The 53,276-nt window shown below is 72.5% G+C and carries 58 protein-coding genes and 3 tRNA genes (2 of these 61 only partly in view); 29 read left to right on the top strand and 32 right to left on the bottom strand.

The window, feature by feature from the left end:
* From ACFY01_RS03260 to ACFY01_RS03250, 3 genes are all read left to right on the top strand, one after another.
* On the top strand, positions 1 to 193 hold the 3' portion of the coding sequence (locus tag ACFY01_RS03260) for an MmcQ/YjbR family DNA-binding protein (protein ID WP_390733898.1). The gene continues 167 nt to the left of window position 1, outside the view; the window shows 193 of its 360 coding nt (coding positions 168-360); its start codon lies beyond the left edge, outside the window; it ends in the stop codon at positions 191 to 193.
* A gap of 96 nt (positions 194 to 289) precedes the next feature.
* Positions 290 to 363, top strand: a tRNA-Pro gene (locus ACFY01_RS03255).
* A 132-nt stretch (positions 364 to 495) separates the two neighbouring features.
* Positions 496 to 2,331 (top strand): ABC transporter ATP-binding protein, encoded by a 1,836-nt coding sequence (locus ACFY01_RS03250; RefSeq protein ID WP_390733897.1) that lies wholly within the window; start codon positions 496 to 498, stop codon positions 2,329 to 2,331.
* Positions 2,332 to 2,384: 53 nt separating this feature from the next.
* Here the strand turns inward: ACFY01_RS03250 and ACFY01_RS03245 are convergent, their stop codons facing one another.
* Genes ACFY01_RS03245 through ACFY01_RS03235 form a run of 3 tightly spaced genes read right to left on the bottom strand, consistent with a single transcriptional unit; the run spans position 2,385 to position 5,535 of the window.
* Positions 2,385 to 2,912 carry an NUDIX hydrolase family protein gene (locus ACFY01_RS03245; RefSeq protein WP_390734036.1) on the bottom strand — a complete coding sequence of 176 codons (528 nt, stop codon included), beginning with the start codon at positions 2,910 to 2,912 and terminating at the stop codon, positions 2,385 to 2,387.
* Positions 2,913 to 2,965: 53 nt separating this feature from the next.
* Positions 2,966 to 4,135 (bottom strand): amidohydrolase family protein, encoded by a 1,170-nt coding sequence (locus ACFY01_RS03240; RefSeq protein WP_390734035.1) that lies wholly within the window; start codon positions 4,133 to 4,135, stop codon positions 2,966 to 2,968.
* Positions 4,132 to 5,535 (bottom strand): glutamine synthetase family protein, encoded by a 1,404-nt coding sequence (locus ACFY01_RS03235; RefSeq protein WP_390733896.1) that lies wholly within the window; start codon positions 5,533 to 5,535, stop codon positions 4,132 to 4,134. Before ACFY01_RS03235 ends, ACFY01_RS03240 begins: the two co-directional genes overlap by 4 nt.
* Positions 5,536 to 5,743: 208 nt before the next feature.
* Between ACFY01_RS03235 and ACFY01_RS03230 the strand changes: the two genes are divergently transcribed.
* A complete protein-coding gene (locus ACFY01_RS03230; RefSeq protein WP_390733895.1) occupies positions 5,744 to 5,962 on the top strand; it encodes a hypothetical protein in 219 nt (72 codons plus the stop codon).
* 45 nt (positions 5,963 to 6,007) lie between these two features.
* Positions 6,008 to 6,871 (top strand): Cof-type HAD-IIB family hydrolase, encoded by an 864-nt coding sequence (locus tag ACFY01_RS03225; protein WP_390733894.1) that lies wholly within the window; start codon positions 6,008 to 6,010, stop codon positions 6,869 to 6,871.
* A 142-nt stretch (positions 6,872 to 7,013) separates the two neighbouring features.
* Here the strand turns inward: ACFY01_RS03225 and ACFY01_RS03220 are convergent, their stop codons facing one another.
* From ACFY01_RS03220 to ACFY01_RS03200, 5 genes are all read right to left on the bottom strand, one after another.
* The gene (locus tag ACFY01_RS03220; RefSeq protein ID WP_390733893.1) at positions 7,014 to 7,688 is read right to left on the bottom strand and encodes an endonuclease; all 675 of its coding nucleotides are present in this window, start codon (positions 7,686 to 7,688) and stop codon (positions 7,014 to 7,016) included.
* A gap of 2 nt (positions 7,689 to 7,690) precedes the next feature.
* A complete protein-coding gene (locus ACFY01_RS03215) occupies positions 7,691 to 8,035 on the bottom strand; it encodes a DUF3140 domain-containing protein (RefSeq protein ID WP_390733892.1) in 345 nt (114 codons plus the stop codon).
* Between the two features lie 44 nt (positions 8,036 to 8,079).
* Positions 8,080 to 8,565 (bottom strand): Dps family protein, encoded by a 486-nt coding sequence (locus ACFY01_RS03210; RefSeq protein ID WP_390733891.1) that lies wholly within the window; start codon positions 8,563 to 8,565, stop codon positions 8,080 to 8,082.
* Positions 8,562 to 8,852: a WhiB family transcriptional regulator gene (locus tag ACFY01_RS03205; RefSeq protein WP_390733890.1), complete on the bottom strand. Its 291-nt coding sequence runs from the start codon at positions 8,850 to 8,852 to the stop codon at positions 8,562 to 8,564. Before ACFY01_RS03205 ends, ACFY01_RS03210 begins: the two co-directional genes overlap by 4 nt.
* 66 nt (positions 8,853 to 8,918) lie before the next feature.
* Positions 8,919 to 9,728, bottom strand: coding sequence for an alpha/beta hydrolase (locus tag ACFY01_RS03200; protein WP_390733889.1), 810 nt, complete (start codon positions 9,726 to 9,728; stop codon positions 8,919 to 8,921).
* Positions 9,729 to 9,890: 162 nt separating this feature from the next.
* Here ACFY01_RS03200 and ACFY01_RS03195 point away from each other — a divergent pair, with 162 nt between their 5' ends.
* Together ACFY01_RS03195 and ACFY01_RS03190 are read left to right on the top strand one after the other, a co-directional pair.
* Positions 9,891 to 11,078, top strand: coding sequence for a thiolase family protein (locus ACFY01_RS03195; protein ID WP_390733888.1), 1,188 nt, complete (start codon positions 9,891 to 9,893; stop codon positions 11,076 to 11,078).
* Between the two features lie 213 nt (positions 11,079 to 11,291).
* On the top strand, positions 11,292 to 12,065 hold the full coding sequence (locus ACFY01_RS03190; RefSeq protein WP_390733887.1) for a sulfite exporter TauE/SafE family protein: 774 nt from the start codon (positions 11,292 to 11,294) through the stop codon (positions 12,063 to 12,065).
* On the opposite strand, the gene ACFY01_RS03185 is transcribed toward ACFY01_RS03190, so the two are convergent.
* Positions 12,054 to 12,875: an HAD-IIA family hydrolase gene (locus tag ACFY01_RS03185; protein WP_390733886.1), complete on the bottom strand. Its 822-nt coding sequence runs from the start codon at positions 12,873 to 12,875 to the stop codon at positions 12,054 to 12,056. The genes ACFY01_RS03190 and ACFY01_RS03185 overlap by 12 nt on opposite strands.
* Before the next feature lie 49 nt (positions 12,876 to 12,924).
* Between ACFY01_RS03185 and ACFY01_RS03180 the strand changes: the two genes are divergently transcribed.
* Entirely contained in the window at positions 12,925 to 13,704 is a 780-nt protein-coding gene (locus tag ACFY01_RS03180) for a cobalt-precorrin-6A reductase (protein ID WP_390733885.1), read from the top strand.
* A 176-nt stretch (positions 13,705 to 13,880) separates the two neighbouring features.
* Here the strand turns inward: ACFY01_RS03180 and cobF are convergent, their stop codons facing one another.
* Together cobF and ACFY01_RS03170 are read right to left on the bottom strand one after the other, a co-directional pair.
* Entirely contained in the window at positions 13,881 to 14,654 is a 774-nt protein-coding gene (gene cobF, locus ACFY01_RS03175; RefSeq protein ID WP_390733884.1) for a precorrin-6A synthase (deacetylating), read from the bottom strand.
* Between the two features lie 70 nt (positions 14,655 to 14,724).
* The gene (locus ACFY01_RS03170; protein WP_390733883.1) at positions 14,725 to 15,219 is read right to left on the bottom strand and encodes a DUF309 domain-containing protein; all 495 of its coding nucleotides are present in this window, start codon (positions 15,217 to 15,219) and stop codon (positions 14,725 to 14,727) included.
* 116 nt (positions 15,220 to 15,335) lie between these two features.
* Here ACFY01_RS03170 and ACFY01_RS03165 point away from each other — a divergent pair.
* The 3 genes from ACFY01_RS03165 to ACFY01_RS03155 all read left to right on the top strand — a co-directional run bounded on the left by ACFY01_RS03165 (position 15,336) and on the right by ACFY01_RS03155 (position 17,478).
* A tRNA-Pro gene (locus ACFY01_RS03165) sits at positions 15,336 to 15,409 on the top strand.
* A gap of 186 nt (positions 15,410 to 15,595) precedes the next feature.
* On the top strand, positions 15,596 to 16,582 hold the full coding sequence (locus ACFY01_RS03160; protein WP_390733882.1) for an aldo/keto reductase: 987 nt from the start codon (positions 15,596 to 15,598) through the stop codon (positions 16,580 to 16,582).
* Positions 16,583 to 16,638: 56 nt separating this feature from the next.
* Positions 16,639 to 17,478, top strand: coding sequence for a DUF427 domain-containing protein (locus ACFY01_RS03155; RefSeq protein WP_390733881.1), 840 nt, complete (start codon positions 16,639 to 16,641; stop codon positions 17,476 to 17,478).
* A gap of 6 nt (positions 17,479 to 17,484) precedes the next feature.
* On the opposite strand, the gene ACFY01_RS03150 is transcribed toward ACFY01_RS03155, so the two are convergent.
* From ACFY01_RS03150 to iolD, 7 genes are all read right to left on the bottom strand, one after another.
* Positions 17,485 to 19,503 (bottom strand): beta-galactosidase, encoded by a 2,019-nt coding sequence (locus tag ACFY01_RS03150; RefSeq protein ID WP_390733880.1) that lies wholly within the window; start codon positions 19,501 to 19,503, stop codon positions 17,485 to 17,487.
* A complete protein-coding gene (locus tag ACFY01_RS03145; protein ID WP_390733879.1) occupies positions 19,500 to 20,813 on the bottom strand; it encodes a glycoside hydrolase family 36 protein in 1,314 nt (437 codons plus the stop codon). Before ACFY01_RS03145 ends, ACFY01_RS03150 begins: the two co-directional genes overlap by 4 nt.
* A gap of 26 nt (positions 20,814 to 20,839) precedes the next feature.
* On the bottom strand, positions 20,840 to 21,727 hold the full coding sequence (locus ACFY01_RS03140; protein WP_390733878.1) for a carbohydrate ABC transporter permease: 888 nt from the start codon (positions 21,725 to 21,727) through the stop codon (positions 20,840 to 20,842).
* A complete protein-coding gene (locus tag ACFY01_RS03135; protein ID WP_390733877.1) occupies positions 21,724 to 22,704 on the bottom strand; it encodes a carbohydrate ABC transporter permease in 981 nt (326 codons plus the stop codon). The genes ACFY01_RS03140 and ACFY01_RS03135 overlap by 4 nt, the downstream gene beginning before the upstream one ends.
* Positions 22,701 to 24,020 carry an ABC transporter substrate-binding protein gene (locus ACFY01_RS03130; RefSeq protein WP_390733876.1) on the bottom strand — a complete coding sequence of 440 codons (1,320 nt, stop codon included), beginning with the start codon at positions 24,018 to 24,020 and terminating at the stop codon, positions 22,701 to 22,703. Before ACFY01_RS03130 ends, ACFY01_RS03135 begins: the two co-directional genes overlap by 4 nt.
* Positions 24,021 to 24,229: 209 nt before the next feature.
* A complete protein-coding gene (locus tag ACFY01_RS03125) occupies positions 24,230 to 25,015 on the bottom strand; it encodes a GntR family transcriptional regulator (RefSeq protein WP_390733875.1) in 786 nt (261 codons plus the stop codon).
* Between the two features lie 29 nt (positions 25,016 to 25,044).
* Positions 25,045 to 26,934 (bottom strand): 3D-(3,5/4)-trihydroxycyclohexane-1,2-dione acylhydrolase (decyclizing), encoded by a 1,890-nt coding sequence (gene iolD, locus ACFY01_RS03120; protein WP_390733874.1) that lies wholly within the window; start codon positions 26,932 to 26,934, stop codon positions 25,045 to 25,047.
* Between the two features lie 173 nt (positions 26,935 to 27,107).
* Here iolD and ACFY01_RS03115 point away from each other — a divergent pair, with 173 nt between their 5' ends.
* The 6 genes from ACFY01_RS03115 (at position 27,108) to ACFY01_RS03090 (ending at position 32,640) form a co-directional block, all read left to right on the top strand.
* The gene (locus tag ACFY01_RS03115; RefSeq protein ID WP_390733873.1) at positions 27,108 to 28,127 is read left to right on the top strand and encodes a sugar ABC transporter substrate-binding protein; all 1,020 of its coding nucleotides are present in this window, start codon (positions 27,108 to 27,110) and stop codon (positions 28,125 to 28,127) included.
* Positions 28,127 to 29,206 carry an ABC transporter permease gene (locus ACFY01_RS03110; RefSeq protein ID WP_390733872.1) on the top strand — a complete coding sequence of 360 codons (1,080 nt, stop codon included), beginning with the start codon at positions 28,127 to 28,129 and terminating at the stop codon, positions 29,204 to 29,206. Before ACFY01_RS03115 ends, ACFY01_RS03110 begins: the two co-directional genes overlap by 1 nt.
* 4 nt (positions 29,207 to 29,210) lie before the next feature.
* On the top strand, positions 29,211 to 30,122 hold the full coding sequence (locus ACFY01_RS03105) for an ATP-binding cassette domain-containing protein (protein ID WP_390733871.1): 912 nt from the start codon (positions 29,211 to 29,213) through the stop codon (positions 30,120 to 30,122).
* Positions 30,123 to 30,124: 2 nt separating this feature from the next.
* A complete protein-coding gene (locus tag ACFY01_RS03100) occupies positions 30,125 to 31,027 on the top strand; it encodes a sugar phosphate isomerase/epimerase family protein (protein ID WP_390733870.1) in 903 nt (300 codons plus the stop codon).
* Positions 31,028 to 31,138: 111 nt separating this feature from the next.
* The gene (locus ACFY01_RS03095; protein WP_390733869.1) at positions 31,139 to 32,383 is read left to right on the top strand and encodes a serine hydrolase domain-containing protein; all 1,245 of its coding nucleotides are present in this window, start codon (positions 31,139 to 31,141) and stop codon (positions 32,381 to 32,383) included.
* Between the two features lie 50 nt (positions 32,384 to 32,433).
* Positions 32,434 to 32,640, top strand: coding sequence for a hypothetical protein (locus ACFY01_RS03090; protein ID WP_390733868.1), 207 nt, complete (start codon positions 32,434 to 32,436; stop codon positions 32,638 to 32,640).
* Positions 32,641 to 32,655: 15 nt separating this feature from the next.
* Here the strand turns inward: ACFY01_RS03090 and ACFY01_RS03085 are convergent, their stop codons facing one another.
* Genes ACFY01_RS03085 through ACFY01_RS03075 form a run of 3 tightly spaced genes read right to left on the bottom strand, consistent with a single transcriptional unit; the run spans position 32,656 to position 35,657 of the window.
* Positions 32,656 to 33,660, bottom strand: coding sequence for a Gfo/Idh/MocA family oxidoreductase (locus tag ACFY01_RS03085; protein WP_390733867.1), 1,005 nt, complete (start codon positions 33,658 to 33,660; stop codon positions 32,656 to 32,658).
* Positions 33,661 to 33,705: 45 nt separating this feature from the next.
* On the bottom strand, positions 33,706 to 34,482 hold the full coding sequence (locus ACFY01_RS03080; protein ID WP_390733866.1) for an SDR family oxidoreductase: 777 nt from the start codon (positions 34,480 to 34,482) through the stop codon (positions 33,706 to 33,708).
* Positions 34,483 to 34,490: 8 nt separating this feature from the next.
* A complete protein-coding gene (locus ACFY01_RS03075) occupies positions 34,491 to 35,657 on the bottom strand; it encodes a phytanoyl-CoA dioxygenase family protein (protein ID WP_390733865.1) in 1,167 nt (388 codons plus the stop codon).
* A gap of 161 nt (positions 35,658 to 35,818) precedes the next feature.
* Here ACFY01_RS03075 and ACFY01_RS03070 point away from each other — a divergent pair, with 161 nt between their 5' ends.
* Complete coding sequence (locus ACFY01_RS03070; RefSeq protein ID WP_390733864.1) at positions 35,819 to 36,850, top strand: LacI family DNA-binding transcriptional regulator; 1,032 nt, start codon at positions 35,819 to 35,821, stop codon at positions 36,848 to 36,850.
* Positions 36,851 to 36,861: 11 nt separating this feature from the next.
* Complete coding sequence (locus ACFY01_RS03065) at positions 36,862 to 37,515, top strand: poly-gamma-glutamate hydrolase family protein (protein ID WP_390733863.1); 654 nt, start codon at positions 36,862 to 36,864, stop codon at positions 37,513 to 37,515.
* Here ACFY01_RS03065 and ACFY01_RS03060 read toward each other — a convergent pair.
* A complete protein-coding gene (locus tag ACFY01_RS03060) occupies positions 37,479 to 38,639 on the bottom strand; it encodes a Gfo/Idh/MocA family protein (protein WP_390733862.1) in 1,161 nt (386 codons plus the stop codon). The two genes, ACFY01_RS03065 and ACFY01_RS03060, sit on opposite strands and share 37 nt — an antisense overlap.
* 110 nt (positions 38,640 to 38,749) lie before the next feature.
* On the opposite strand from ACFY01_RS03060, the gene ACFY01_RS03055 reads away from it, so the two are divergent.
* Positions 38,750 to 39,760: a LacI family DNA-binding transcriptional regulator gene (locus ACFY01_RS03055; protein ID WP_390733861.1), complete on the top strand. Its 1,011-nt coding sequence runs from the start codon at positions 38,750 to 38,752 to the stop codon at positions 39,758 to 39,760.
* Here the strand turns inward: ACFY01_RS03055 and ACFY01_RS03050 are convergent.
* Entirely contained in the window at positions 39,750 to 40,094 is a 345-nt protein-coding gene (locus ACFY01_RS03050; protein ID WP_390733860.1) for a cupin domain-containing protein, read from the bottom strand. The two genes, ACFY01_RS03055 and ACFY01_RS03050, sit on opposite strands and share 11 nt — an antisense overlap.
* Before the next feature lie 166 nt (positions 40,095 to 40,260).
* On the opposite strand from ACFY01_RS03050, the gene ACFY01_RS03045 reads away from it, so the two are divergent.
* From ACFY01_RS03045 to ACFY01_RS03035, 3 genes are all read left to right on the top strand, one after another.
* Complete coding sequence (locus tag ACFY01_RS03045; protein WP_390733859.1) at positions 40,261 to 40,773, top strand: hypothetical protein; 513 nt, start codon at positions 40,261 to 40,263, stop codon at positions 40,771 to 40,773.
* A gap of 26 nt (positions 40,774 to 40,799) precedes the next feature.
* Positions 40,800 to 42,008 carry a serine hydrolase domain-containing protein gene (locus ACFY01_RS03040; protein ID WP_390733858.1) on the top strand — a complete coding sequence of 403 codons (1,209 nt, stop codon included), beginning with the start codon at positions 40,800 to 40,802 and terminating at the stop codon, positions 42,006 to 42,008.
* Positions 42,009 to 42,078: 70 nt separating this feature from the next.
* Positions 42,079 to 42,152 (top strand) — tRNA-Pro (locus ACFY01_RS03035).
* Positions 42,153 to 42,223: 71 nt separating this feature from the next.
* Here ACFY01_RS03035 and ACFY01_RS03030 read toward each other — a convergent pair.
* The 9 genes from ACFY01_RS03030 to ACFY01_RS02990 form a co-directional block, all read right to left on the bottom strand.
* Entirely contained in the window at positions 42,224 to 42,349 is a 126-nt protein-coding gene (locus ACFY01_RS03030) for a hypothetical protein (RefSeq protein WP_390733857.1), read from the bottom strand.
* Positions 42,350 to 42,362: 13 nt separating this feature from the next.
* Complete coding sequence (locus ACFY01_RS03025) at positions 42,363 to 43,061, bottom strand: GntR family transcriptional regulator (RefSeq protein WP_390733856.1); 699 nt, start codon at positions 43,059 to 43,061, stop codon at positions 42,363 to 42,365.
* Between the two features lie 31 nt (positions 43,062 to 43,092).
* On the bottom strand, positions 43,093 to 44,094 hold the full coding sequence (locus tag ACFY01_RS03020) for a proline racemase family protein (RefSeq protein ID WP_390733855.1): 1,002 nt from the start codon (positions 44,092 to 44,094) through the stop codon (positions 43,093 to 43,095).
* A gap of 13 nt (positions 44,095 to 44,107) precedes the next feature.
* Positions 44,108 to 44,998 (bottom strand): dihydrodipicolinate synthase family protein, encoded by an 891-nt coding sequence (locus ACFY01_RS03015; RefSeq protein ID WP_390733854.1) that lies wholly within the window; start codon positions 44,996 to 44,998, stop codon positions 44,108 to 44,110.
* Entirely contained in the window at positions 44,998 to 46,413 is a 1,416-nt protein-coding gene (locus ACFY01_RS03010; protein WP_390733853.1) for an NAD(P)/FAD-dependent oxidoreductase, read from the bottom strand. The genes ACFY01_RS03015 and ACFY01_RS03010 overlap by 1 nt, the downstream gene beginning before the upstream one ends.
* Complete coding sequence (locus ACFY01_RS03005; RefSeq protein ID WP_390733852.1) at positions 46,397 to 46,705, bottom strand: (2Fe-2S)-binding protein; 309 nt, start codon at positions 46,703 to 46,705, stop codon at positions 46,397 to 46,399. The genes ACFY01_RS03010 and ACFY01_RS03005 overlap by 17 nt, the downstream gene beginning before the upstream one ends.
* Positions 46,702 to 47,871 (bottom strand): NAD(P)/FAD-dependent oxidoreductase, encoded by a 1,170-nt coding sequence (locus tag ACFY01_RS03000; protein ID WP_390733851.1) that lies wholly within the window; start codon positions 47,869 to 47,871, stop codon positions 46,702 to 46,704. Before ACFY01_RS03000 ends, ACFY01_RS03005 begins: the two co-directional genes overlap by 4 nt.
* Before the next feature lie 93 nt (positions 47,872 to 47,964).
* A complete protein-coding gene (locus tag ACFY01_RS02995) occupies positions 47,965 to 48,777 on the bottom strand; it encodes a hypothetical protein (protein ID WP_390733850.1) in 813 nt (270 codons plus the stop codon).
* Positions 48,774 to 49,139, bottom strand: coding sequence for a hypothetical protein (locus ACFY01_RS02990; protein ID WP_390733849.1), 366 nt, complete (start codon positions 49,137 to 49,139; stop codon positions 48,774 to 48,776). The genes ACFY01_RS02995 and ACFY01_RS02990 overlap by 4 nt, the downstream gene beginning before the upstream one ends.
* Positions 49,140 to 49,368: 229 nt before the next feature.
* Here ACFY01_RS02990 and ACFY01_RS02985 point away from each other — a divergent pair, with 229 nt between their 5' ends.
* From ACFY01_RS02985 to ACFY01_RS02960, 6 genes are all read left to right on the top strand, one after another.
* Positions 49,369 to 49,500, top strand: a complete 132-nt coding sequence (locus tag ACFY01_RS02985) for a hypothetical protein (RefSeq protein ID WP_390733848.1) — start codon at positions 49,369 to 49,371, stop codon at positions 49,498 to 49,500.
* Between the two features lie 105 nt (positions 49,501 to 49,605).
* Complete coding sequence (locus ACFY01_RS02980) at positions 49,606 to 50,505, top strand: glutathione S-transferase C-terminal domain-containing protein (protein ID WP_390733847.1); 900 nt, start codon at positions 49,606 to 49,608, stop codon at positions 50,503 to 50,505.
* A gap of 110 nt (positions 50,506 to 50,615) precedes the next feature.
* Positions 50,616 to 50,765: a hypothetical protein gene (locus ACFY01_RS02975; RefSeq protein ID WP_390733846.1), complete on the top strand. Its 150-nt coding sequence runs from the start codon at positions 50,616 to 50,618 to the stop codon at positions 50,763 to 50,765.
* 219 nt (positions 50,766 to 50,984) lie between these two features.
* Complete coding sequence (locus ACFY01_RS02970; protein ID WP_390733845.1) at positions 50,985 to 51,965, top strand: amino acid ABC transporter permease; 981 nt, start codon at positions 50,985 to 50,987, stop codon at positions 51,963 to 51,965.
* Complete coding sequence (locus ACFY01_RS02965) at positions 51,962 to 52,750, top strand: amino acid ABC transporter ATP-binding protein (RefSeq protein WP_390733844.1); 789 nt, start codon at positions 51,962 to 51,964, stop codon at positions 52,748 to 52,750. Before ACFY01_RS02970 ends, ACFY01_RS02965 begins: the two co-directional genes overlap by 4 nt.
* A 52-nt stretch (positions 52,751 to 52,802) precedes the next feature.
* A protein-coding gene (locus ACFY01_RS02960) for an ABC transporter substrate-binding protein (RefSeq protein ID WP_390733843.1) crosses the window boundary here: on the top strand, positions 52,803 to 53,276 show its beginning. The gene runs 546 nt beyond the window's last position; the window shows 474 of its 1,020 coding nt (coding positions 1-474); the start codon lies at positions 52,803 to 52,805; its stop codon lies beyond the right edge, outside the window.

Here is a 53,276-nt window from a genome sequence, read left to right as displayed (position 1 = left end):
ACTGGTCCTGGCCGAGCCGCGGAAGTTCTGGATCGCCGGCCACGAGGCCCAGTTCGCCTGGGTCCGGGCCCGGCTCGCCGTCCTGGAGGACGAGGCCGAACTGCGCGACATCCTCGCCGACTCCTGGCGCCAGGCGGCCCCGCCCCGCCTGCTGGAGGCCCATCCGGAGCTGGGGCGGCCCGGCGAGCGGTGACACGGCCCGCACCGGAAACGTGTGCGCGACCACCGACCCGAGTGCGGTATGGTTTCCGTGCGCGTTCGACCAGGGAAACCCCAGGTCAACGGGTACCGGGACGTGGCGCAGCTTGGTAGCGCACTTGACTGGGGGTCAAGGGGTCGCAGGTTCAAATCCTGTCGTCCCGACTGTTGAAGTCGTAGCCGGAGGCCGTTTCCTCAGCGATGAGGAGACGGCCTCCAGCCGTTTCCAGGCCTGATGCGGCATTTGGGGGAAAATGCTTGGACCGTGCGGTCGGCGCTGCGGGACACTGCCGCGCCATGGGACCGCGCGAATTACACCGAACTCCGCCGGGCAGGGGCTCCGTGCTCCTCGCCCTTCGCTACTACGGCCGGGAGCTGCGCCGCCTCAGGTGGCTGACGCTGCCCGGGATGCTGCTGCCGGCGCTGGGCAACACCGGCATCAACTACCTCGCGCCACTGGTCGTCGCCAAGCTCGTCGGCCGTATCGCCGGTGACTCCGGTGACTCCGGGGCCGCCGTCGGTGCGACGCTGCCCTACGTCCTCGCCTTCGCCGGCGTCTTGCTCCTCGCCGAGGCCCTGTGGCGGGTCGGCCTGCACTGTCTGAACCGCCTGGACGCCTTGGGCATCGAGCACCTGTACATCGTCGGCATGGACGAGCTGTTCGCCAAGGACGCCGCGTTCTTCCACGACAACTTCGCCGGATCGCTGACCAAGCGGGTGCTGAGCTTCGCCTCCCGCTTCGAGGAGTTCGTCGACACGCTGACGTTCAACGTCGTGGGCAGGTTCGTGCCGCTGGCGTTCGGATCCGTGGTGCTGTGGCACTACGAACCGTGGCTCGTCGTCGGACTCCTGGCCATGATCACGCTGACTGCGCTGAGCGTGGCACCGCTCGTCCGGCGCCGCCAGGCCCTGGTGAACCTGCGCGAGGAGGCGATCGCCCGGGTCTCGGGCCACGTCGCCGACAGCCTGATGAACATGGACACCGTCCGGGCGTTCGCCGCCGAGGAACGCGAGGCCGCCGAGCACCGCTCACGGGTCGCTCAGTCGCGACGGCTCACGCTGAGGTCGTGGGACTACGGCAACCTGCGCATCGACACGCTGGTGGCGCCGATGTCCGTGCTGACCAACGCGCTGGGCCTGCTGCTCGCGGTCGTGCTCGCCGGGGGCGGGCACGGGGTGGAGGCGGTCGTGGTCACCTTCACGTACTACACCAACGCGACGCGGATCATGTTCGAGTTCAACCAGATCTACCGCCGCCTGGAGAGCTCGATGACGGAGGCCGCGCAGTTCACCGAACTGCTGCTGACACCGCCGACCGTGCTCGACCCGCCGGCGCCGCAGCCGCTGCTGACCGAGGCCGCCGACGTCCGCTTCGAGCAGGTGCACTTCGCCCACGCGGGCGCCGAACCGCTCTTCGAGTCCCTCGACCTCGCCGTGCCCCACGGAGCGAAGATCGGCCTCGTCGGCCGGTCCGGCGGCGGCAAGACCACCCTCACCCGGCTGCTGCTGCGGATGACGGACATCGACGCCGGCCGGATCCTGATCGGCGGCCAGGACATCAGCAGACTGCGCCAGACCGACCTGCGCGGCCTGATCTCCTATGTGCCGCAGGACCCGGCGATGTTCCACCGCAGCCTGCGGGACAACATCGCGTTCGCCCGGCCGGACGCCACCGACGCCGAGATCCGCCGCGCGGCCGAGGCCGCACACGTCACGGAGTTCGCCGACGCGCTGCCGGACGGCTTCGCCACCATGGTCGGCGAACGCGGCATCAAGCTGTCCGGCGGCCAGCGCCAGCGGGTCGCGCTCGCCAGGGCGATCCTGCGCGACGCGCCGATCCTGCTGCTCGACGAGGCGACCAGCGCTCTGGACTCCGAGAGCGAGGTCCTCGTCCAGGAGGCGCTGTGGCGGCTCATGGAGGGACGGACGGCACTCGTGGTGGCGCACCGGCTCAGCACGGTCGCCGACATGGACCGCCTCGTGGTCCTCGACCGCGGGCGGATCGTCGAGCAGGGCACCCACCAGGAACTGCTGGCCTCGCAGGGCGCCTACGCCAGGCTGTGGCAGCACCAGTCGGGCGGCTTCCTCGACGACACCCCCGCGCGCGCCGACCTGGGCGCCCTGCCGGACTGACCGGACGACGCCACCACCGGGACGCGAGCGAAGGTGTGACGCGGGCCGCCGACTCAGGCCACGTGACCCACGTGGGCCATGGCCTGCTTCAGCAGCACGCCGTGCCCGCCCGGCATCTCGCTCTGCACGGCCTGGGAGGCGGCCTCCTGCGGGCTGAACCAGACCAGGTCCAGCGCGTCCTGCCGGGGGCGGCAGTCGCCGGCCACCGGAACGATGTAGGCGAGGGACACCGCGTGCTGCCGCGGGTCGTGGTACGGCGTGATGCCCGCGGTGGGGAAGTACTCGGCGACCGTGAACGGCTGCAAGGAGGTCGGCACGCGGGGCAGCGCGACCGGGCCGAGGTCCTTCTCCAGGTGGCGCAGCAGGGCGTCGCGCACCCGCTCGTGGTGCAGGACACGGCCGGAGACCAGGGTCCGGCTGACCGTTCCGTCCGGCCCTATGCGCAGCAGCAGCCCGATGCTGGTGACTTCGCCGCTGTCGTCGACGCGCACCGGCACGGCCTCGACGTACAGGATCGGCATGCGGGCGCGTGCCATCTCCAGCTCGTCGGGAGAGAGCCAGCCGGGCGTGGTTTCGGTCATGTCAGACATTGCTTGATCATACTTTCCGGGCATCGGAAACGGCGTGTCATCGGTCACAGCGGTGGGGGCGACGGCGGTTCACGGGCGGGAAGTCCGTACACGCGGCGGGCGTTGTCGCGCCCCGTCCAGGCTGCGATCCGCAGGGCGTCGGGCAGGCTCAGCTCGTCGGCGTCCACCCGGTCCTGGAGCAGCGCTGCCAGGCCCTGGCGGAAGCACAGTGCGCCGAGGTGGTGGAACTCGGCCACACCGTACGCGTCGGAGCTGTACAGGAGTTTGCGGAACGGTGTGATCTCCAGGGCCTCTTCGAGGATCGCCCGGGACCGGGCCGGACCGGCGTGGTGCAGGGCGAGTCCGACGTCGAGGTGGACCTGCTCGAACACGGCCGCCAGACAGGCGGCTTGGCGCTGGTAGGGCCAGCAGTGCAGGAGCAGGACCGGGACGGTGCCACGGGTCAGGTGGAGCCAGTCGGTCAGCAGGGCGGGGTCGGCCCGGTGCAGCCGGATGTCGTCGTCGCCGAAGCCGGTGTGCAGTTGCAGCGGCAGGCCGAGGTCGACGGCGGTCCACAGCAGGTGGCGCACGAGGACCGGGTCGGTCAGCCGGCCGCCCCCGGCCAGCCAGTGCCGGGCCGCCTCGGTGACCTCGGCGTCGGCCGGCCGCGCCGGGTCCAGGGCGAAGCCGGTGCGGTAGGCGGCCACGGACTTCACCCCGACCACGCCCGGCCGGCGCACCGCGGCCTCGGCGGCCGTCCGGAAGCGTCGCGCGTACTCGTCCGCCTCCACGCCCCGCGCGGCCACCGACTCCGCCACGCCCTCCAGCCGTACCACTTCGTACGCGGCGGCGCCCGAGGCGTCCGCGAGCTCCGCCGGGGAGGTGACGGGATGCGGGGCGTACCCGGTGTCCACACAGAACACCTCCGCTCCCGCCGCCGTGAGGAACCGCCGGTTGACCTCGCGCCATCCCAGGGCCGCCCGCCGGGCCGCGTAGTCGGCGGCCGGCGCGTGCCGGGGCAGGTCCAGCAGGGGCGCGCAGTGCCGGCGCACGGCCACCCCGGCCGGGGTGTCGAAGGGGGAGAGGCCGCCGCCCGGCCGGGCCTCGGTGAGCAGGGAGGCGAACTCCCCGGGGCCGAGGTCGGCGGTCACGGCGCCGTGGCAGTGGTGATCGACCAGGGGCAGCGCGGCGAGGGCCTCCTGGACGGGTCCGGACACGGGGCCGGGCACGGTCAGTACCTCCAGCGGTAGGCCGCCGCGACCCCGGCGTCGTCCAGCCCGTCCACGGCCGCGGCCTCCCCGAGGCGTACGGCGGTCACCGCGTCGGCCAGCACCTCGCCCAGCGCGGCCCGCAGCACCTCGTCCGCGCGGAACTCGGCGACGGCCTCCGGCAGCGAGGTGGGCAGCCGGCGCACGCCCCGCGCCGCCGCCTCCTCGGCGCCGAGCCGGACCGGGTCCCCGGTGATCTCCTCGGGCAGGGCCGCCGCCGACGCGATCCCGTCCAGCCCGGCCGCGATGACGCAGCCCAGCGCGAGATAGGGGTTGGCGGCCAGGTCCACCGGCTTGACCTCGAGGTTCGCCGCCTGCTCCCGGTGGCCCGTGGTGCCGGTGACGACCCGCACGGCGGCCTCGCGCCGCTCACGGCCCCAGGCGGTGAACACCCCCGCCCACCGGGAGGGCTTGAGGCGCAGGTAGCTGGCCGGGCTGGGCGCGGTCACGGCCGTCAGGGCGGGCAGGTGCGCGAGGATCCCGGCCGCGAAGGACTCCGCCCCGTCCGTCATGCCGTACGGCCCCGGACCCCCCGCGTGCAGGTTGCGGCCGTCGCGCCAGCCGGACAGGTGCAGGTGGCCGCCGTTGCCGACGCCCTCGGCGGACACGGCCGGGGCGAAGGAGACCCGCAGGCCGTGCCGCCGCGCCACCGCACGGACGGTCTGCCGCACCAGCACGCTCCGGTCGGCCGCCGCCACCGGGTCCAGCGCGCCCACCGACAGCTCGAACTGCCCGGCCGCGTACTCGGGGTGGAACTGCTCGACGTCGATGCCCTGCGCCGCGCAGGCCGCGAGCAGATCGGCGCCGTAGTCGCTCAGCTCCACCTGCCGGACGGCGCCGTACGCGGGCCCGGACACCGCCGGCACGAACTCCCCGGCGGGAGCCGAGCCGAGGCCGACGGACCACTCGACCTCGACGGCCGCGCGGAAGGTGATGCCGTGCCGTTCGGCGGCGTCCGCGACGATCCGGCGCAGGAACGTGCGGGAGCACCCGGGGTGCCGCTCACCCTCCTGGGTGATCCGGTCGACCGGGGCCCAGGCCCAGCCGGGCTGCCCGGCCAGGACCACCAGCTGGTCCAGGTCCGGGTACAGGCGCAGGTCGCCGTCCGGCGAGCCGAGGACGTCGGTGGTGACGATGGAGTCGTCGGCCAGGAAGGTGTCGAACACCGGGGACATCCCCACGCCCCAGGCCGCGGCCTGGCCCAGCCGCGCCACCGGGACGGTCTTCACCCGGCCGATGCCCGCGGTGTCGACATACGCCAGCACGACACCGCGCACGCCTCGTCCGGTCAGCTCGTCGGCCAGCGCGTCGGCCCGCTGGACGTCGCCGGGACGCCCGCCGGGCACCGGATCGGCAAGGGTGGTCATCCGCGCTCCTCCTCGACGGGCGGGGCCGTACCTGGTCGGCATCAGGGTTTCACGGCCACCCCGCCGCACCGCGGTACCACGGCGGGCCGGCCGGGCCCGCGCCGCCACCGGGAACAGCGCACCGGCCCGGGTCCGAGCAGCCGGAGCCGGCCGAAGAAGGTCGCGCCCCGCGTCCGTCGCGGGCGGTGACCCGTCTCAGGTGGGACGCGTGAGCACGAGGTGGCTGCCGGAGGGGACCGCCGCCATGACCAGGGCGCAGGGCCTCCCGGGCCGTGTCGTCGTCCAGGACGAAGTCGAGGATGCCCGGCATCATCACCGCGACCGGCCGCGTCAGGTCGAGGTGCGGACCCGCGCGGCGGGCGTCGCAGTCGTGGTCACCGTCACCGTCGCCGGGGTCCGGGCCCGTCCGCCCCGTTCCGTCCCATGAGGAACACTGGACTCCGTACGCCCACCCCCCGACCGGAAGCAGGACATGCCCGCCACGCCCGCGTCCCTCCTCACCACCCCCGGCCCCGCGGCCGGCTCCGCCGACATCCGGCTCGTCGTCACCGACATGGACGGCACGCTCCTCGACGACGACAAGCGGATCCCGGAGGGACTGTGGCCGATGCTGGCCGAACTGCGCCGACGCGGTGTGCTGTTCAGCCCGGCGAGCGGCCGCCAGTACGCCACGCTGGCCCGGCAGTTCGCCGAGGTGGCCGACGGCATGGCGTTCATCGCGGAGAACGGCGCCTATGTCGTCCGCGACGGCGTGGAGCTCAGCTCGGACCCGCTCGACGGGCCGGTCGTGGCCTCTCTCGCGCGGACCGTGCGGGGCCTGGTGGCCGACGGCGTGGACATGGGCGCCGTGGTCTGCGGCAAGCGCTCCGCCTACGTGGAGCGGACCGACGAGGCCTTCCTCGCCGAGGTCCGCAAGTACTACGTGGAGCACCGGCTCGTCGAGGACGTCACCGCCGTCGACGACGAGGTGATCAAGGTGGCCCTGTTCGACTTCGGTCCGGCGGAGCGGACCACCGCGCCCGCGCTGGAGGCCTTCACCGCCTCGCACCAGGTCGTCGTCTCCGGCGAGCACTGGGTCGACGTCATGAACCGCACCGCGAACAAGGGCACGGCCCTGCGCGGCCTCCAGCGCGAACTGGGCATCACCCCCGCGCAGACCATGGTCTTCGGCGACTACCTCAACGACCTGGAGATGCTCGACGCCGCCGACTGGTCCTTCGCCATGGCGGGCGCCCACCCGGAGGTCGTCCGGCGGGCCCGCCACCTCGCCCCGTCCAACAACGACAACGGGGTGCTGCGCACCATCGCCCGCGTACTCGGCACGGGCACGCCGTAGCGCCCGTCGTCGTACACCCGGGCCGGATGCGGCCGGGGCGTGTCGATCTCGTTCAGGGCCGGCTCGGTCCCGGTCACACGGCGCTCCTCCGCTCGACGGCCCCCGACGCTTCCGGCGGGGGCCGTCGAGGAGTCTGCCACGATCACGCGGCGCGGCGGAGACTGTCTTCGGACACCTGTTTGTCCAGCGCCGCGCGCACCAACGCGGCGGCCAGCACGGCCGGTTCGGTGTCACCGGCGAGATCGAGCAGCCGGCCGGGGTCCTTCGGCAGGCCCAGCCGCTCCGCGCCCGACAGCGCCTTGCCGTCCAGATACGGCGCCACCTCCGGCCACACCCGCTGCACCTCGCGCAGGAAGATGTCGGCGCCCGCCGGACCCAGCCCCGGCACCTCCCGCAGCAGCCGCCGCAGCGCGTCCACGTCGCCGTCCGCCTCCGCGCGCATCCGCCGCAGATCACCGCCCCACCGCTCGGACAGCAGCTCGGCGCCGTCGCCGAGCTGGGTGGCGGTGCGCTCGTCGTAGCGCCGGTAGCCGCCCCGGCCGAGCGCGTCCACCCGGTCCTGCCAGTCGGACCCGGCCGTGCGGCGCGCCGTGTCGAGGCCCGACTCGTGCAGGGCGCGGGCGGCGGCAACCGCGACGGAGGCACGGATCCGGGCGCTGAGCAGGACGGCGAGGACCAGCAGCCGGTACAGGGGCTGCGGGGTGTCCTTCAGCCGGATGCCCGCCTCCTCCGCGTACGTCCGCCCGTACCCGGAGACCAGCTCGGCCAGGACCCGCCCGGACCTGCCGGCCTCGCCGGTCCCGTCGGCGCGGCTCATGGCTACGGCTTGAGCGGGTCGTGGCCGAGGGTCATCAACTGGTGCCGGCGGCGCGTGTCCTCGGGCGAGGTCTCCGGCTGCGGCTCGTTCTCCACGTCCGCCAGGGCGCCGACCCGGTCCACGACCCTGTACATCACGCGGATGTCGTCGTCGGTGAGGTCCGTGCGCCGCTTCTGGAGGATCGCGAGGACATGCTGCCCGGTGGGCGTGCCCGCCTCCTCCGGCAGCGGCTCAGCGTCCTCGTCGGCGTCGCGCACCCGCAGCCAGGCGGCGAGCTCCGCCGAGGTCATGTTCACCACGCGGTGGAAGTCCTCCCACAGCGCGTCCATTTCGAGGGCGTCGGCCATGCCGTCTCCCCTTCCGTGCGTACCTGTGCTTCGGCGCGCGCCGGTCACCCGTCCTCGCGCGGCCAGTTCTCGGCCTCGAACATCCAGCGCTGCTTCTCCAGGTCGGCGGTGATGCCGATCAGCAGGTCCTGGGTGACCGGGTCGGCCTTCTCGGTCGCGTCGATCCGCTCGCGCAGCCGCCCGATCGCCGCCTCCAGCGACTCCACCAGCAGCCGTACGACCTCCGTGTCACGCAGCCAGCCGTCCTTGGTGCCCGGCAGCGCGAAGGTCGACGCGATGGTCTCCGGCCGTCCGTCCGGCGCCACGCCCAGCGCCGCGGCACGCTCGGCGACCGTGTCGGCGTAGGCGCGCGCCGTGTCCACCACCTCGTCGAGCTGGAGGTGGATGGACCTGAAGCGCGGACCCACGATGTTCCAGTGCGCCTGCTTCCCGACCAGCGACAGGCCCAGCAGGTCCACGAGGGTCTCCTGGAGGGCACCACCGGTGACGCGGAGCGCCTCGTCGGGCAGCGTGCTCTTCACCACGGTCATAGAACGCTTCTCCCTTTCTCAAGCTGTTTCTCGAGCCGCTTCTCGAGCGGTCTTCCGTCCCTGGACGCACGGAGCAGTGCGTCGCGCTCCTCCTCGCAGGTCCCACCCCAGACACCCGAGGTCTGGCCGTACGCCAGCGCGTACGTCAGACACTGGGTCGTCACCGGGCAACGGGCACAGACGCGCTTGGCGGCATCGATGTCCCGCAGCGCCGGCCCGGTCGTGCCCACCGGGAAGAACAGCTCGGGGTCCTCACCCACGCAGGCCGCAGCACGCAACCACTCCATGGGGGCGCGGGTGCCCCCGGCGCACACCCGCAAACGCGGTGCTGAGCGGGTCGGAACCGGGTCGGTCTAGAGCCCGGGCACGCCGTCGAGGAAGCCGGTCACGTCCGCGAAGACCTCCGCCCGGTTCGTCTCGTGGAACACCTCGTGCCGGGCCCCGGCGTAGATCCGCTCGGCCGCCCGGCCCCCGGTCAGCCGCTCCACTCCGGTCCGGCTGCCGGGCAGCGGGACCAGCCGGTCGTCGCCGCCGTGCAACCACAGCACCGGCAGCGGCCCCACCTCGCCGCCCTCGCCGACGGTCTCCAGGGTCCGTACGAACGCCTCCAGCGTCGGCCGCTTCATCGGGCCGTGCCACACCAGCGGGTCGGCGGCGTACGCGGCGCCCACCGCCGGGTCGCGGGAGAGCGCGGCCGGGCTGATCGGGGTGTCCGGGATCTCGGACAGGGCGAGCAGACGTTCCGGCAGCTCCCAGGCACCGATCACCGGCCCCGAGAGGACGAGCGCGGCGAGCTCGTCGCCGTACCGCTGGGCGTACCGGGCCGCGATCAGACCGCCCATCGAGTGGCCGACCAGGACCAGCGGCAGGCCGGGGTGCGCGGTGCGGGCGAGGGCGGCCACGCCGTGCACGTCGGTGACGACGTCCTCGAAGTCCTCGATCACCACGCGTTCGCCGGCCGACCTGCCGTGACCCATGTGGTCGGGCGCGTAGACCGCCGCGCCGTGCCCGGTGAGGACACCCGCCAGCCCCTCGTACCGGCCGGAGTGTTCGCCGTAGCCGTGCACGACGAGGGCGGCGTACCGCGGCGCGGGGTGCTGCCACACGCGGGTGCTGATCGTGCCCCGGGTCCCGGTGAGGACGTGCTCGCGGGCGTCGGCCATGGCTCCTCCGGCTGCGTCGGTGAAGGTACCCGGGGATCTTCCCAGGGGGCCGGGCGGCGGTCTATAGTCCAAAACTAGCGGTGCTAATTAACAGCGGTGCCGATCAGCGGTGCCGGTCAACCCAGTGCTGATCCACAGCGTCGTCGGTCAGGAGTCCTTCCGTTGCGTCCCGTCCACTTCGCGGCCGCCCGCCGCACCCCCATCGGCAAACTGCGCGGAGCCCTGTCCCCGGTGCGCCCGGACGACCTCGCGGCGACCGTGATCCGCCACCTCGTGGCCGATGTGCCCTCGCTCGACCCGGCCCGGATCGACGACGTCTACTGGGGCGCCGCCAACCAGGCCGGCGAGGACAACCGCAACGTCGCCCGCATGGCCGCCCTGCTCGCGGGCCTGCCCGAGACGGTGCCCGGCGCCACGGTCAACCGGCTGTGCGCCTCGGGCCTGGAGGCGGTCACCCTCGCCGCCCGCACCGTCGCCGCCGGCGAGGCCGACATCGTGCTCGCGGGCGGCTCGGAGTCGATGAGCCGCGCCCCGTTCGTGCTGCCCCGCCCCGAGGAGGCCCTGCCGCACCGCATCGAGACCGCCGACACCCGCCTCGGCTGGCGGCTGGTCAACCCGGCGATGAAGGACCTGCACGGCCTGCTGTCCATGGGCGAGACCGCCGAGGAGGTCGCCGAGCGGTACGGCATCCCGCGCGAACGCCAGGACGAGTTCGCGCTGCGCAGCCACCAACGGGCCGCCGCCGCCCGCAAGGACGGCCACTTCGCCGACGAACTCCTGCCCGTCGAGCGCCCCGACGGCGTGGTCGTCGACGCCGACGAATGCGTCCGCGAGGACACCTCCGTCGAGAAGCTGGCGCGGCTGAAGCCGGTCTTCCGCGAGGGCGGCACGGTCACCGCGGGCAACGCCTCCCCGATGAACGACGGCGCCGCCGGACTCCTGCTGGTCAGCGAAGAGGCCCTGAACGAGCTGGGCCTTGAGTCCCTGGGCCGCTATGTCGCCGGCGCCTCGGCGGGCGTGCACCCGGACGTGATGGGCATCGGCCCGGTGCCCGCCACCCGCAAGGCCCTCGCCCGGGCCGGCTGGGAGATCACCGACATCCAGGAGGCCGAGTTCAACGAGGCCTTCGCCGCCCAGGCCCTGGCCTGCGTCGACCTGCTCGGCATCGACCCCGGCCTGGTCAACCCCAGCGGCGGCGCGATCGCCCTCGGCCACCCCCTCGGCTGCTCCGGCGCCCGCATCCTCACCACACTGCTGCACCGCATGCGCCGCACCGGCGCGGCACGGGGGCTGGCCACGATGTGCGTGGGGGTGGGGCAGGGCAGCGCGGTGCTGGTGGAGCGGCACTGAGCGCTCCGCTGGATGTGCCGTGATGTGCCGTCGTCCGACTGCGGCGCCGTCGTGGCTGGTCGCGCAGTTCCCCGCGCCCCTTCGGGGCGCTGCCGAACCGTGGCGGACCTCGCCGAGCCCGCTTGGCGGCACTGGCGGCACTGGCGGCAGCGGTTGCCAACTGGCGAGACGGCGCTTACGCCGCAAGATGCGTGCGCATAACATCGGCCCGGCATGAACACGATGACGCTCTGGCACACATCCGGGTGGGGATTCACCGCGCTCGCCTTCGCGGCGCTGCTCGTCGGCTTCTCCAAGACCGCCGTCAGCGGGGCCAACACCGTCAGCCTCGCCGTATTCGCCGCGGTGCTCCCCGCCCGGGCCTCCACCGGGGTGCTGCTGCCCCTGCTCATCGTGGGCGACGTGCTGGCCGTCCTCACCTACCGGCGGCACGCCCACTGGCCCACGCTGTGGCGGCTGTTCCCGGCGGTGGCGGCCGGAGTGGTCGTCGGCACACTGTTCCTGACGTGGGCCGACGACGGCGTCGTACGGACCTCGATCGGCGCGATCCTGCTGCTGATGGCGGCCGTCACGGTGTGGCGGCGGCGCCGGGCCGACACGGAGGAGGAGCCGGAGGCGGTCGGCAGCCGGGCGGGCCGGGTCAAGGCGCGTTCGTACGGCGTGCTCGGCGGCTTCACCACGATGGTCGCCAACGCGGGCGGTCCGGTGATGTCGCTGTACCTGCTGTCCGCGGGCTTCCGGAAGCTGGGCTTCCTGGGCACCTCGGCCTTCTTCTTCCTGATCGTGAACGTGTCCAAGGTGCCCTTCAGCGTCGGCCTGGGCCTGATCGACGGCCGCTCGCTGCTGCTGGACGCCGCCCTCGCGGTGTTCGTCCTGCCGGGTGCGCTGATCGGCAAATGGGCTGTGAACAGGATCAACCAGCGGCTGTTCGAGCAACTGGTGATCGCGGCGACGGTCGTGGGCGGGGTCCAGCTGCTACTGCGCTGACCCCCGCCGCAGCCCGAGCAGCCCGGGCAGGTCCGCGAACGAGTCCAGGACGTGGTCCGGGGTGCCGCTCGCCCTCTCGTGCGTCTCGGGCAGGTACTTGCCGGTCTTCACCAGCACGCCGGTGATCCCGGCGAGCTGGGCCGCGAGCACGTCCGACTCGATGTCGTCGCCCACCATCAGCGCCCGGTCCGCACCCACCCCCAGCCGGGCCAGCGCGGCCTCGAAGAAGGCGGGCGACGGTTTGCCGGTGACCTCGGCCTCGACGCCCGCGGCCTTCTCCAGCCCGCTGAGGAACGCGCCCGCGTCCAACTGGAGCCCCGCCTCCGTCCGCCAGTACAGATTGCGGTGCATGGCGACCAGCCGGGCCCCGCGCTGGAGATGCCCGAAGACCCGGTTGAGCGCCGTGTAGCCGAACTCGGGCCCGGCGCCGCCGACGACGACCACGTCGGGCACGGTGTCCTCGTCCTCGTCTTCGCCCGCGTTCTCGCCGACGAGGGTGATGCCACCGAGGTCCTCCTCGATGTCCCCGCTGTTGAGGAGGGCGCAGCGGGCGCCGGGGAACCGCTCGGCGATATGGGCGGCGGTCGCCGCGGGGGCGGTGAGGACGTCCTCGGCGGTGACGGGGAAACCGGCTCCCGACAGCGTTTTGGCGATCGACGCCCGGGTCCGGGACGTCGTGTTCGTCACCAGCGCCACGGCGAGGCCGGCCTCGCGGATCTCGCGCAGAGCCGCCACCGCACCCGGCAGCGGCTCCCACGACACGGTGAGCACTCCGTCGATGTCGATCAGCACGCCACGTACGGATTCCATGCCTGGACGATAGCGATCCGGCCCGCGGACCGGCCCGTACGCTGACGCCATGTCCCCGCACCTCACCACCCCGCACGTCCTCGTCCTCGGCGGCACCACGGAGGCCCGGCGACTGGCCGCCGGACTGACCGCCCGTGGCGGCGTCCGGGTCACGACCTCCCTGGCCGGGCGGGTGGCCCGCCCCGGGGCGCTGGAGGGGGAGGTCCGGACCGGCGGGTTCGGCGGGGCGGAGGGGCTGACGGAGTGGCTGCGGGCGCAGCGGGTGGACGCGGTCGTGGACGCCACCCATCCCTTCGCCGCCGGGATCACCGCCAACGCGGCGCGGGCCGCGACGGCGACCGGGCTGCCCCTGCTGGTCCTGCGGCGCCCGGGCTGGCGGGCCGCGCCCGGTGACCGCTGGCACCCGGTCCCCTCGCTCGGCGCGGCGGCCGACGCGCTGCCCGCACTGGGCCGCCGGGTCCTCCTCACCACCGGCCGCCTGGGCCTGTCGGCCTTCGCGCACCTGAGCGACCTGCACTTCGTCGTACGGTCGGTGGAGCCGCCCGAGCCGCCGATGCCGCCCGGCCTCGAAGTCCTCCTGGCGCGCGGCCCCTTCACCGTCGCCGGCGAACTCGAACTGCTGCGCGGCCACCGCATCGACGTGCTGGTGACCAAGGACAGCGGGGGAGGGGCGACCGCCGCCAAGCTGACGGCCGCCCGTGAACTCGGCCTCCCCGTGGTCGTCGTACGACGCCCCCCGCTACCGGAGGGAGTGACGGCGCTGCCTGACGAGACGGCCGTACTGGACCGGCTGGAAAGGCTGTGGCGCCCGGGCCACAACCCGCCGTGACCGATGCCCGCCACCGGGGGCAGCCGGGCCCCACGGCCTGCGAGACCGGCTCGACGACGCCGCCGCCCGCCTGACCCGGCGGCCGGTGGCGGGGCCGAACGACGGTCTCGCCCACGCGGCCGGGGACACTGTCGGCGCCGCCGTGACCGCCCGTACCGCCTGGCGCGTCATCGGCCTCAGGCGTCGTCCGGGCGCCGGCGCAGCAGGTACGTGTCCATGATCCAGCCCTTGCGCTCCCGGGCCTCGGCGCGCAGCCGCTCGATGCGGGGGGCGGCCTCGGCGATCGGCCCGGAGACGAGGATCTCGTCCGGGGTGCCTATGTAGGCGCCCCAGTAGATGTCGATGTCGTCGTCCGCGTACTGCCGGAAGGTCTGCTGGGCGTCCAGCATGACGACCACGTCGTCCACGTGCTCGGGGAAGCCCTCGGACAGCCGCCGCCCGGTGGTGATCTGCACCGGCCGGGCGACCCGGTTCAGCCCCGTACGGTGCCGGGCGGCGAGCGCGGAGACGCTGCTGATGCCGGGCACGACGTCGTACTCGAAGGCCACGGCGCCCCGCTCCAGCACCTCCTGGAGAATCCCGAGGGTGCTGTCGTACAGCGCCGGATCCCCCCACACCAGGAAGGCGCCGCGTTCGTCCTCGCCCAGCTCCTCGGTGATCAGCCGCTCGTAGATGCCGGCGCGGGCGCTGCGCCAGTCCCCGACGGCGGGGGAGTAGGCGGCGCCGCCCGCGCTCCGGTCCCGCTCCGGGTCCCGGGCCTCGACCAGCCGGTACGTCCCCGCCGGCAGGTGCGCGTCGAGCATGTCCCGGCGGAGCCGGGTGAGGTCCGACTTCACCTCACCCTTCTCCAGAAGGAAGAACACGTCCGTGCCGCGCAGGGCCTTGACCGCCTGAAGGGTCAGCTGGTCGGGGTCGCCCGCGCCGATACCGATGACATGAATCTTTCGCACGCCCCGAGTCTGCCGCATGCCACTGACAGTGCCCGCACCGCCACCGGCCACCGCACCCGGACCCGCCCCGCTACGCCCCTCGGAGGCGCGGCGCCCGGGTCTTCGCGTCGACCGGCTCACCGCCCCGCTCCACCGCCTCGGCCAGTTCCCGAGCCCAGGCGGCGACCCCGGCGAGGTCGATCCCGTACGGCCGTCGCTCCCCGCGGCCGTCCGCCCACTCCTCGACGGCGCCCGCCCCGCGCCGCAGCAGCCGCGCCCCGCCGGTGACGTTTCCCCGCGCGGCGTGCGTCAGCCCCACGGCGAGCTGCGCCAGCCCCCGCCACAGCGCCCGCTCGGAGTCCGGGCCCGACTTCCAGGCGTCCTCGAAGACCTCGTGCGCGTGGAAGGGCTTCCCCTCCGCCAGCAGCGCCTGCGCCTCACCGACGGTCTGCTCCGGGGTCCGCACGACCCCCTCCGGCTGCCGTGCCACTCCCGGTGCCCCGTACGGCAGGGGCCGCCCCAGCCCGTCCCGCGGCCGCGCGTTCCGCGCCCGCCCCTCACTGTCCCGGTCCCGTACGCTGCCCATACGCCCGATTCTGCCCCGGCCCGCGTCCCCCGTCCCGGGCGCCCCCTTCGGCCGCCCCCCGGCGTGCGGTAAAGTGCTGTCCGCGCGATCACACGGCCCACCGTGTGCGAGCGCACCGGGACGTGGCGCAGCTTGGTAGCGCACTTGACTGGGGGTCAAGGGGTCGCAGGTTCAAATCCTGTCGTCCCGACTTGTGCAACAGCGAGTCAGAGGCCGTATCGGACACACCGATACGGCCTTTCGCGTGTCCGGCGGACCACCGGCGTCGCCGGCTGACGGAGGAACCGGCGCGAGCCCTTGACCTCGCGTGCGCTCCAAGCCGAAGACTGCCCTTCGCGGGCCCACCACCGGGCGCGCGGGCGGAGGGAGCAGCAGCGTGAAGTACCGCACCATGGGGACCGACCCGGCGACCCGTCGCGAGGTGAGCGTGCTCGCCCTCGGCGCCATGCTGTTCGGGTCGCGGACCGACGAGAAGACCTCCTTCGCCGTCCTCGACCGGTACGTCGAGGCCGGCGGGAACTTCATCGACACGTCGGACAACTACGCCTTCTGGGAGGACGGCGGCCAGGGCGGCCAGAGCGAGGAACTGCTCGGCCGGTGGCGGCGCAGCCGGGGGATCGGCGACGAGATCGTGATCGCCACCAAGCTCGGGGCCCGGCCGCTCGCCCCCGGCACGAGCTACGTCGGCAACGCCGAGGGGCTGTCGGCGAAGGTGATCCGGGAGGCGGCCGAGCGCAGCCGGGAACGCCTCGGGGTGGAGCGGCTCGACCTGCTGTACGCCCACATTGAGGACCGCGCCGTCCCGCTGCGCGAGACCGTCGAGGGCTTCGCGGCCCTCGTCGCGGAGGGCACGGTCGGGCTGCTCGGCGTGAGCAACCACGCCGTCTGGCGGGTGGAACGGGCCCGCGCCCTGGCGGCCGCGGCGGGCCTGCCCGGCTACGAGGTGCTCCAGTACGAGCACAGCTACCTCAGGCCCCGCACCGACGTGCCCGGCGACCTCTTCCCGGACGGCAGCCTCGGCGGCGCCGACGCGCAGCTCCTCGACTATCTGCGCGCCGAGCCGGACCTGACCCTGGTCGCCTACTCGCCGCTCCTGAAGGGCGCCTACACCCGCCCGGACAAGCCGCTGCGGCCGGACCACGACCACCCGGGCACCCCCGCCCGGCTCGCCGTCCTGGCGGACGTGGCCCGGGAGACCGGGGCCACCCCCAACCAGGTGGTGCTGGCCTGGCAGACCGGAGGGCCGCTGCCGGTCGTCCCGCTGACCGGGACGTCGTCGGTGGCCCAGCTGGAGGAGAACCTCGCCGCCGTCGACCTGGAGCTCACCGAGGAGCAGCGGGCCCGCCTCGACGCCGCGCACTGAGCGCGCCGCCCGTCCGTCGTGGACGTACGCTCCTTCATGAGACCGAGGAGCGGGGCATGACCATACTTCCCACCGCCCATTCCCTGCGCAGCACCCCGGAGGGCTTCCTCTGGGAGCCCAGTGACCGCTGGGTGCGCGGGGTGAAGGGCGAGGTCACCGTCGTGGACAGCCGGCATCCCCTGCTGGTGTGGGAGCCCGGACTGCCCGTACCCCAGTACGCCTTCCCGCGGGCGGAGGTCCGTGAGGATCTCCTCCGCCCGGCGGCGCATCCCCCGACCGGCGCGCACGCCGGGTCGCGGGTCTTCTACGACCTCGACACCGGCGGCGAGCTGCTGCGGAACGCGGCCTGGACCTACCCCGGCCGCGATCTCGCAGGGCACATCACCTTCGCCTGGTTCCAGCGCCGGGACCCGGGCCTCGACCACTGGTACGAGGAGGAGGAAGAGATCTTCGTCCACCCCCGCGACCCGCACAAACGCGTCGACGCCCTGCCCAGCAGCCGCCATGTGGTCGTCGAGATCGACGGCACCGTGGCGGCGGACACCCGGCGGCCCGTGCTGCTGTTCGAGACGGGCCTGCCCACGCGGTTCTACATCCCCCGCGAGGACGTCCGCCTCGACCTGTTCGAGGCCACCGACCACAGCAGCAGGTGCCCGTACAAGGGCGTCGCCGAGTACTGGTCCTGGCGGGGCGACGCGGACGTGCCGTCGAACGTCCTGTGGAGCTACCCGGACCCCCTGCCCGCGGTGGGCGCGGTCAGGGGGCTCCTCGCCTTCTACAACGAGGCCGTCGACATCACGGTGGACGGCGAGCACCGCAAACGCCCCGTCACCCTGTTCACCTGGGCCCTGCTCAGCGGGCCCGAGGCCGGCGGACGCCAGGCGAGCACGGTCTAGCCGGGTCTAGGCGTCCGCGCGCGGCTCCCGTACGACCGCCACGTCGCCGGGGGCCAGCGTGACCGAGCCGGTCGTCTCCTTGCCGGTGAGGAGTTCGACGGCGCCCGCCGGGACCGCGATCTCGGCGCCCCGCCCGGAGTGGTCGATCAGGAAGACGTAGTCCGCGTCCGTGCCGCGCCGCCGGACCACCTCGACGCCCGCCGGCACCGCGCGGACCGGCTCCACGCCCGCCTCGGCCCGCACCCGGTCGAGGAGCGCGCCGAGGGTGTCCGGGTCCGGGAGCGTGGCCACGTACCAGGTCGTGCCCGTGCCGTGCGTGTGCCGGGTGACGGCCGGTACGCCCGCGAGGGGTCCGTCCGTGTACGAGGCGACCGCCTCGGCGCCCGCCAGGCGCAGCCGCTCCGACCACAGCGTGCCCGTGGCCTCTCCCGGCACGTCCCCGCCCAGGCCGACCCGCTCGCCGGGCAGCAGCGGGAACGGCTCGTCGGAGCGCACGCCCAGCGCCGCACGGAAGGCGCCCGGGTAACCCCCCAGCCGCACATGGCAGTTGGCGTCCACCATGCCGCTGTGGAAGCCCACCGCGAGGGTGCCGCCGCGCTCGGCGTACGAGGTGAGGTTCGCGGCGCCCGCGTCGTCGACCAGGTAGAGGCTGGGCGCCAGGACCAGGCGGTACCCGGCGAGGTCCGCGTCCGGGCGGACGAAGTCCACGGCGACCCCGGCCCGCCACAACGGCTCGTACCAGGCGCGCACCAGGTCCAGGTGGCGCAGCTCGCCGCTCGGCTGGGAGGGCAGTTCGAGGGCCCACTGGGCGTTCCAGTCCCAGACGATCGCGACCTCGGCCGTGCCCGTGCTGCCGCGCACCTCGGCCAGCGCCCTCAGGTCGGCGCCGAGCCGGACCACGTCCCGCCAGATCTGACTGTCGGTGCCGGCGTGCGGCAGCATCGCCGAGTGCCACTGTTCGGCGCCCGCCTTCGCCGCCCGCCACTGGAAGTAGGCGATGCCGTCCGCGCCGTGCGCCACGTGGGCGAGAGCGTTGCGGCGCAGCTCGCCCGGACCCTTGGCCCGGTTGACCGGCTGCCAGTTCACGGCGCCCGTGGAGTGCTCCATCAGCAGCCAGGGGCCGCCCGCCAGCGAGCGCATGAGGTCGCCGCTGAGCGCGATGTCGATGTGCGACTCGGGGTCCGTGGACCGCAGGTAGTGGTCGTTGGAGACGACGTCCAGCTCCGGGGCCCAGCGCCAGTAGTCCAGCGCCTCGAAGCTGAAGTTCACCATGAAGTTGGTGGTGGCGGGCGTGTCCGGGGCCGCGGCGCTCAGCACGTCCCGTTCCGCCGTGTACAGGGACAGCAGCTCGTCGGAGCAGAAGCGGCGCCAGTCCAGCTGGTGCGTGGGGTTGGGTACGGCGCCGGTGGCGCGGGGCGGGAGGATCTCGTCCCAGTCGTAGTACCACTGGCTCCAGAAGGTGGTGCCCCAGGCGTCGTTGAGGGCGTCCAGGTCCCCGTAGCGGGCCCGCAGCCAGCCGCGGAACGCCTGGGCGCTGGTGTCGCAGTAGCAGGCCGCGTTGTGGCAGCCGTACTCGTTGTGCACGTGCCACATCGCGACCGCCGGGTGGTCGGCGTACCGCCGCGCCAGCTGGTCCGCGATGCGCAGGGCCGCCCGGCGGTAGGCGGGGCTGGACGGGCAGAACGTCTGGCGGCTGCCGTACGACAGCGTGCGGCCGTCCCGGTCCACCGGCAGGGCCTCGGGGTGGGCGCGGAAGAACCAGGCGGGCGGGGCCGCGGTCGGGGTGGCGAGGTCGGCGGCGATGCCGTTCTCGTGCAGCAGGCCGAGGATTCTGTCCATGCGGGAGAAGTCGTACACGCCCTCGGCGGGCTCCATCAGCGCCCAGGAGAAGATGCCGACGCTGACCATGGTCACCCCGGCCTCGCGCATCAGGCGCACGTCCTCGGCCCACACCTCCTCGGGCCACTGTTCGGGGTTGTAGTCGCCGCCGTAGGCGATGCCGGGGACGGACAGGGTGCGCTTCATCGGGCGGCTCCGGTCAGGAGGCGGCGCGTGGTCTCCACGCCCCACTGGTCGAGGGAGAGCAGGCGGTCGCTGGAGGCCATCAGACCGCCGGTGGCCTCGACGTGGGCGGCCCAGCGCTCGCGGGTCTGGACGGCCGGGCGGGCCATCAGGCAGTCGGGGTCGTTGATCCAGAGCCGGCCGTGCTGCCACTGGCGGGCGGCGCCGGTGAACTCGGCCGGGTCCTGCCCGGGCTGGCTGAAGTCGCCGGCCTCGGGGTTGCGGTGCGGGGCCGTGTCGGGGCTGACCCGCATCGCGTCGAACAGGCCGAGGGAGGGCAGCATCGGGGCACCGCAGCCCAGCAGGTAGGCGTCGGCGCCGATGGCCTCACGGATCAGGCCGATGCCTTCCCGGTAGGCGGTCAGCGCGTCGACATCGGTGTGCCGCACGCCCTCCAGCGCGCCCGCGTACAGGAAGTCGGCCTTGAAGTAGTCGTACCCCTCGGCGCGCAGGGTCCGCAAGACGTCGGCCAGGCAGGCGGCGGCCTCGGGGTGGGTGGTGTCCAGGACGCACAGGTCGTGGCCCCAGTTGCGGCCGGCGTGCGCCGGGCCGCCCTGGGCGTCGCGGACCAGCCAGTCGGGGTGTTCGGCGGCCAGGTCGCTCGCCGGGTCCACCAGGAACGGCGCCGTCCAGATGCCCGCCCGGCGTCCGCGCGCCCGGATGGCGTCCGCGATGCCCTCCCGGGAGCGGAAGCGCCCGGAGAGGGTGAGCCAGTCGCCCAGCGCGCGCTGGTAGCCGTCGTCGATCTGGACGACGTCGACCGGCAGGTCGAGGGTGTCCATCGCGCGCAGGTTCTCGTGGATGTCGTCCTCGGTGACCTGGGTGAAGTACTCGTACCAGGAGCACCACACGGTCGGTGCCGGGCGCGGGGCGGGCAGCGCGAGGGCGCCGGCCCAGTCACCCAGCACCGACGGGATGTCCGTGCCGGTCCACTCCTTCACCGGGCCGTCGGCCGCCACCTCGGCGTGCTCGCCGGTGACGGTGAGGCGGACGGACGGCACTTGCCGGGTCGGGTCGGCCGCCGCCCACAGCCGCGTGGGGGAACCGTCGCCGGGGTCCAGGGCGAGCAGGCCCTCGCCCTGGAAGACACCGGCGGGCACTGCGACGCCCGGCCGGTAGCAGACGGTCGCCCAGTTGTCGTTCGTCGGGCGGTACGGCGCCTGGTCGAGGGCGTAGGCGCCGCTGGGGCTCCAGGACTGCCAGCCCTCCTCGTGGACGCGCGCGCGGCGCGGGTCCACGAGGACCGAGGCGACGGGGGTGAAGGGGTGGTGCACGGGGATCTCTTTCACAAGTGGGGCGTTCAGCCCTTGTTCGCACCCAGCGTCAGACCGCTCACGAACTGCCGTTGCAGCGCGAAGTACACGATCAGCGTGGGGATCGCGGTGAGCAGGGCACCGGCGGCGACCAGGTTGAGGTCGGTGAAGTACTGCCCGGAGAGGTTGTTCAGCGCCGAGGTGATCGGCATGTTCTCGCCGGTCGAGATCAGCACGATGGCCCAGAAGAAGTCGTTGTAGATCCAGATGGACAACAGCGTCGCCAGGGCCGCCATCGCGGGCTTGCACAGCGGCAGCACGATCTGCCAGTACATCCGCCACACCGACGCGCCGTCGACCAGCGCGGCCTCGGTGAGCTCGTGCGGCAGCATGCGCATGTAGTTGCTCAGCACGAACGCGCAGAAGCCGGACTGGAACGCCACGTGGATCAGCACCAGGCCGAGCGCGGAGTCGTACAGCTTGCCGCTCATCGTGATGCCGGGCAGGTCGATGAGCAGGTACATGCGGTACAGCGGGGTGATGATGACCTGCTGCGGCAGCAGGTTGCCGGCCGTGAACACCAGCAGCAGGAAGATGTTGAGCCGGAAGTCGAAGCGGCTGACGTAGAACGCGACCATCGACGACAGCAGCAGCGTCAGCAGCACGGCCGGGACCGCGATGATCAGCGTGTTGCCGAAGTAGTGCATCATGTCGGACTGCTGGAACGCGTTCGTGAAGTTTTCGAAGCTCAGCTTGTCCGGCCAGGAGACGTAGCCCTTGGTGCTGGTCTCCGAGTACGGCCGCAGCGCCGCGAAGACCGCCCACAACAGCGGGGCGAGCCAGGCCAGCGAGGTGACGACGAGGAACACGTGCAGCAGGACCCGGGCGGGGCGGACGGGCGTGCGCTGCTTGGCCAGCGCGCTCACGGTGCTCATGCGCGCCGCTCCTTCCGGAAGGTCGCGATCAGGTACGGGATGATGACCGCGAGGGAGATGACCAGCAGGACGACGGCTATCGCCGACCCGTAACCGATCCGGCTGGACTCGCCGATGATGTTGTTGGTGATCAGGATCGACAGCAGCTCGGTGCCCTGGGCGCCCTTGTTGAAGACGAACACCAGGTCGAAGGCGCGCAGCGCCTCGATGATGGTGACGACCAGGACGACCGTGTTGGTCGGGCGCAGGGTCGGGAAGATGACGTTCTTGAACGTCTGCCACTCGTTCGCGCCGTCCAGCGAGGAGGCCTCGCGCAGCGACGGGTCGACACCCTTGAGACCGGCCAGGTAGAGGATCATCATGTAGCCGGTGTGCCGCCAGGAGGCGGCGACCAGGACGGCCCACAGGTTCAGGTGCGGGTCGCCGATCCAGTCGATGTAGTGACCGGGCTTGTTGGCGCCGATGAGGCTGTTGATCAGACCCGTGTCGGGGTTGTAGACGAGCTGCCAGACGAACCCGGTGACGGCCAGCGACACCACGACCGGCAGGAAGAACGCGGTCTGGTAGACGCGGCTGAAGCGGATCTTCTTGTCCAGCTGGACGGCCAGGAACAGGCCCATCGGCGTCGGGATCAGGATGAGCACGACGAACCAGATGATGTTGTGCTGGACCGCCGGCCAGAACTGCGGGTTGTCGCTGAACAGTTGCTTGAAGTTGTCCAGCCCCACCCACTTGATGGAGTCGAATCCGATGCCGTCCCAGCTGGTGAAGGCGAGGGCGATCGAGGCGAGGGCCGTGAACCAGACGAGGGCCACGTGCAGGACGGTGGGCACGCCGGCCATGAAGCCGAGCGTGATGCGGTCACGGCGGGTCAGCAGGCGCTTGTGGCCCTGCGGGACCCGCTTCTTCTCAGGCGCGGGGCCCGGAGGCGGCGCGGGGGCCGCCTCCGGGCTCTTCGGAGTGATGTCGGTGGTCATGCGGAGGCGAAGATCTGCTTCTTCTGGCGGTCGATGGAGGACAGCAGGCTGTCGACGCCCTTGGGGTTCTGGAGGAACTTCTGCAGTCCGGGCTGCATCACCGTGGAGGTGAAGTCCGGCCGGGAGTCGCGGTCCATGAACTGGGTGAGGCTCTTGGCCTCACTGATCATCTTGTACGCCTTCTTCTGCAGCGCGGTGTACGAGGAGGTGTCGGCCTTGCTGGAGGCGGCCACCACGCTGTTGTCGGCCTTGAGGTAGACCTGCTCGGCCTCCGGGGTGCCCAGGAACTCCATCAGCTTCACGACGCCCGCGTGGTTCTTCGGGCTCTTGCTGACCATGAAGCCGTCGGTGGGCGCCTCGACGGTGTCCTGGCCGTACGCGGAGTTGATCTCCGGGAAGGCGAAGAAGTCGAGGTCCTCGAGGTCGGCCTTGTTGGTGAACTGCTGTCCGACGAAGGAGCCCAGGAGGTACATGCCGGCCTTCTTCGACACCAGGGTCTGGGCGGCGTCCTGCCAGGTGCGGCCCATGAAGCCGTCCTGGTGGTAGGGCAGCAGCTCGGCCCAGTGGTCGAAGACGGCCTTGACCTTGGCGTCGGTCCACGACTCCTTGCCCGCCATCAGGGACTTGTGGAACTCGTAGCCGTTGAGGCGGAAGTTGATCTGGTCGAAGGTGCCCATCGCCGGCCAGGCGTCCTTGTCGCCGAACGCGATCGGGACCAGGCCGTCCTTCTTCATCTTCTTGCAGAGCGCGACCAGCTGGTCCCAGGTGGTGGGAACCTCGTAGCCGTGCTGCTCGAAGACGCTCTTGCGGTAGAACAGCGCCCACGGGTAGGTGTACAGCGGCACGAAGTAGTACTTGCCGTCCTCGCCCTTGCTGAGCTGCTTCATCGCGTCAGGGAAGTTGTCCCCGATCTTGGCCCACACGTCGTCGATCGGCGAGGCGAGCTTCTTGGCCGCGAAGAACTGCATGCGGTAGCCGGCGAACCAGGTGAACACGTCGTCCGGCGTGCCCTGGAGGTAGGAGTTGATCTGCTCCTGGAAGGTGTTGTGGTCCTTCGTGTTCACATCGACCTTGATGCCGGACTTCTTGGTGAAGGCGGCGTAGATCTCGGCGAACGCCTTCTTGGGCACCGCGTCGGAGGAGTTGGAGCCGAGCGAGACGGTCTTCGGGTCGGAGGACGAGGACGAACCGCTGCTGCCACAGGCGGACAGCAGGGGTATGCCGGCGCCGGCGAGGAGGGCGGCTCCGCCCGCTCCGCGGAGCAGGGAACGGCGGCTGGGACCCGGGACGGCGAGGCCGGAAGGCGAGAGGCGCATGGCGGCTCCTGAAGGCAGGGTTCGGACAAGGGGGGAGCCGGCCTCCGAAAGGTTCTCGAAACCGATCAGAAACCAACTCGACCGAACATCGTGGGCGTAATAACAGCCGCATGTCCGCTCATGCGTCAATACCTTCCGTCCGTCTCGTGCGTCTCTTGCCCGAAACGTAATCGACACAGCCACCAGCGAATTCGTTCACAAAGTGACAGTCACGGTCTGACCAGCAGCTGGAAGTCGAAGGTGTACCGGGATGCCCGGTAGATGTGGGTTCCGTACTCGACCGGGCGGCCCGCGTCGTCGTAGGCCGTGCGCTGCATCGTGAGCAGGGCGGCGCCCTCCTCCTCGTCGAGGCGGGCGGCCTCCCCGGCGGTGGCCGAGCGGGCGCCGACGGTCTGCCGGGCGCTGTGCAGGGTGATCCCGGCGGAGCGCATCAGCCGGTACAGACCGGTCGACTCCAGCCGGGCCTCGTCGAGTTCGAGCAGGGCGGCGGGCAGGTAGTTGCAGAGGAACGCCACGGGCCGGCCGTGGGTGAAGCGCAGCCGCTCCAGGACGGTGACCTCACCGCCCTCCGCCATGCCGAGCGCGGCGGCCACGCCGGCGGCCGCCGGGACGCGCTCGTGGCGCAGCACCCGCGTCGTCGGACCCTGCCCGGCCGACTCCAGGTCGTCGTAGAGGCTGCTGAGTTCCAGGGGCCGTTTGACCTGGCTGTGCACGACCTGCGTGCCGACGCCCCGGCGGCGCACCAGCAGCCCCTTGTCGACCAGGGACTGGATGGCCTGCCGCACCGTCGGCCGGGACAGGCCCAGGCGTACCGACAGGTCGATCTCGTTGCCCAGCAGATCGCCGGGAACCAGAGCCCCGTGTTCGATCGCCGCCTCCAGCTGCTGGGCGAGCTGGTAGTACAGCGGGACCGGACTGGTCCGGTCCAGGGTGAAGTCGAGGGAGTCGAGCGCGGAAACAGCCACGGGGCGGGTGCGGGCACCGGTCCTCGGCATCGGGACACTCCTTGGGGCGTGGGGGAGGTTCAGAGGTGCCGGCGGCGGGCCGCGACCTGCCGGTCGTAGTCCTCGCGGGCCCGTACGGCGGCCTCGCGCGAGGCCGTCTCGGCGACGGGTACGTCCCACCAGGCCTCGGCCGGGGGAGCGGCGGGGTCGGGAGCGTGGAGGGCCGTCTCGACGTACACGCAGGTCGGCTGGTCGGCGGCGCGGGCCGTGGCGAGCGCCTCGCGCAGCTCCCGGACCGTCTTGGCGCGCAGCACGTCCATGCCGAGGCTGGCCGCGTTGGCGGCCAGGTCCACGGGCAGCGGGGCGCCCGAGAAGGTGCCGTCGGCCGCGCGGTACCGGTAGGCGGTGCCGAACCGCTCGCCGCCCACCGACTCGGACAGGCCGCCGATGGAGGCGTACCCGTGGTTCTGGATCAGCACCAGCTTGACGGGCAGCCGTTCCTGGACGGCGGTGACGATCTCGGTCGGCATCATCAGGTAGGTGCCGTCCCCGACCAGCGACCAGACCACGGCGTCCGGGGCCGCCTGCTGGACGCCGATGCCCGCGGGGATCTCGTAACCCATGCACGAGTAGCCGTACTCCAGGTGGTACTGGCGCGGGCTGCGGGCCCGCCACAGCTTGTGCAGGTCGCCGGGGAGCGAGCCCGCCGCGTTGATCACCACGTCCTCGTCGCCGGCCACCGCGTCCAGGGCGCCCAGCACCTGTGTCTGGGTCGGCACGGCGTCCTCGTCGTCGGCCCGGTAGGCGGCCGTCACGACCCGCTCCCAGCGCTCCTTGCCCGCGCGGTACTCCGCCTCGTACGCCGGGTCCACCCGGTGTCCGGCCAGCTCCTCGCGGAGCGCCTCCAGGGCGGTCCGCGCGTCGGCCACCACGGTTCGCGCGGCCAGCTTGTGGGCGTCGAAGCCGGTGATGTTGACGCCCAGGAAGCGGACGCCCGGGTTCTGGAACAGCGTGCCGGAGGCGGTGGTGAAGTCGGTGTACCGGGTGCCGACCCCGATGACCAGGTCGGCGGTGCGGGCGAGGTCGTCGGCGACCGCCGTGCCGGTGTGGCCGATGCCGCCCAGGTCGGCGGGATGGTCGTATCTGAGGGAGCCCTTGCCCGCCTGCGTCGAGGCGACCGGGATGCCGGTGGCCTCCACCAGCGCCCTGAGCGCCTCCTCGGCCCGGCTGTGGTGGACTCCGCCGCCCGCGACGATCAGCGGCCGCTCGGCGGCGCGGACGGCCCGTACGGCGGCGGCCAGTTCGGCCGGGTCCGGGGCGGGCCGGCGCACGTGCCAGACGCGCTCGGCGAAGAACTCCTTGGGCCAGTCGAAGGCCTCCGCCTGCACGTCCTGCGGCAGCGCGAGCGTGACGGCGCCGGTCTGAGCCGGGTCCGCCAGCACGCGCATGGCGCTCAGCGCGGAGGGGATCAGGGCCTCGGGGCGGGTGACGCGGTCGAAGTAGCGGCAGACCGGGCGCAGGGTGTCGTTCACGGACACGTCGGCCTCGGTCGGGTGTTCCAGCTGCTGGAGCAGGGGGTCGGCGGGACGCGTGGCGAAGGTGTCGCCGGGGAGGAGGAGCACGGGCAGGCGGTTGATCGTGGCCAGGGCCGCGCCCGTGACCAGGTTGGTCGCGCCCGGACCGATGGACGTCGTCACCGCCTGCGCGGACAGCCGGTCGAGGTGCCGGGCGTGTCCGACGGCCGCGTGCACCATGGCCTGCTCGTTGCGGCCCTGGTGGAAGGGCATCAGATCGGGGTATTCCAGGAGGGCCTGCCCGATCCCGGCGACGTTGCCGTGGCCGAAGATCCCCCAGGTGCCGGCGATCAGCCGGTGCCGGACGCCGTCGCGTTCGGTGTACTGGACGGAGAGGAACCGCACCAGCGCCTGCGCGACGGTCAGGCGGCGGGTTGACTGACTCGAGTGGCTCATGCCTCTCAGGTGTAAGCGCGGACGGCGGCACTGTCAATGATTTGTACTTACATTCTGACCTGCTTGTGAAATGATGTCTTAACAAAGTATTGACAGCGGGCGTGGCAGGGACTTGGATCGCGTCCCAGCGCAACAGCGTCCTTTCCCCCGTCGCACAGTGAGGTGCAGGACAAATGGACCGCTCTTCTCTCTCCCGCTCCCGCCGACTGGCCCCCGTCGTGGCCGTGGCAGCCGCGGCAGCACTGACCCTCGCAGGCTGCTCCAGCAGTTCGGGAGGGAAGAAGGCCGAGGAAGGCGGGGCGAACGCGTCCGCCGGCAAGGCCGACACCCCCCGCATGACGGTCGCCCTCGTCACCCACCAGGCGCCCGGCGACACCTTCTGGGACATCGTCCGCAAGGGTGCCGAGGCCGCGGCCGCCAAGGACAACATCAAACTGGTCTACTCGGCCGACCCTAACGCGGGCAACCAGGCCAACTACGTCCAGAACGCCATCGACCAGAAGGTCGACGGCATCGCCATCACCCTCGCCAAGCCCGACGCCATGAAGGACGTCGTGAGCAAGGCGACCGCCGCGAAGATACCCGTGGTCGGCCTCAACTCGGGCGTGAGCGACTGGAAGAAGCTGGGCCTGCTGGAGTTCTTCGGGCAGGACGAGTCGGTGGCCGGCGAGGCGCTCGGCAAGCGGCTGAACCAGGAGGGTGCCAAGAAGGTCGTCTGTGTCGTCCAGGAACAGGGCAACGTCGGCCTCACCCAGCGCTGCGACGGCGTGAAGAAGACGTTCTCCGGCAAGACTGAGACGCTGAACGTGAACGGCACCGACATGCCGTCCGTGAAGTCGACGATCACCGCGAAACTCAAGCAGGACTCCGCACTCGACTACGTGGTCGCCCTCGGCGCGCCCTTCGCGCTGACCGCCGTGCAGTCGGTGGACGAGGCGGGCAGCAAGGCCAAGGTCGCCACCTTCGACCTGAACAAGGACCTGACCAGCGCCATCAAGAAGGGCACCATCCAGTTCGCCGTGGACCAGCAGCCCTACCTCCAGGGCTACCTGGCGATCGACTCCCTCTGGCTCTACAAGAACAACGGCAACTACAGCGGCGGCGGCGAGCAGCCGGTGCTGACCGGCCCGGCCTTCGTCGACAAGTCCAACGTCGACACCATCGCCCAGTTCGCCGCGAAGGGCACCCGGTGATGAGCATGACCCAGCACGCTGAACCGGCGGTGGGCGGCGCGCCGCCGGGTGCGGGCCCCAGGAAGACCGACGGGCGCACCGCCGAACGCCCCCTGGTGATCAGGCTGCTGGCCCGCCCCGAGGTGGGTGTCTTCCTCGGCGCCGCGGCCGTCCTGGTCTTCTTCCTGATCGCGGCGCCCACGGTCCGCCAGGGCAGCTCGATGGCCACGGTCCTCTACCAGTCGTCGACCATCGGGATCATGGCGCTGCCCGTGGCCCTGCTGATGATCGGCGGCGAGTTCGACCTGTCGGCCGGTGTCGCCGTGATCACCTCGGCGCTCACCGCGAGCATGCTCAGCTACCAGCTGACCATGAACGTATGGGTCGGTGTGATCGTCGCGCTGTTCGTCTCGCTCGGCATCGGCGCCTTCAACGGCTGGATGGTGGTCCGCACCGGACTGCCCAGTTTCCTGGTCACCCTGGGCACGTTCCTGATCCTCCAGGGCGTCAACCTCGCGGTCACCAAGCTGGTCACCGGCAACGTGGCCACCGACGACATCAGCGACATGGACGGCTTCGACCAGGCGAAGAAGATCTTCGCCTCCTCGTTCGACGTCGGCGGAGTGCAGGTCAAGATCACCGTGGTGTGGTGGCTGGTCTTCGCGGCCCTCGCCACCTGGGTGCTGCTGCGCACCAAGTACGGCAACTGGATCTTCGCGGTCGGCGGCAACAAGGACAGCGCCCGGGCCGTCGGCGTCCCGGTGAACTTCACCAAGATCACGCTGTTCATGGCCGTGGGCTTCGGCGCCTGGTTCCTCGGCATGCACCAGCTGTTCTCCTTCAACACCGTGCAGTCCGGTGAAGGTGTCGGTCAGGAACTTCTCTACATCGCCGCGGCGGTGATCGGCGGCTGTCTGCTGACCGGCGGCTACGGCTCGGCGATCGGCCCGGTCTTCGGTGCCTTCATGTTCGGCATGGTCAGCCAGGGCATCGTCTACGCCGGCTGGAACCCCGACTGGTTCAAGGCCTTCCTCGGCGTGATGCTCCTCGGCGCCGTACTGATCAATCTGTGGGTCCAGCGCGCCGCGACCAGGAGGTGACCCGATGACGACCAACGGAACCGGAACCCACGGCGTGGTCCTCGAGGACGCGGTGCCCCCCGCGGACGGGGCGATCGTCGAGCTCCGCAACGCGGGCAAGTCCTACGGCAACGTCCACGCCCTGCACGGCGTCGACCTCAAGGTCCACCCCAGCCGGGTGACCTGCGTGCTGGGTGACAACGGTGCGGGCAAGTCCACCCTCATCAAGATCATCTCGGGGCTGCACCAGCACACCGAGGGCGACTTCCTCGTCGACGGCACCCCCGTGCGCTTCTCCACCCCCCGCGAGGCCCTCGACCGCGGCATCGCCACCGTCTACCAGGACCTCGCCACCGTCCCCCTGATGCCGGTGTGGCGGAACTTCTTCCTCGGCTCGGAGATGACCCGCGGCCCCTGGCCCGTGCGCCGACTCGACATCGCCCGCATGAAGGCCACCGCCGACGAGGAACTGCGCAACATGGGCATCATCCTCGACGACCTCGAACAGCCCATCGGCACCCTCTCCGGCGGCCAGCGCCAGTGCGTCGCCATCGCCCGCGCCGTCTACTTCGGCGCCCGGGTGCTGATCCTCGACGAGCCGACCGCCGCCCTCGGCGTCAAGCAGTCCGGTGTGGTGCTCAAGTACATCGCCGCCGCCCGGGAGCGCGGCCTCGGCGTCATCTTCATCACCCACAACCCCCACCACGCCTACATGGTCGGCGACCACTTCAGCGTCCTGCGCCTGGGCACCCTGGAACTGTCCGCCGACCGTAGCGAGGTCAGCCTGGAGGAGCTGACCAACCACATGGCCGGCGGCACCGAACTCGCCGCCCTCAAGCACGAACTGGCCCAGGTCCGCGGCGTCGACGTCGAAGAACTCCCCGAGGAGGAAGACCTCACCGCGCCCGTGGCGAGCTCTCCGGAAGGGACCTCCTGACCATGGCCAACGCCCTCGACCGCATCCGGGTGGGCTCGGCCCCCGACTCCTGGGGCGTCTGGTTCCCCGACGACCCGCAGCAGGTGCCCTGGCGGCGCTTCCTCGACGAGGTCGCCGAGGCCGGCTACTCCTGGATCGAGCTGGGACCGTACGGCTATCTGCCCACCGATCCGGCCCGGCTCACCGACGAGTTGCAGCAGCGGAACCTGAAGGTGTCGGCGGGCACGGTCTTCACCGGCATGCACCGCGGCCCGTCCGTCTGGGAGGCCACCTGGGAGCACGTCAGCCAGGTCGCCGCGCTCACCCGCGACATGGGGGCGAAGCACCTTGTCGTCATCCCCTCCTTCTGGCGGGACGACAAGACCGCCGAGATCCTCGAACCGCCGGAGCTGACGGCCGAGCAGTGGGCCCACCTCACCAAGGGCATGGAGCGGCTCGGCCACGAGGTCCAGGAGGTGTACGGCCTCGACCTGGTCGTCCACCCGCACGCCGACACGCACATCGACACCGAGGACCACGTCGAGCGGTTCCTCGACTCCACCGACTCCGAACTGGTCAACCTCTGCCTGGACACCGGGCACTACGCCTACTGCGGAGGCGACAGCGTCAAGCTGATCGAGACCTACGGCGAGCGGATCGGCTATCTGCACCTCAAGCAGGTCGACCCGGACATCCTGGCCGACGTGGTCAAGAACGAGGTGCCGTTCGGCCCGGCGGTCCAGCGCGGGGTGATGTGCGAACCGCCCGCCGGAGTACCCGAGTTGGAGCCCGTGCTGACCGCGGCGCAGCAGCTGGGTGTGGAACTGTTCGCCATCGTCGAGCAGGACATGTACCCGTGCGAGCCGGACAAGCCACTGCCCATCGCGGTACGCACCCGGCAGTTCCTGCGCTCCTGCGGGGCCTGAGACGCAGGAAACGGGAGTGCCCGCACGTCCCGTCGACAGGCGGTGGCGTGCGGGCACTCCTATTCTGGGAACAGCCGACTCCTGGATGCAGCCGGCGTCGGGAGTACGCCCATGCCGCACACGTCAGCACGACTGCGCAGAGGGGCTGTCGCCGCCGCCGCGGTGGGGATGCTGGCGCTCCCGGCCGCGGGCTGGACCACCACCGGTCCGCCGCCTGCCTCCCCCTCCTCGGCGTCTCCTTCCTCGGCGTCTCCTTCCCGGGACGACGTGCGTGACCTCACGCCCGCCGTGCGGCGGCAGCTCGACGCGGCCGTGCGGGGCGTCATGCGCGAGGCGAACGTCCCCGGCGTCACCGTCGGACTGTGGACACCCGACAAGGGCCGGTACGTGAGGTCCTTCGGCGTCGCGGACAGGGCGACCGGCCGGCCGATGTCCTCCGACCTGTACATGCGGATCGGCAGCGAGACCAAGACGTTCACCGTGACGGCGCTGCTGGAACTGGTCGACCAGGGCAAGGCGGGGCTGGACGACACGATCGACCAGTACGTCGACGGCGTGCCGAACGGCGACCGGATCACCCTGCGACAGCTGGCCGGCATGCGCAGCGGACTGTTCAACTACTCCGAGGACGACGACTTCTTCAAGGCGCTGACGTCCGATCCGCGACGGCCGTTCACCCCGCGACAGCTGCTCGACTACGCCTTCAGGCATCCCGTGCTGTTCCCGCCGGGGGCGAAGTTCGACTACAGCAACACCAACCTGATCCTGCTCGGCCTGGTCGTCGAGCGGCTGAGCGGCCTGTCGCTCGCCGACTACGTCCACCGGAACGTCCTGGGCCCCGCCGGCCTCGACCACACCCTCTTCCCCGCCGGCGACGAGTTCCCGGCACCGCACGCCCAGGGGTACACGAACCAGACCGCGACCGGCAGGGTCGAGGACTCGGCGGACTGGAACCCGTCCTGGGGCTGGGCGGCCGGCGCGATGATCTCCGACCTGGACGACCTGCGGGTCTGGGCGCGCACGGTCGCCACCGGACAACTGCCCGACGGCCGCACCCTGATCAGCCCCGCCACCCAGAAGCAGCGGCTCACCACACCCCCGACGACCGTTCCGGGCGCCGGATACGGCCTGGGCATCTTCGACGTCCAGGGCTGGATCGGCCACAACGGCTCCCTGCCCGGCTACGAGTCCCTCACCGTCTACCTCCCATCGGCCCGGGCGACCCTCGTCGTGCTGCTGAACACCGACATCGACCACCGGGGGACCGAGCCCAGCACCCTCTTCGGCGAGGCCATCACCAAGATCGTCTCCCCGGACCATGTTTTCGACCTGCCCGCGGAACCGGCGGCGCGGTGAGAACGTTGAAGAGGGTGACGGGCTGTGGCCACCGTGACGGGGAGGACCGGATGAACGGCGAGTCGAAGGACGAGGGCACACAGAGCACACAGAGCACGCAGGACACCGCCGAGGCCGCCGCGCGCCGGTCCCGGTTCGGGACGCTGCCGGAGCCGGTGCGGCTGGCGGACACGGTGGAGGAACGGCCGGCCACCCGGCCGGACCCGGCGCGTGACGCCTACGATCCGGACGAGTGGCTGGTTCGTTACTGCCTGTGAGGGCCTGAGGGCCGCTCAGGCGCCGCGGACCTCCGCGATGGTCACCGGCCGGTGCTCGTGCAGCGACAGGGTGCAGGCCTCCGCGATCCAGCCGGCCTCCAGGGCGTCCGCGATCGTGCAGGGGGAGGGCCGGGTGCCGGCGACGACCTCGGTGAACGCGGTGAGTTCGGCGCGGTAGGCGTCGGTGAAGCGGTCCATGAAGAAGTCGTGCGGGGTGCCGGAGGGGAAGGTCACGCCGGGCTCGACGGAGCGCAGCGGGAGCTTGTCGTCCAGACCGACGGCGATGGAGTCCGTGAAGCCGTGCAGCTCCATCCGGACGTCGTAACCGCGGGCGTTGTGGCGGCTGTTGGAGATCACCGCGATCGTGCCGTCGTCGAGGGTGAGGAGCGCGCCGGTGGTGTCGGCGTCGCCCGCCTCCTTGATGTAGTCGGCGCCCCGGTTGCCGCCGACCGCGTACACCTCGGTCACCTCGCGGCCGGTCACCCAGCGGATGATGTCGAAGTCGTGCACGGAACAGTCGCGGAAGATGCCGCCGGAGGCGGCGACGTACGCGGCCGGGGGCGGGGCCGGGTCCAGCGTCGTCGAGCGGACCGTGTGCAGCTTGCCCAGCTCACCGGCCCGTACGGCGGCCCGCGCGGCCACGAAGCCGGCGTCGAAGCGGCGGTTGTAGCCGATCTGGACCGGTACGTCGCTGCCCTCGACGGCCTTGAGGACCCCGACGCCCTCCCGCATGGTGCGGGCGACGGGCTTCTCGCAGAAGACGGGGACCCCGGCCTCGACGCCGGCCACGATCAGGGCGGGGTGGGCGTCGGTGGCCGCGGCCACCACGAGAGCGTCCACCCCGGCGGCCAGGACCGCCTCGGGCGAGTCCGCGACCTCGGCGCCGAACCGCTCGGCGGCGGCCTTGGCCGCGTCCGCGAACGGGTCGGCGACGACGAGGGACTCGACGGCGTCGAGCCCGGAGAGGGTCTCGGCGTGGAAGGCGCCGATGCGGCCGAGGCCGAGGATTCCGATACGCATGCCGGTGCTGCTCCTAGGTGCGGGGGTGCGGGGGTGCGGAGGGGGCTAGTCGAGTCCGCCCAGTACGTTCTGGTCCCAGTCGATCACCGAGCCGGTGACCACGCCGGACCGGTCGGACAGCAGGAGGACCACGAAGTCGGCGATCTCGTCCGGCTGGCCGAGCTTGCCCATCGGCAGCCGGGCCGCGGCCTGATCCCGCCAGTCGTCCCCGGCACCGTGGAAGGCCCGCTGCGTCGCGTCCTCGCCCTCGGTGGCGGTCCAGCCGATGTTCAGGCCGTTGATCCGGATCCGGTCCCAGCGGTGGGCGTGCGCCGCGTTCCGGGTCAGGCCCGCCAGTCCGGCCTTGGCGGCGACGTACGGCGCGAGGAAGGGCTGCCCGCCGTGCGCCGAGGAGGTGATGATGTTGACGATCGTGCCGGGCGCCTTGCGGGCCACCATGTCGCCGACGGCCGCCTGCATGGCGAAGAACGGACCCTTGAGGTTGATCGCGATGTGCTGGTCGAACAGCTCGGGCGTGGTGTCCAGCAGGGTGCCCCGGGAGGTCAGGCCCGCCGAGTTGACCAGGCAGTCCACCCGGCCGAAGGCGTCGACCACCTCCGCCACGGCGGCCCTGGCCTGCTCGGCGTCCGCGAGGTCGGCGCGCACGAACAGGGCCTTGGCACCGTTCGCCGCCAGCTCGGCCACCAGGGCCTCGCCCGGCTCGGGGCGCCGCCCGGTGACGGCCACGACCGCCCCCTCGCGGGCCGCGGCCCGCGCGATGGCGGCACCCACCCCCTGGCTGCCCCCGTTGACCAGGACGACCTTGTCGTCGAGAAGTCCCATCCGTGTCCTCAGCTCTCGCGTCGCTCGGTACCGGCGCGCAGCTCCGCGCGGAGCTCCTGTGGGGTCCATTCCTCGCCGAGCGCCCGCCGCACGAGGTCCGCCTGCGAGTGCGGGGCCAGGCCGTCCACCGGCGGGTCGCTGTCGAGGTTGGTGGGGAAGGGGTAGCCCTCGGCGCTCGCCGCGACCACGTGCTCCAGCCAGGCAGCGCCGACGCCCTCCGCCTTCCGCTTCAGCAGCACCGGATACAGCGCGTTCACCACCGCCTCCCGGTCCACGGTCTCCATCGCGCGCCCGAAGGCCGAGGACACCTGGAGCAGGTTGGCCGTGCGCCGGACGTCCGCGGTGCGGTTGGTGCCGGCCGCGTGGAAGAGCGCCGGGTTGAAGAAGGCCGCGTCGCCCTTGGCCAGGGGCAGCTGGACGTGGTGCGCCTCGAAGTAGGCCTGGAACGCGGGCAGCCGCCAGGCCAGGTAGCCGGGCTCGTACGCCTGCGAGTACGGCAGGTACAGCGTCGGCCCGGACTCGACCGGCATGTCGCAGTGGGCGACGGCGCCCTGGAGGGTGAGCACCGGGGAGAGGCGGTGCACGTGCGCCGGGTACGCAGCGGCGGCCTCGGCCGTGAGGAAGCCCAGGTGGTAGTCGCGGTGCACGGTCTGCGCGGCGCCGCCGGGGTTGACCACGTTGACCTGGGAGGTGACCTGGTAGCCGGGGCCCAGCCAGGCCGTCGACACCAGGGCCAGGATGTCGTTTGCGTAGTAGTCGGCGAACGCCTCGGGGTCGTACAACGCCGCCTTCTCCAGCGCGTTCCACACCCGGTCGTTGGCGCCCGGCCGGGCGAAGTGGTCCCCGGCGCCCGCGCCCGAGGCCCGCTGCTCGGCGATCAGCGCGTCGAACACCGCGGTGGCCCGGTCGACGACGGCCGGGTCCGGGAAGGCGCCCTCGAAGACCACGATTCCGGGGCCGTCGGTGAGCGCGCGGACCAGCTCGTCCTGTACGGCGTGGCGGTCCCCCGCCGCCCGCAGCCGCTCGCTGTCGTAGACGAGGACGTTCCGCTCCACCCGCGAGGCGTACGGGTGGTCGGCGGGGTCGGTGGTCCGCTCCACGAGTGCGCGGAAGGCGTCGAGATCGCAAGTCTGCTCGGACAGCCGGACAGGGCCTGTTGCAAAGACGAGGGACATCGGTGTCCTTCCTTCGGTCACGACGGCGAGCCGGCCTTTCGGCCGTGGGAACGAGCCGGCTCCGGGAGCGACGCGGCTCTGTCATTCTTGTCAGTACAAACCCCTCGAACAACCAGCACGAGGCCATCAAAAACCCCTCAAGGAGCCGAGGAGCCCCCGCCATGGGCCATCCCTTCCCGATACGTGAGATCGCACGTCAGGCCGGTCTCAGCGAGGCCACGGTGGACCGTGTGCTGAACGGCAGGGGAGGTGTGCGGCAGAGCACCGAGCAGGAGGTGCACCGGGCCATCGCGGACCTGGACCGGCAGCGCACCCAGGTCCGGCTGGTCGGCAGGACCTTCATGGTCGACATCGTGATGCAGTCGCCCGAGCGCTTCAGCACGGCCGTGCGCGCCGCCCTGGAGGCCGAACTGCCCGCACTGCACCCGGCGGTGCTCCGCTCCCGCTTCCACTTCCGGGAGACCGGGCCGGTACGAGAACTGGCCGCCACCCTGGACCGGATCGCCCGGCGCGGCTCGCAGGGCGTGATCCTCAAGGCCCCCGACGTCCCCGAGGTCACCGCCGCCGTCGGACGGCTGACCGCGGCCGGGATCCCGGTGGTCACCCTGGTCACCGACCTGCCCGCCAGCGGCCGGCTCGGCTACGTCGGCATCGACAACCGGGCGGCCGGGGCCACCGCCGCCTACCTGATGGGCCAGTGGCTCGGCGACCGGCCCGGCAACGTCCTCACCAGCCTCAGCAGCGGCTTCTTCCGCAACGAGGAGGAGCGGGAGATGGGTTTCCGCAGCGCCATGCGGGCCCGGTACCCCGAGCGCGCGCTGGTGGAGATCGCCGAGGGGCAGGGGCTGGACGCCACCCAGTACGACCTGGTGCGGGCCGCCCTGGAACGGGACCCGGAGATCCGCGCGGTGTACTCGATCGGCGGCGGCAACATCGCCACGCTGCGGGCCTTCGCGGACCTCGGCCGCCCCTGTGCCGTGTTCGTCGCGCACGACCTCGACCAGGACAACACCCGTCTGCTGCGCGAGCACCGCCTGTCCGCCGTGCTCCACCACGACCTGCGCCACGACCTGCGCGAGGCCTGCCACCTGGTGATGCGCGCCCACGGCGCCCTGCCCCCGGCCGGGCCCACCCTGCCGTCGGCGATCCAGGTCGTCACGCCCTACAACATGCCCGTGCAGATGGCGAGTTGAGGGGGTGCGAAGTGACGCGCGCCGAGGAGGAGAGCGAACACCTGGAGATCGAGGGCGTCCCCCTGGTCGCGACCCTCGTGCGAGGTGGCGACATCGGGCTGCTCGCCCTGCACGGAAGCAACGAGGGCGGCACCGCCGAACTCGCGCGCGTCGTGGCCCGCCGCTGCGGCGCCACCAGTCTGGTCTTCACCCAGCCGGAGACCCGGCGGCCCGTGCACATCCCGTCCCCGCGCATGGCCGTGGACCACTGCGCGCTCCTGCGCGCGTTCCTGTCCCGGGTCTCCCTCACCGTCTCCCTGCACGGCCACATGCGCCCCGAGGCTGCCCGCACCGTCTTCCTGGGCGGCGGCAACCGGGACGCGGCGCTCGTCCTCGCCCGCGAACTGAGCGCCCTCGCCGCCGGGTTCCGGTTCGTCACACACGTCCCGGAGATACCGGCCGAGCTGCGCGGGCTGCATCCCCGCAACCCGGTCAACCTCACCCGCCGGGCAGGGGTCCAGGTGGAACTGCCGCTCCTGGCCCGCACCAGCGGCCCGGCGAAACGCGACGGCGTCCCCGACCAACCCCCGCCGGTGGTGATCGAGGCGCTGGTCGCCGGTGTCCGCCGCCTCACCGCCGGCCCGGGCGGTCAGGAACCGGCCACCTCCACCCAGGAGCCGCTCTGAGCCGACCGGACCATGGCGTCGAGCGCGGTGGCGCTGTGCACCGCGTCGTCCAGGGTGGCGCCGTACGGCTTGTCCTCGGCGATCGAGCGCAGGAAGCGGGCGGCCTCGACGACCTTGAGGTCGTCGTAGCCCATTCCGTTGGCCGAGCCGGGCTGGAAGGCGGCGTATTCGCCGTCACCGGGGCCGACGTGGAGGGTGCTGACGGGCTGGTCCTGGTACTGCGTGCCGCGGCTGACGGCCAGTTCGCCCATGCGGCGGAAGTCCCAGTGGACCGCTCCCCGAGTGCCGTGCACCTCGAAGCCGTAGTTGTTCTGTTCGCCGACGGAGACCCGGCAGGCCTCCAGGGTGCCGCGGGCGCCGGAGGTGAAGCGCAGGAGGCAGTTGACGTAGTCCTCGTTCTCGACGGGGCCGGGTTCGCCGCCGGTGGCGCGGGTGTGGCCGGCGGTGGCTCCGGTGGGGCGGGCGCGCTCGGGGATGAAGACGGCGGTGTCGGCGGTCAGGGAGGCGATGTCGCCGAGCAGGAAACGGGCCAGGTCCACGCCGTGCGAGGCCAGGTCGCCCAGGACTCCGTGGCCGCCCCTCTCCCGCTCGTACCGCCAGGTGAGTGCGCCGTCGGGGTGGGCGGCGTAGTCGCTGAGGAGGCGGATGCGGGCGTGGGTGACGGTGCCGAGTTCGCCGGATGCGATCAGCTCGCGGGCGGTCTCGACGGCGGGCGCGTTGCGGTAGTTGAAGCCGACCGCGCTGCGCACGCCCGCCTTGGCGGCCGCGTCGGCGACCGCGCGGGCGTCCTCGGCGGTCAGGCCCACCGGTTTCTCGATCCAGAGGTGCTTGCCGGCCTCGGCCATCGCGACGCCGATCCGCCGGTGCAGGAAGTTCGGGGCGGTGATGCTGACCGCCCTGACGCGGGGGTCGGCGGCCACCTCCCGCCAGTCGCGGGTGGCCGAGGCGAAGCCGTACCGCTCGGCGGCCTCCTCGGCCCGGCCCGGAACCTCCTCGGCGACCGTCACCAGCTCCGGCCTGAGGCCCAGCCGCGGGTAGTGGTGCGGGAGGCGGGCGTACGCCTGGGTGTGGACCCGGCCCATCCAGCCGAACCCGACGACGGCGACACCGAGCGAATCCACCATGACAGCCCCTCTTTGGACCGGTCCATATTCTGTCCGGCCCACCCTGGGCGGGGTTCGCACCGGTGTCAACCCTTTGACAGGCGGGAGAGGGTCATGGAACGGTCCATGCCATGAGAGCGCCGACCATCCGCGACGTGGCCGAACGGGCCGGCGTGTCCAAGTCCCTGGTCTCACTGGTGCTGCGCGGCTCCGGCCCCGTGCGCCCGGAGAAACGGGAGGCGGTGCTACGGGCGGTGCGCGAACTCGGCTACCGGCCCAACGCCGCCGCGCGCAGCCTCAGCGAACAGCGCACGCGCACCATCGGGGTGCTCCTCAACGACCTGCGCAACCCCTGGTTCGTCGACCTCCTCGACGGCCTCAACCCGCTGCTGAACGCGGCGGGCCTGCACATGCTGCTCGCCGACGCCCGCCTGAACCGGCGCGGCGGCCACGACCTGACCGGCCCGTTCCTGGACCTCGGCGTCGACGGCCTGGTGGTCGTCGGCACCCTGCCCGACCCGGCCGTCCTCACCGCGGTCGCCGAGCGGCTGCCCGTCGTCGTCGCGGGCGCTCGCGAACCGGTGCTGCCCGGCGTCGACATCGTGGCCGGGGACGACGAGCACGGCGCCCGGCTGGTCACCGAGCACCTCATCGGGCTCGGCCACCGCCGCATCGCGCACCTCGCCGGCTCCGGCGCCGTCGGTGAGCTGCGCCGCCGCGGCTACGAGACGACGATGCGCGAGCACGGGCTCGCCGACCGCGCCGCGGTGGAGCCGGGCGACCTCACCGAGGAGGGCGGCTACCGCGCCGCCGTACGGCTGCTCAGCCGCCCGGAACGGCCCACCGCACTCCTCGCCGTGAACGACATCGCCTCCGTCGGCGCGCTGTCGGCCGCCGGGGAACTGGGGCTGCGGGTGCCCGAGGACGTGTCCGTGACCGGCTACGACAACACCAGCATCGCCCGGCTGCGCCACGTCTGGCTGACCACCGTCGACACCGCCCCGCACGAGGTCGGCCGCCGCGCCGCCCGCTGCCTCCTGGACCGGCTCGACGGGCGCGGGGGAGAGGGCGGCCTCCACCTGGCCGCGCCGGCGCTGCGGATCCGGGGGACGACGGCGGCGCCCCCAGCCGTCACAGGTTGATCGCGTACACCTTCCGCAACGTCTCGTGGACCGTCCACGTCGTACGGTCGCCCGCGCGCAGGACGGCCATGTCGCCGGGCCCGACCCGCAGCGTGGGCCCGCCCTCGACCTCGATCGTGGCCGAGCCGTCGAGCACCACGAACAGTTCGTCCGCCTCGGTGTCCGTGACCACGCCCGGGGTGATCTGCCAGATGCCGCGGACCTGCCTGCCGTCCGCCGACTCCCAGACCACCTTTCCGGTCACTTCGGGCGTGCCGGAGAGGATCTGCTCCGGATCGAGGGGCTCGGGTTCGAGCTCGGCGTCGGGGACGTTCAGGGCGAAGCTGTGGGTCATGCCGGCGACCCTAGCCGCGGGGTACGACGCCCGGGCGTGGACACAGTGTGGGGGATCGGCGCGGCCCGTACGACGGTTCGTCGCTGCCATCGTGCGGTGGCGGGGCGCGTCGGTGCGGGTGATCGTGGAGAGCGCCGCACTTGTGAGCCCCCGAAGAGAGCAGCCCATGACGGACCCCGCGGAGCCCGTGCCCCGGCGGCCGGCGCACGACCGCCGGTCCATGCTGCTGTTCGGCGGGGTCTACGGCGCCGTGGTCGCCAGCGCCATGGTGGCGGCGCTCACCGAGTACGGGCGCTTCAGCCGGGCCGACCGGCGCTACGACGCCGCGTGGCTGCTGGTGACCGCCCTGGCCTCCGCCCTGGCGCACGGCTACGCCCACTACATCGCCGAGCGCGGCCCCCGCCGGCGCGGTGAGGCCCTGCGCGCGCTCGCCGCCGAGTGGCCCCTGGTCGTCGCCATGCTGCCCAGCGCCCTGATCCTCGCGGGCGCGGGCTGGGGCTGGTGGCCGACGAGGAGCGTCGAGTACGCGGCGTTCCTCTTCAACACCGCCCTGCTGTTCTCCCTGGGCCTGGCCTCGGCGAGGTCCGCGGGCCGCGGGTGGTTCTTCGCGATGGCCACCGGGGTGGGGGACGCGCTGATCGGGGTGTTCGTGGTGGTGGCCAACGCGATCATCAAATAGCGGGCGATCGTGTCAATATATTGCTCATGGCCCGTATGGCCGGTGCCCGCGCGATGGCGCTGTGCGCCGCCGCCCTGCTCGCCGTGGCCCTCCAGACGCCGACGGTGCCGGCCGCCGAGCGCCCCGGCCAGGGCTGTGCCGCCGGCGGGCGGAGCACCGACGACCGGGCGCGGCGGGTGACCGACATCGCGCGCAAGGCGCAGCGGGAGCTGGATCTCAAGGCCGTACTGGTACGGGTCACGGTGGACGGCGGCGAGCTGGTCACCGACGCGGCCGGTGAGTCGATGTCCGGTATCCCGGCCACACCGGACATGCACTTCCGCTCCGGTGCGGTCGCCTTCGCCTACCTCGGAACCGTGCTGCTCCAGCTCGTCGACGAGGGCCGGGTCGGCCTCGACGAGCCGGTCTCCCGCTGGCTGCCCGACCTGCCGCACGGCGACGGGATCACGCTGCGGATGCTCGGCGACTCCACCTCCGGCCTGCACGACTACGTCACCGATCCGGCGTTCGTGAAGCGGTTCTACGCCGACCCCTTCCGCCAGTGGACCCCGCGCGAGCTGCTCGCGTTCTCCCTCAGCCACCCCCTGTGGTACGAGCCCGGCACGAACTGGAGCTACTCGCACGCCGGCTTCGTCCTCCTCGGCCAGGCCCTGGAGAAGATCACCGGCACCCCGCTGGACAGGCTGCTGCGCGAGCGCGTCCTGGACCCGCTGGGGCTGAGCGGGACCGCCGACGGCTCCACCCCGCAGATCCCGTCGCCCGTACTGCACGCCTACGACGCCGAACGCGGCAGATACGAGGAGTCCACCTTCTGGAACCCGTCCTGGACCACCGCCCCGGGCGCCGTCCTCACCAGCGACATCTGCGACCTGGCCCGCTCGGCCCAGGCCATCGGCACGGGCGAACTCCTCTCCCGGCACTCCCACCGGATACAGCTCGACCCCGGCACCCCCGGCCTCGGCACCCCCACCGCGAGCTGCCCCGCCACCGTGTGCCTCAAGCAGACCGAGGACCTCCACTTCGGGGTGGGCGTCATCGTCAAGAACGGCTGGGTCGTGCAGAACCCGTCCTTCGCCGGTTTCGCGGCGGTACAGGCGTACCAGCCCGACGAAAGGCTCGCCATCGCCGTGTCCACGACCGTGGGGCGGAAGGCACCCCAGGGCAACACGGCCCAGACGGTCACCGACCGCATAGCGTCCGCCCTGGCCCCGGGCCACCCGCTCGACCTGGGCTGACCACAGCACCTGTACGGGTGCGGTAGGGTTGATCTGCACGATCACGCGGGCCACCCGCGTGGCACCGCACCGGGACGTGGCGCAGCTTGGTAGCGCACTTGACTGGGGGTCAAGGGGTCGCAGGTTCAAATCCTGTCGTCCCGACTGGAGACAGTCGCAGGTCAGGGCCTGTTTCGGAGGTATCCGAAACAGGCCCTGACCATTTGGGTACCGGCTCAGGGCCGTCTGGGGACCGAGGACATCGGCCACGCCGGGTCGTCGAAGTCGACGAGCCGGCCCGGACGCAGCGTCACGCCGGCTTCGCGCAGCACCGGGGCGCAGCCGGCCGACGCTGCCGCCATCGCGCAGCCGTGGTCAGTCGCGGGTGGCCCACAACCCCCGCACATGCCCCAGGTGCCGGGTCATGACCTCGTGCACGGCCTGCTCGTCGCGGGCCAGCAGGGCGTCGAGGAGTTCCAGGTGTTCCTCGGCGGAGGCCGGCAGGCGGCCCGCCTCCAGCAGTGCGGTGAGACCGTAGAGGCGGGAGCGTCCGCGCAGGTCGGCGACCACCTCGACCAGGTGGGCGTTGCCGGCCAGGGCGAGCAGCCCGAGGTGGAAGCGGGTGTCGGCCTCGACGTACGCGATGAGGTCGCCCGCCGCCGCCGCGGTGACGATCTCCCGGGCGGCCGGGCGCAGCGCCTGAAGACCGGCACGGTCCGCGGTGCCGGTGAGGGCCACCACGGTGGGGATCTCGATGAGCGCGCGGATGTGCGTGTACTCGTCGAGCTGGCGGTCCGAGACGGCGGTGACCCGGAAACCCTTGTTGGGGACCGCGTCGACCAGGCCCTCCTTGGCCAGGTCGAGCATCGCCTCCCGCACCGGGGTCGCGGAGACACCGAAGCGGGACGCCAGGGAGGGGGCCGAGTACACCTCGCCGGGCCGTAGTTCGCCCGCGATCAGCGCGGCCCGCAGCGCGTCGGCGACCCGCTCCCGGTAGCTGCTGCGCCTGCCGCCCAGCCGGGGGAGAGCGGGGGCCCCGGCGGCCGGGGCCGACTGCCGTGTCTGCTGTGCCATGTCACGCATCACCAGGGGAGTTTAGAGGAGCCTAGAGGACGAAGCCTGCGGGGAACGGGTCCGTGGGGTCGAGGAGGTACTGGGCCGTGCCCGTGACCCAGGCGCGGCCCGTGAAGCTCGGCAGCACGGCCGGGATACCGGCGACCTCGGTCGTGCCGAGCAGCCGGCCGGTGAACCGGGTGCCGATGAAGGACTCGTTCACGAACTCGGTGTGCAACGGCAGTTCGCCCCGCGCGTGCAGTTGCGCCATGCGGGCGCTCGTCCCGGTGCCGCAGGGCGAGCGGTCGAACCAGCCGGGGTGGATGGCCATCGCGTGCCGGGAGTGGCGGGCGGTGGCGCCGGGTGCGTACAGGTGGACGTGGTGGCAGCCCCGGATGGACGGGTCCTCGGGGTGCACCGGTTCCTCCTCGCTGTTGATGGCCTCCATCAGGGACAGGCCGGCGGCGAGGATGTCGTCCTTGCGGGCGCGGTCGAAGGGCAGGCCGAACTCCTCCAGCGGCAGGACGGCGTAGAAGTTGCCGCCGTAGGCGAGGTCGTAGGTCACCGTCCGTCCGTCGGCGAGCACGGTTTTGCGGTCCAGGCCGACGGAGAAGGACGGCACATTGCGCAGGGTGACGTTCCTGGCTGCACCGTCCTCGACCGCCACCTCGGCGACGACGAGCCCGGCCGGGGTGTCCAGGCGGATGGTGGTGACCGGCTCGACGACCTCCACCATGCCGGTCTCCACGAGCACGGTCGCCACGCCGATGGTGCCGTGCCCGCACATCGGCAGATAGCCGGAGACCTCGATGTAGACCACGCCCCAGTCGCAGTCGGGCCGGGCCGGCGGCTGAAGGACCGCGCCGCTCATCGCGGAGTGCCCGCGCGGCTCGTTCATCAGCAACTGCTTGATGTCGTCACGGTGTTCACGGAAGTACAGCCGCCGCTCGTTCATCGTCGCGCCGGGGATCGTGCCGATCCCGCCGGTGATCACCCGGGTGGGCATGCCCTCGGTGTGCGAGTCGACGGCGTGCAGGACGAGCTTGCTGCGCATGACCCCACTCCCCCTAGGCCAGGCCCGCCGCGACGGCCTTCTCGGTGGCCGCCCGGACGGCGGCCTCCTGCTCGGACGTCAGCGGCATGCGCGGCGGCCGCACGGGACCGCCGTACCGTCCCACGACGTCCATGGACAGCTTGATCGCCTGGACGAACTCGGTGCGCGAGTCCCAGCGCAGCAGCGGGTGCAGCTGCCGGTAGAGCCGCTGGGCCGTGACCAGGTCGCCGCCGGTGGCCGCGTGGTAGAGCTCGACACAGGCGGTGGGCAGCGCGTTCGGGTAGCCGGCCACCCAGCCCTTGGCGCCGGCGATCGCCAGCTCCAGCAGCACGTCGTCGGCGCCGATCAACAGGTCCAGTTCGGGGGCGAGTTCGGCGATGCGGTAGGCGCGGCGGACGTCCCCCGAGAACTCCTTCACCGCGTGGATCAGGCCCTCGCCGTGCAGCCGGGCCAGGAGTTCGGGCACGAGGTCGACCTTGGTGTCGATCGGGTTGTTGTACGCCACCACCGGCAGGCCCGCCTTCGCGACCTCCGCGTAGTGGGCGAGCACGGAACGCTCGTCGGCACGGTAGGCGTTGGGCGGCAGCAGCATCACCGCGCCGCAGCCCGCATCGCGGGCCTGTTCGGCCCAGCGGCGGGCCTCGGCCGAGCCGTAGGCGGCGACGCCCGGCATCACGCGCCGCCCGCCGATCGCGGCGACGGCCGTCTCGACGACCTTGGCGCGCTCGGCGGGGGTGAGCACCTGGTACTCGCCGAGCGAGCCGTTCGGCACCACGCCGTCGCAGCCGTTGTCGACGAGCCAGGCGCAGTGCTCGGCGTACCTGTCGTGGCTCACCGTGAGGTCGTCGTCGAGCGGGAGGGCGGTGGCGACGAGGACGCCGTGCCAGGGACGGTGATCGGTCATCAGGGTCCTTCCTCGGTCATGTCTTCGTGTCCTTCGGCGAGCACGCCCAGCGGTACGGGCCGGGCGAACGGCCGCCGGGCTGGGGTGAGTTCGCAGCCGGCGAGGCCCGCCACCGCCGGACCGCAGATCCGGCCCTGGCACCAGCCCATCCCGGCGCGGGTGAGCAGCTTCACGGTGCGCGGATCGCCCGCGCCGAGCTCGCGCACGGCCGCGCGGACCTCACCGGCGGTGACCTCCTCGCAGCGGCAGGCGACGGTGTCGTCCGGGACGCGGTCCGGCCAGCGGGCGTCGGGTGCGTACACCGCGTCGACGGCCGTGAAGAACGCCCTCGCGCGCGTACGGGCCCGGGCCGCCGCCGACCAGGCCGCGGGGTCGGGATCCCAGCCGTGCAGCCGGGCGGCGACGGAACGGCCGGCGATGTGTCCCTCGGCGAGAGCGAGGGCCGCGCCGCCGATTCCGGTGGTCTCACCGGCCGCCCAGACGCCGGGCACGTCGGTGCGCTGCTCGTCGTCGACGTGCACCCGCTGCCCGTCCAGGGCGCAGCCCAGCGTCTCGGCGAGGTCGGTGTGCGGCAGCATGCCGTGGCCGACCGCGAGGGTGTCGCAGGGGATACGGCGCCCGCTGCCGGGTCCGACCCGGCCGGAGGCGTCGAGGGCGGCGACGGTCACCGCTTCCAGCCGGTCCGTGCCGTGCGCCTCGACGATCGCGTGGCGGGTCAGCAGGCGCGTGCGGTGCCGCAGGAGCCGTACCGCGTACCCGCCGCCCTCGGCGAGCTTCCCGGGCTGCGCGGCCAGCGCCGCCGGATGGCGGGCCAGGGCCTTCGGGTCGGCGGACTCCACGAGCGTGGTGACGCGCGCGCCCGCCGCCGCGAGAGAGGTCGCGACCGGCAGCAGCAGCGGCCCGGTCCCGGCGACGACGGCCGTCCGCCCCGGCAGCACCAGCCCGCCCTTGAGCATGGCCTGCGCACCGCCCGCGGTGACGACGCCGGGCAGCGTCCAGCCCGGGAAGGGCAGTACGACCTCGTAGCCGCCGGTGGCCAGGAGCACCGCGCCGGCGCGCACCGCCGCGGGTTCCTCCTGCGTGGGGCCGCGCAGCGCGTGCACGATGAAGCCGGCCGACTGCCGCTCGACGCACCAGACATGATGATCCGTCAGGTGGGTGACACGTCCCGCCGTGCGCTGCCCGTCGAGTCCGTCCCGCAGCCGCTCCCAGGTGCGCCACTGGTGGTGCAGGGCGCGGGCGCGGCGCGCGCCGAGGGCGGTGGCGGGCTGCCGGTAGAACTGGCCGCCCGCCTCCGGGCCGGCGTCGACGAGGGTGACGTGCACCCCGCGTGCCGCCGCGGCCAGGGTCGCGGCGAGCCCCGCCGGGCCCGCGCCGATCACGGCGAGGTGCCCTCGCTCAGCCGTCGCGGCCATCGTGCCCCGTCCCCTCCTGCGTGCGGATGACGTCGCCCGGCCGTACGGGGACCAGGCAAGCCCGTTGGTTCGGGCTGCCGTTGACCGTCACCAGGCAGTCGAAGCAGACTCCGATGCCGCAGAAGACCCCGCGGGGCCGGCCCTCGCCCCGGGTGATGCGCCACGCGGTCACGCCCGCCGACCAGAGCGCGGCGGCCACCGTCTGGCCGGGGAGCGCCTCGACCGGGCGGCCGTCGAAGGTGACCGTGAACGCGGGGCCGGGCCGTGCTCCGGCCAACTCCAGTGGATTCACGCGGTGTTCTCCCCGTTCACCCCGTTCGTCGTGAACCGCTCCGGCCGGAAGGGCGCGAGGTCCAGTTCCGTCGGTGTCCCGGTCAGTGCCTGGGCGATCAAGTGGCCCGTGCCGGTGGCCAGTCCGATGCCCGCGCCCTCGTGCCCGCAGGCGTGCAGCAGGCCGGGCACGCGCGCGTCGGGGCCGATCGCGGGCAGGTGATCGGGCAGGTACGGCCGGAAGCCCAGGTACGTCCGCATCGCGCGGACCCGCTGGAGGAACGGGAACAGCCGCGTGGCCCCGGCCGCCAGGGCCCGCACGACCGGCAGCGAGAACGAGCGGTCGAAGCCGACCCGTTCACGGCTCGCGCCGATGAGCACGGGCCCGGCGGCCGTGCCCTCGACGACCGGGGAGGTCTGGAGCGCGGCCGAGTCGCTGGCCACGTCGGTCACGTAGTCCGCGGCGTACACCTTGTGCCGCACCAGCCGGGGCAGCGGCTCGGTGACCAGGACGAAGCCGCGCCTGGGCAGGACGGGAAGGCGTACACCGGCCAGCCGGGCCAGGTCGCCGCCCCAGGTCCCGGCGGCGTTCACCACGGCCGGCGCGTGGACTTCCCCGCGGTCGGTGCGCACGCCGCGCACCGCGCCGCCGGCCGTGCGCAGCACGCCGGTCACCGTCCAGCCCGTGCACAGGCGGGCACCCGAGGCGCGGACCAGGCGGGCGGCGGCCAGCGCCGGCATGACCTGGGCGTCCTGCGGATAGTGCACGGCGCCCGCCAGGCCGCGCGCCAGATGGGGTTCGAGGTCGGCAAGCCGGTCCGCGTCGACGGGCACCGCGGTGACCCCGGCGGCCCGCTGGCCGGCGGCGAAGCCGGTCAGGGCGGTGACGTCCTCGGGGGTGGTGGCCACCACGACGCCGCCCTTGGGCTCGTACTCGTACGACTCGCCGTCCTCGTGGGCCAGGTCCGACCACAACCGGGCGGAGAGCAGGGCGAGCGCGAGTTCCGGGCCGGGTCCCTTGTCGGAGACGAGCAGGTTGCCCTCGCCCGCGCCGGTCGTGCCGCCGGCCACCGGGCCACGGTCGACGAGGACGACGTCCAGGCCCGCCCGGGCCGCGTACAGGGCACAGGCCGCGCCCGTCATCCCGGCGCCGACCACCACGACATCGCAGGTCAGTCGCTTCGCCACGCCAGTACTATGTCACATATCGCAACCACTGGGGAGGGTTCTGCGACGCTGCGGGCCGGCGGCCGGGCCGGTGACGAGCAGGAGCGGGACCTCTCACGGGCTCGGGGTGCCCGCCGGAGTCTTCCCGGCGAGGACGTCCTTCAGTCGCTGGGCGCCCTGCTGCACCGCGGTCCCGGTGCTGCCGTGATCCGCACCGGCCGGACCGCCGTTGGTGACGGTGATGCCGGAGGCGCCGACCCGCACGGCGGCCAGGTCCACGGTGACGGTGACCGGCTCGCCGCCCGCGGTGCCCCGCATCGTCACGGTCAGCCCCTGGCGCTGGTCGCCCGCCGCGGGCAGCGAGCTCTTGACGACCTGCACCGTGCGCTTGCCGCCGTCGGAGCCGGTCGCGGTGAACTGGCCGCACTTGTCCGGGAGGGCCGCGATCCAGCCCAGGGACTTCTCCAGCGAGGCCTGGCCGTAGTCACCGACCTGGTAGAGCAGCCGGGCGTCGCCCTGGGTGAAGCCGGTCAGCGCCGACGCGCCGGGCGCACGGCCCAGGAGGGTGTCGGAGTACAGGCTGTCCAGCAGCTTCTGGCAGTCGGCGGAGTTCGTCTTCGCGTCGAGGAACGCGGCGACGTCGACCTTTCCGACCATGAGCTTGTGACGCCAGGTGGAGGCGTTGTTCACCTGCGTCCAGTTCTTCCCCAGGTCGGCCGGCGTGATCAGTGCCGCCCTCGCCCCCGAACCGGTCAGCGCGGGTGTGGCGGTCGCGGCGGGCGTCGGCGAGGTCCGTTCGGCCGCGGGCGAGACGGACGCGGTGCCGGACGAGCCGCCCTGGTCGTTCCCGCAGGCCGCCGCGGTCAGCAGGGTCCCCGCGGCCAGGACCGGGACGAGGACGCGTACGGGACGGGACGGACGGTTCATCGCGATGGCCTCCTCGGAACGCGGTGCGTCCTCCCACGCCACCATCCCCTGTGGCGGACGGCCATCCGCGCGGCGCCGTTCGGGCGAGGACCGCCGTGCGTGACGTCCGCGGCGCGTTCCGGTGTCGTCACGTGGACCTGTCGTCCTCCGCAGCGGGGGCAGACCGCGTCGGCGAGGGGCGACCGCAGGGCCCGCCCGGCCTCGTCCACGTACTCCTGGGTGTACAGGGAGACCGGGTCGGTGAAGAACACCACCTGGAAGACGGCCTGCCAGACGTGACCGCAGCCGGCGCACCCGAACACGAACGTCTCGGGCACGGCGCCCGGAACCGCACCGGTCACGCGCCGCGACTCCTCGGCCATCGCATCCGGCCCCCTTCCGCAAGGCCGGCCCACTTCGGGGCCCACTCCCAGCCCACCCCGCCGGCCGCCGCCCGGCAACCCGGACGCCCGCGGTGCCTGAAGGCCGCGGGCGGCCCGCGTACCCCGGTCCGTCCCGCCGCCGGGTGTCCCAGGCGTGGACGCCCACTTGACGCCGCCGCGAGCCGGATCGACACTCCCCATGGGAATCCTAGTGAACAGGTAGGGAATCATGAGGCGCCTCGAGACGGTCACCGGCCACGCCGGCCGCACACCGGCCTCGCCCCTGCTCACCTCCCGCCGGCACATCGACCTGCTGCGCGTGTGCAGCGCGCGATCAGCCTCCCGGCCGGTCTCGGTCTGAGCCGATCCGGGAACCCCCGGACCTGTCCGGCACGCCTCGGCGCCCACTGTCCGACGACGCTTTCGCCGCGCGTACGTCCGCGCGCCCGTATCCGGGGAGACACGCATGTCCATCACTCCGCTCACCGCCGTCCCGCCCGCCCGGCGGACCGCCCCCGTCTTCCGGGGCCGCCTCGGCCGGGACGCGCGCAGCGGCCACCACGCCGTGCCGCACCGCTACCGGATCCACCTCTCGACCGCCTGCCCCGACGGCCTGCGCCTCGCCATCGGGCACAGCCTGCTGGGCCTCGACGGCAGCTGTCAGGTCACCTTCCTGCCCGCCGAACCGGACTGTCCCGGCGGCGGCCACTCGGCCCTGCGCCCGCTCTACGAGGCGAGCGCGCACCACTACGCCGGGCCGGCCCTCGCGCCGGTGCTCAGCGACGACTGGTCCGGACGCATCGTCAGCACGCACGCCCCGGACATACTGCGCGACCTGGACCGCTTCCCCTCAGGCGGACACGCCTCGCTGTACCCGTGCGGCACCGAGAGCGAGATCGAAGCCGTCGAACGGCTCTGCGCCGAGGGCATCCAGGACGCCGCGCAGCGCGCCGGACAGGCCGACGCCGGCCCCGCCGAACGCGCCGCCGCACTGGAATCGCTGCTGGACACGCTGGGCAGGCTGGAGCGGTACCTGGAGGGCGAGGAGTACCTCGTCGGCGGCCGGCTCACCGCCGCCGACGTCGAACTGTGGGTCGCGCTGGTGCAGTTGGACACCGTGCACCGCTGCCACCTCGACGCCCGTGCCGTGCACCGCATCGCCGGCCACCCGGTGCTGTGGGCCTACGCCCGGCGCCTGGCCGCCCACCCCGCCTTCGGGGCCCACCTCGACCTCGACGGCATCGCCCGCCGCCACCACGGCCGGTGCCAGGGCCTGGAGGCCGCCGGTGCCGCCGTCCAGATCCTGGACTGGACGGGCCACGCCGCGGACTCCTCGGGTGCCGGTTCGCAGGTCAGCGGCGCCTGAGCACGTCCAGTACGTGGACGGGCGTTGACATTCTTCCGGCCCGACTGCCTTACTTACGGCTCTGGCAAGCGCACGGCCCGTCCGGGCCGGCACGGCGACAGGTGACGGACATGTACGCAGCTTTCAGGACGGCGGCCCGCCGCCCCCTGGGCTGCGTACAGCCGTACGCGAACCCCTTGGTCGCCGACCGTGCCGTCGATCTGCTCCGCGTCAGCAGCGCACTGTGTACCGCGCCGGGCCGTGCCCGCCGCCGGGGCTGACCGCTTCCTCTCCTTCCCCCGCCGCGCGGCCCCGCGTCCGCCCCGACGCCCCTCGCACGCCCGCCGTGCAGCCGTCCGTCCAGGCCCCGCCCGCCCCGTACGTCGCCGTGTGCCGCTGCCCGCCGTGTCGCAGTGCGTCTCCCGCCCTGCCGCCGTAGCACCGTAGCCGCGCCGGACCGCCGTCCGGGCCCGGGGTGTCCGACTCCGCTGGAGCCGTCAATGAGTGAGCCCCCAGGCGCCGCCGTGTCCCTCGCCGAGGCACCGCCCGCCGACACCCCGTCAACATCCTTCAGAGCGCAGCGCGTTCAGCCGTTGCGCCGGCCCGGCCGGTGGATCGTCACCGCCGTCGTCCTCGTGTTCGTCGCGCAGGTCCTGCACGGACTGGCCACCAACCCCTTCTACCAGTGGGACCGCTTCCGCTACTGGTTCCTGCGTCCCACCATCCTCGACGGGCTCGGCGTCACCCTCGAAGTGACCGCGTTCAGCGCGGTGCTGGGACTGCTCGGCGGCATCGTGCTGGCCCTCGGCCGGCTCTCCGGCAGCCCGGTGCTGCGGGCGGTGAGCTGGACCTACACCTGGCTGTTCCGCTCGGTCCCGCTGATCGTCGTCCTGATCTTCCTCTACAACTTCAGCGCCCTGTACAAGACGTTGAGCCTCGGCATCCCCTTCGGACCGGCCTTCGTCACCTTCGACGAGTCCAAACTCGCCACCGACATGACGGTCGCCGTCATCGGTCTGAGCCTCAACGAGGCGGCCTACGCGTCCGAGGTGGTGCGCGGCGGGATCCTCTCCGTCGACCAGGGACAGCACGAGGCGGCGGCCGCGCTCGGCCTGCCCAAGAGCTACCAGTTCACCCGCATCGTCTTCCCGCAGGCCCTGAGGTCCATCACCCCGAACTACGTCAACCAGCTCATCGGCCTGGTCAAGAGCACGTCCCTGGTGTTCTACGTCTCCCTGCTGGACCTGTTCGGCTCCGCGCAGACCATGGGCAGCACCTACCCCGGCGACATCGTGCCGCTGCTGCTCGTCGCCACCGTCTGGTACCTGATCCTGACCAGCGTGGTGTCCGTCGTCCAGTTCTACGTCGAGCGGTACTTCGCCCGCGGTGCCACCCGCAGCCTGCCGCCGACCCCGCTCCAGAAGGCGCGTGCCGGCCTCGCCGAGTTCCGGGCCCGGCTGCGCAGGGAGGCCGCCGTATGACCACCACCGACACCCTGGCGACGACGCCGGCCGCCCTCGAGGTGCACGACGTCCACAAGTGGTACGGCACCCACCGCGTCCTCGACGGCATCGACCTGACCGTCCGCCCCGGTGAGGTGACCGTCGTCATCGGCCCGTCCGGCTCCGGCAAGTCCACCCTGCTCAGGGTCATCAACCACCTGGAGAAGCCGGAGGTCGGCCACGTCAGCGTCGGCGGAGAGCTGATCGGCGTGAAGCGGAACGGGGACCGGCTGAAGGAACTCGGCGAGCGCGCCATCCTGGCCCAGCGCAGCCGGATCGGTTTCGTCTTCCAGAACTTCAACCTCTTCCCGCACCTGACCGTCCTCGACAACGTCGCCGCCGCGCCCGTCGCCACCGGCAAGCTGAGCAGGCCCGAGGCGCGGGAGCTGGCACGCGAACTGCTCACCCGGGTCGGCCTCGGTGACCGTACCGGCGCCTACCCACGGCAGCTGTCCGGCGGCCAGCAGCAGCGCGTCGCCATCGCCCGCGCCCTGGCCCTGCGTCCCGGGATCATCCTCTTCGACGAGCCGACCTCGGCGCTCGACCCCGAACTCGTCGGCGAGGTCCTCTCCGTCATCAAGGACCTGGCCACCAGCGGCACCACGCTCGTCATCGTCACCCACGAGATCGGCTTCGCCCGCGAGGTCGCCGACCGGATCGTCTTCATCGACGGCGGACGGATCGTCGAACAGGGCCCGCCCGCCCAGGTGCTGGACAGCCCCCGGCACGAGCGGACCCGGGACTTCCTCAGCAAGGTCCTCTGACCCCCTCCTGCAACACCCATCGCACCTTCATCACTGAACGACAAGGACAGCCATGCCCAGCCACTTCTCCCGACGCAGCCTGATACGCGGCATCACCGCGGCGACCGCCGTCGCCACCCTCGCCACCGGGCTCGCCGCCTGCGGTGGTGACAGCGAGGCCGCCACCACGACCGACACCGCGGGCACGGTCACCGTGGGCAGAGTGTCCAACGGCGCGGCCGAGCAGACCGAGCTGAAGGTCTCCGAGGTGAAGTCCATCAGCGCCGAACTGCCGGCCGCCGTCCGCAAGAGCGGCACCCTGAGGATCGGCGTCGGCGCCCTGCCCGACGGCTTCCCGCCGCTGGCCTACATCGGCGACGACCAGAAGACCCTCACCGGCGCCGAACCGGACCTCGGCCGGCTGGTCGCCGCGGTCCTCGGTCTGAAGCCACAGTTCTCCAACGCCACCTGGGAGAACATGTTCGTCGGCATCGACAGCGGCAAGTACGACGCCGCCTTCGCCAACATCACCGACACCGAGGAACGC

The sequence above is a fragment of the Streptomyces sp. NPDC001480 genome, from assembly GCF_042894725.1.
Lineage (GTDB): Bacteria > Actinomycetota > Actinomycetes > Streptomycetales > Streptomycetaceae > Streptomyces.
The sequence above is the reverse complement of the archived record's forward strand: the minus strand, read 5'-3'. Positions and strand labels throughout refer to the sequence as shown.

Bases quoted from the DNA above. Each gene is read 5' to 3' on its own strand.
- ACFY01_RS03250 (WP_390733897.1), top strand. From the start codon at position 496: ATGGGACCGCGCGAATTACACCGAACTCCGCCGGGCAGGGGCTCCGTG.
- ACFY01_RS03245 (WP_390734036.1), bottom strand. From the start codon at position 2,912: ATGACCGAAACCACGCCCGGCTGGCTCTCTCCCGACGAGCTGGAGATG.
- ACFY01_RS03235 (WP_390733896.1), bottom strand. From the start codon at position 5,535: ATGACCACCCTTGCCGATCCGGTGCCCGGCGGGCGTCCCGGCGACGTC.
- ACFY01_RS03225 (WP_390733894.1), top strand. From the start codon at position 6,008: ATGCCCGCCACGCCCGCGTCCCTCCTCACCACCCCCGGCCCCGCGGCC.
- ACFY01_RS03220 (WP_390733893.1), bottom strand. From the start codon at position 7,688: ATGAGCCGCGCCGACGGGACCGGCGAGGCCGGCAGGTCCGGGCGGGTC.
- ACFY01_RS03215 (WP_390733892.1), bottom strand. From the start codon at position 8,035: ATGGCCGACGCCCTCGAAATGGACGCGCTGTGGGAGGACTTCCACCGC.
- ACFY01_RS03210 (WP_390733891.1), bottom strand. From the start codon at position 8,565: ATGACCGTGGTGAAGAGCACGCTGCCCGACGAGGCGCTCCGCGTCACC.
- ACFY01_RS03205 (WP_390733890.1), bottom strand. From the start codon at position 8,852: ATGGAGTGGTTGCGTGCTGCGGCCTGCGTGGGTGAGGACCCCGAGCTG.
- ACFY01_RS03200 (WP_390733889.1), bottom strand. From the start codon at position 9,728: ATGGCCGACGCCCGCGAGCACGTCCTCACCGGGACCCGGGGCACGATC.
- ACFY01_RS03190 (WP_390733887.1), top strand. From the start codon at position 11,292: ATGAACACGATGACGCTCTGGCACACATCCGGGTGGGGATTCACCGCG.
- ACFY01_RS03185 (WP_390733886.1), bottom strand. From the start codon at position 12,875: ATGGAATCCGTACGTGGCGTGCTGATCGACATCGACGGAGTGCTCACC.
- ACFY01_RS03180 (WP_390733885.1), top strand. From the start codon at position 12,925: ATGTCCCCGCACCTCACCACCCCGCACGTCCTCGTCCTCGGCGGCACC.
- ACFY01_RS03170 (WP_390733883.1), bottom strand. From the start codon at position 15,219: ATGGGCAGCGTACGGGACCGGGACAGTGAGGGGCGGGCGCGGAACGCG.
- ACFY01_RS03155 (WP_390733881.1), top strand. From the start codon at position 16,639: ATGACCATACTTCCCACCGCCCATTCCCTGCGCAGCACCCCGGAGGGC.
- ACFY01_RS03150 (WP_390733880.1), bottom strand. From the start codon at position 19,503: ATGAAGCGCACCCTGTCCGTCCCCGGCATCGCCTACGGCGGCGACTAC.
- ACFY01_RS03140 (WP_390733878.1), bottom strand. From the start codon at position 21,727: ATGAGCACCGTGAGCGCGCTGGCCAAGCAGCGCACGCCCGTCCGCCCC.
- ACFY01_RS03135 (WP_390733877.1), bottom strand. From the start codon at position 22,704: ATGACCACCGACATCACTCCGAAGAGCCCGGAGGCGGCCCCCGCGCCG.
- ACFY01_RS03130 (WP_390733876.1), bottom strand. From the start codon at position 24,020: ATGCGCCTCTCGCCTTCCGGCCTCGCCGTCCCGGGTCCCAGCCGCCGT.
- ACFY01_RS03125 (WP_390733875.1), bottom strand. From the start codon at position 25,015: ATGCCGAGGACCGGTGCCCGCACCCGCCCCGTGGCTGTTTCCGCGCTC.
- iolD (WP_390733874.1), bottom strand. From the start codon at position 26,934: ATGAGCCACTCGAGTCAGTCAACCCGCCGCCTGACCGTCGCGCAGGCG.
- ACFY01_RS03115 (WP_390733873.1), top strand. From the start codon at position 27,108: ATGGACCGCTCTTCTCTCTCCCGCTCCCGCCGACTGGCCCCCGTCGTG.
- ACFY01_RS03110 (WP_390733872.1), top strand. From the start codon at position 28,127: ATGAGCATGACCCAGCACGCTGAACCGGCGGTGGGCGGCGCGCCGCCG.
- ACFY01_RS03105 (WP_390733871.1), top strand. From the start codon at position 29,211: ATGACGACCAACGGAACCGGAACCCACGGCGTGGTCCTCGAGGACGCG.
- ACFY01_RS03100 (WP_390733870.1), top strand. From the start codon at position 30,125: ATGGCCAACGCCCTCGACCGCATCCGGGTGGGCTCGGCCCCCGACTCC.
- ACFY01_RS03095 (WP_390733869.1), top strand. From the start codon at position 31,139: ATGCCGCACACGTCAGCACGACTGCGCAGAGGGGCTGTCGCCGCCGCC.
- ACFY01_RS03090 (WP_390733868.1), top strand. From the start codon at position 32,434: ATGAACGGCGAGTCGAAGGACGAGGGCACACAGAGCACACAGAGCACG.
- ACFY01_RS03085 (WP_390733867.1), bottom strand. From the start codon at position 33,660: ATGCGTATCGGAATCCTCGGCCTCGGCCGCATCGGCGCCTTCCACGCC.
- ACFY01_RS03080 (WP_390733866.1), bottom strand. From the start codon at position 34,482: ATGGGACTTCTCGACGACAAGGTCGTCCTGGTCAACGGGGGCAGCCAG.
- ACFY01_RS03075 (WP_390733865.1), bottom strand. From the start codon at position 35,657: ATGTCCCTCGTCTTTGCAACAGGCCCTGTCCGGCTGTCCGAGCAGACT.
- ACFY01_RS03070 (WP_390733864.1), top strand. From the start codon at position 35,819: ATGGGCCATCCCTTCCCGATACGTGAGATCGCACGTCAGGCCGGTCTC.
- ACFY01_RS03060 (WP_390733862.1), bottom strand. From the start codon at position 38,639: ATGGTGGATTCGCTCGGTGTCGCCGTCGTCGGGTTCGGCTGGATGGGC.
- ACFY01_RS03055 (WP_390733861.1), top strand. From the start codon at position 38,750: ATGAGAGCGCCGACCATCCGCGACGTGGCCGAACGGGCCGGCGTGTCC.
- ACFY01_RS03050 (WP_390733860.1), bottom strand. From the start codon at position 40,094: ATGACCCACAGCTTCGCCCTGAACGTCCCCGACGCCGAGCTCGAACCC.
- ACFY01_RS03045 (WP_390733859.1), top strand. From the start codon at position 40,261: ATGACGGACCCCGCGGAGCCCGTGCCCCGGCGGCCGGCGCACGACCGC.
- ACFY01_RS03040 (WP_390733858.1), top strand. From the start codon at position 40,800: ATGGCCCGTATGGCCGGTGCCCGCGCGATGGCGCTGTGCGCCGCCGCC.
- ACFY01_RS03030 (WP_390733857.1), bottom strand. From the start codon at position 42,349: ATGGCGGCAGCGTCGGCCGGCTGCGCCCCGGTGCTGCGCGAAGCCGGC.
- ACFY01_RS03025 (WP_390733856.1), bottom strand. From the start codon at position 43,061: ATGGCACAGCAGACACGGCAGTCGGCCCCGGCCGCCGGGGCCCCCGCT.
- ACFY01_RS03020 (WP_390733855.1), bottom strand. From the start codon at position 44,094: ATGCGCAGCAAGCTCGTCCTGCACGCCGTCGACTCGCACACCGAGGGC.
- ACFY01_RS03015 (WP_390733854.1), bottom strand. From the start codon at position 44,998: ATGACCGATCACCGTCCCTGGCACGGCGTCCTCGTCGCCACCGCCCTC.
- ACFY01_RS03010 (WP_390733853.1), bottom strand. From the start codon at position 46,413: ATGGCCGCGACGGCTGAGCGAGGGCACCTCGCCGTGATCGGCGCGGGC.
- ACFY01_RS02995 (WP_390733850.1), bottom strand. From the start codon at position 48,777: ATGAACCGTCCGTCCCGTCCCGTACGCGTCCTCGTCCCGGTCCTGGCC.
- ACFY01_RS02990 (WP_390733849.1), bottom strand. From the start codon at position 49,139: ATGGCCGAGGAGTCGCGGCGCGTGACCGGTGCGGTTCCGGGCGCCGTG.
- ACFY01_RS02985 (WP_390733848.1), top strand. From the start codon at position 49,369: ATGAGGCGCCTCGAGACGGTCACCGGCCACGCCGGCCGCACACCGGCC.
- ACFY01_RS02980 (WP_390733847.1), top strand. From the start codon at position 49,606: ATGTCCATCACTCCGCTCACCGCCGTCCCGCCCGCCCGGCGGACCGCC.
- ACFY01_RS02975 (WP_390733846.1), top strand. From the start codon at position 50,616: ATGTACGCAGCTTTCAGGACGGCGGCCCGCCGCCCCCTGGGCTGCGTA.
- ACFY01_RS02970 (WP_390733845.1), top strand. From the start codon at position 50,985: ATGAGTGAGCCCCCAGGCGCCGCCGTGTCCCTCGCCGAGGCACCGCCC.
- ACFY01_RS02965 (WP_390733844.1), top strand. From the start codon at position 51,962: ATGACCACCACCGACACCCTGGCGACGACGCCGGCCGCCCTCGAGGTG.